This window comes from Streptomyces sp. NPDC050988 (genome assembly GCF_044456225.1).
Taxonomy (GTDB): domain Bacteria; phylum Actinomycetota; class Actinomycetes; order Streptomycetales; family Streptomycetaceae; genus Streptomyces.
This window is the reverse complement of the sequence record NZ_JBITFQ010000011.1, coordinates 114,067-171,298: the sequence shown is the minus strand read 5'-3', so window position 1 is coordinate 171,298 and position 57,232 is coordinate 114,067. Positions and strand designations below refer to the sequence as shown.

The window sequence follows — 57,232 nt, the reverse complement described above, 5'->3', positions numbered from 1 at the left end:
GCCCGCGGGGGGGGGGCCGCCCCCCCCCCCCCCCCGGCCGGCCGCCCGGCCCCCCCCCCCCCCCCCCCCCCCCCCGCGCCGCCCCGCCGCCCCCCCCCCCCCCCCCCCCCCCCGCCCGTGTGTGTCCACGCCCTGTTCGTGAGCCTTATCTCGCTTGGTGCAAATGGCTTCAATAACGGATGAAGTGGACCTTCGTCACGCTGGTGTCGCCCACTTGGCGTGTATGTTCCGGGGCCGAGAGCCATGGAAGGGACCAATCCGGTGAACAAGAAGCTCGCGGCCGCACTGTCCGGCGGTGCGGTACTGGTACTGGCGCTGTCGGGATGCAGCAGTGACGACAGCAGCGACAAGCTGAACTCCTGGGCCAAGCAGGTGTGTGACGCGGTGCAGCCGCAGGCGGTGAAGATCGAGGCCGCCAATACCGCGATCCAGAAGCAGACCTCGGACAACAGCACTCCGGCGGACGTCCAGAAGACCGACTCCAAGGCCTTCCAGGACATGTCCGACGCCTACAAGGCGATCGGTGCCGCTGTGGACAAGGCCGGGGCGCCCGACGTCGACGACGGCGAGAAGAAGCAGAAGGACGCCGTCACGGAGCTCAACACCATCTCCTCCTCGTACGCCGACCTCAAGAAGCAGGTCGACGACCTCGACACGAAGGACCAGGCGAAGTTCGCCGACGGTCTCAAGGGGATCGCCACCCAGCTCGACAAGCTCAGTCAGAGCGGCAACAACGCCCTCAAGAAGCTGGAGGAGGGCGACGTGGGCAAGGCGATGGCCAAGCAGGAGAGCTGCAAGTCCGCCACGGGGTCGCCGTCGGCGAGCAAGGCCTGAGACAGGGCCTGAAAGACGAGGCCTGAGTAACGAGATCTGCTCCAGGGGCAGCGATCGTTCGTCAACCGAAAGAGGGCCCGGTGCGCGCGCGTACCGGGCCCTCGGCATGGGTCCACAGCCGCTTTCCCCAGCCGTCGGCTCCGTCTGTCCACATGGCGCGCGCCACGGCGGCGCGAGCGGACACAATGGAGGCGTGAGTAACAGCAGCCAGGCACCGTTGCCCTCGTCCGACCGCACCGACGTCACCGCACGCCTGCGGGAGGCCCTCCTGGGCGCCTCCTTCAGCGCCGACGGGCTGCTCGACCTGCTCGGCGCCCCCGCGTACGCGGCGCTGGCCCGCAGCGAGACCGTGCCCGCGCTCCGGGCCACCCGGGGCGACTCATCGCTGGAGGCGCTCGTCCGGCTCTTCCTGCTGCAGCAGCCCGTGCCCCGCGCGCGCGTGGCGGACGTCCTGCCGGTGGAGGACTGCCTGGAGAGCGGCTGGCTGACCCGGACCGGTGGCGACGAGGTCGCGGCGACGGTCGATGTACGGCCCTACGGCGGCCCGGGCGGCGAGGACTGGTTCATCGTCTCGGACCTCGGCTGCGCGGTCGGCGGGGCCAGCGGCATCGGCAGCCGTGAGGAAGCGGTCGTACTCGGCGTGGGAGGTGCGTCCACGACGCTCGCGGGCATCACGGTGCGTACACCGGTGGGCTCGGCCCTCGACCTCGGCACCGGTTCCGGGATCCAGGCCCTGCACGCCGCGCAGCACGCCACGCGCGTGACCGCGACCGATCTCAACCCCCGTGCGCTGCACATCACCGCGCTCACGCTCGCCCTGTCCGGTGCCCCGGCGGCGGACCTGCGGGAGGGCTCCCTCTTCGAACCGATCGCGGACGACGAGACGTACGACCTGATCGTCTCCAATCCGCCCTTCGTGATCTCTCCCGGCGCCCGGCTCACCTACCGCGACGGCGGGATGGGCGGGGACGATCTGTGCCGCACGCTCGTTCAGGAGGCGGGCGACCGGCTGAACGACGGGGGGTACGCGCAGTTCCTCGCCAACTGGCAGCACGTGGAGGGCGAGGACTGGCAGGACCGGCTGCGGTCCTGGGTGCCACGCGGCTGTGACGCGTGGATCGTGCAGCGCGAGGTCCAGGACGTCACGCAGTACGCCGAACTGTGGCTTCGGGACGCGGGCGACCACCGCTCCGACCCGGTGGAGTACCAGACGCGGTACGACGCGTGGCTGGACGAGTTCGAGGCGCGGAAGGTGAAGTCCGTCGGCTTCGGCTGGATCAGCCTGCGCAAGTCGGCGGCCGCCCAGCCCTCGGTCGTCGTGGAGGAGTGGCCGCACCCCGTCGAACAGCCGCTCGGCGACACCGTGCGTGCGCACTTCGACCGCGTGGACTATCTGCGGGCGCACGACGACGCGGCCCTGCTCGCCGGGCACTTCAGGCTCGCGGGCGAGATCGTGCAGGAGCAGGTCGGGCTGCCCGGCGCCGAGGACCCCGAGCACGTCGTGCTGCGCCAGCACCGCGGGATGCGGCGGGCCACGAAGGTGGACACGGTCGGGGCGGGCTTCGCGGGCGTCTGCGACGGCACGCTGAGCGCGGGCCGGATCCTGGACGCCATCGCCCAACTGGTCGGAGAGGACCCGGTTCTGCTGCGGGACCGGACCCCGTCCCAGATCCGGCTGCTGGTCGAGCAGGGGTTCATCGAGCCCGCCCGGTGAGTTCTCCAGGGGGTCGACGGGTGAGCATCCCGGTCCGGCTCGCGTACGACGCGGACCCGGCCCGCATGTGGCCACGGGGCGCGCCGGGTTGATGCGCGAGGGCCCCGGACGGGGTTCGGCGTGCTCGACCTCCATCAAGCCTCGGGACACCGGCACGTGAAACCGGCCAACATCCTTCAGACACCGGACGCTTCCGGCGATCCGTACGCGCCCGTGCCGCCCGCCGACCACGGCATCGCCCTGCGGCCCGAGTCCCCCGAGCGCGGCTCGCCGCCGACATCCTCCGCCCGCCCGGCTGCCTCGCCCCCGCCGAGCCGCACACCGGCCCGGCGACAGGCACCGTCACCGACGCCCGGGGCGGTGTGACGGATTCCGCATGAGGGCGCACGGAGCTGTCCGCCCTGCGTTCACCCGGGGTTGGTGTTCCGGCTGCCCGGAGGTGTCAGCGTCCCGGTGCTGGGTACCAGAGGGCGGAGGAGACGAACCATGGAGAGCGGACCGGCGATCTTCACGGGATCGGTGTTCGCCCTGTTCGGAGGCGGTCTCCTGCTGTGGACGGCCGTCCGGCTGCGGCAGCGCGCCCCTGTCGCCCACGGGGTTCATCCCATGGCCTCCGCGGCGGTCGCGGCCTTCGCCGGGACGTCCGCGCTGCTCCTCGCCGTGTGGTGTTTCACTCGCACCTGAGCGTCGCTTCTTCCGGCGACACCCCCGGAGTCCTCTCGGCCGAGCCGGCCGCCCTGGCCGGGAACAATCACCTTCGGTGTCCGGGAATCGACGGCCGTCGGCCGTCGCGGACAAGGCCCGGGGCCCTCCGGAACGCAGGCCTCCAGTAACTGAGAGGTCACCCTCCGGATAGGTCCGAAACGGCAGGTCGGCACTCCGGGCGGCAGGAATGGCGGGAGTCGGGTTACCGTTCGAGTGGCCGTTGCGGGCTTTTCCCGTTTGACACGGGGGCGGGATGTACCGTCACACTCCGCAGCGTCAGCATGACCCGACCCCCGGGTTCAAGGCCTGGGGCGAGACCCCCTGCGTCGACCGGAGAGAAGAGCGAAGTTGTCCCCGACCAGCGAGACCGCACACGGCGGCCGCCGACTCGTCATCGTCGAGTCGCCTGCCAAGGCGAAGACGATCAAGGGCTATCTCGGCCCCGGCTACGTCGTCGAAGCGAGCGTCGGGCACATCCGCGACCTCCCCAACGGCGCCGCGGAGGTGCCCGAGAAGTACACCGGCGAGGTGCGCCGCCTCGGTGTGGACGTCGACAACGACTTCGAGCCGATCTACGTGGTCAACGCCGACAAGCGGGCCCAGGTCAAGAAGCTCAAGGACCTGCTCAAGGACTCCGACGAACTCTTCCTCGCCACCGATGAGGACCGCGAGGGCGAGGCCATCGCCTGGCACCTCCAGGAGGTGCTGAAGCCCAAGGTCCCGGTCAAGCGGATGGTCTTCCACGAGATCACCAAGGCCGCGATCCAGGCCGCCGTCGCCAACCCGCGCGAGCTCAACCAGAAGCTGGTCGACGCCCAGGAGACCCGCCGCATCCTCGACCGCCTCTACGGCTACGAGGTCTCGCCGGTCCTCTGGAAGAAGGTCATGCCCCGTCTGTCGGCGGGCCGTGTCCAGTCCGTCGCGACCCGTCTCGTCGTCGAGCGGGAGCGCGAGCGCATCGCCTTCCGTTCCGCCGAGTACTGGGACCTGACGGGCACCTTCGGCACCGGCCGCGCCGGTGACGCGAGCGACCCGGCCTCCCTGGTCGCCCGTCTGACCACGGTCGACGGCAAGCGCGTCGCCCAGGGCCGCGACTTCGACTCGCTCGGGCAGATCAAGGGCGCGAACACGCTCCACCTCGACGAGGTGGGCGCCCGCGCGCTGGCCGCTGCCCTGGAGAACACGAACTTCTCCGTACGGTCCGTCGAGTCGAAGCCGTACCGACGTTCGCCGTACGCGCCTTTCCGTACGACGACGCTCCAGCAGGAGGCCAGCCGCAAGCTCGGCTTCGGTGCCAAGGCGACGATGCAGGTGGCGCAGAAGCTGTACGAGAACGGCTTCATCACCTACATGCGTACGGACTCCACGACCCTCTCGGACACCGCGATCAGCGCGGCCCGAGCCCAGGTCACGCAGCTCTACGGTGCGAGCTATCTGCCGGACAAGCCGCGTACGTACGCCGGGAAGGTCAAGAACGCGCAGGAGGCGCACGAGGCGATCCGCCCCTCGGGTGATCGTTTCCGCACGCCGGCCGAGACGGGTCTGACCGGTGACCAGTTCAAGCTGTACGAGCTGATCTGGAAGCGGACCGTCGCCTCCCAGATGAAGGACGCGGTCGGAAACTCCGTCACCGTGAAGATCGCGGGCACGGCCTCCGACGGCCGTGACGCCGAGTTCAGCGCGTCCGGCAAGACCATCACCTTCCACGGCTTCCTCAAGGCCTACGTCGAGGGCGCCGACGACCCGAACGCCGAGCTGGACGACCGCGAGCGCCGACTTCCGCAGGTCAACGAGGGCGACCCGCTGTCCGCCGAGGAGATCTCGGTCGACGGCCACGCGACCAAGCCTCCGGCCCGCTACACCGAGGCCAGCCTGGTCAAGGAGCTCGAAGAGCGCGAGATCGGCCGCCCGTCGACGTACGCGTCGATCATCGGCACGATCCTCGACCGCGGCTATGTGTTCAAGAAGGGCACGGCACTCGTGCCGTCCTTCCTGTCCTTCGCCGTGGTCAACCTCCTGGAGAAGCACTTCGGGCGGCTCGTCGACTACGACTTCACCGCCAAGATGGAGGACGACCTCGACCGCATCGCGCGGGGCGAGGCCCAGGCCATTCCGTGGCTCAGGCGCTTCTACTTCGGCGAGGGCGACGCGACCGGCGCCGCGGAGGCGGGCAACGGCGACGGGGACCACCTCGGCGGTCTCAAGGAGCTCGTCACCGACCTCGGTGCCATCGACGCCCGCGAGGTGTCGTCGTTCCGCGTGGACGGCAGCGACATCATGCTGCGCGTCGGCCGCTACGGCCCGTACGTCGAGCGCGGCGAGAAGGACTCCGAGAACCACCAGCGCGCCGACGTGCCCGAGGACCTGGCACCCGACGAGCTGACCATCGAGCTCGCGGAGGAGCTGCTCGCCAAGCCGAGCGGTGACTTCGAGCTGGGCGCCGACCCCCAGTCGGGCCACCAGATCATCGCCAGGGACGGCCGCTACGGCCCGTACGTCACCGAGGTGCTCCCCGAGGGCACCCCGAAGACCGGCAAGAACGCCGTGAAGCCGCGCACGGCCTCGCTGTTCAAGTCGATGTCCCTCGACACGGTGACGCTGGCCGACGCCCTCAAGCTGATGTCCCTGCCGCGCGTAGTCGGCAAGGACGCCGAGGGCGTGGAGATCACCGCACAGAACGGGCGCTACGGGCCGTACCTGAAGAAGGGCACCGACTCGCGCTCCCTCCAGGCCGAGGACCAGCTCTTCACGATCACCCTCGACGAGGCCCTGGCGATCTACGCGCAGCCCAAGCAGCGCGGGCGCGCCGCCGCCAAGCCGCCGCTGAAGGAGCTCGGCGCGGACCCGGTCAGCGGGCAGCCCGTCGTCGTCAAGGACGGCCGCTTCGGTCCGTACGTCACCGATGGCGAGACCAACGCCACCCTGCGGTCCGGCGACAGCGTCGAGGAGATCACTCCGGAGCGCGGCTTCGAACTGCTCGCCGAGAAGCGCGCGAAGGCGCCCGCCAAGAAGACGGCGAAGAAGACGGCCGCCAAGAAGGCACCGGCCAAGAAGGCGCCGGCGAAGAAAACCGCCGCCAAGAAGACCGCGGCCACGAAAACGGCGGCAAAGAAGACCACTGCCAAGAAGACGACCGCAAAGAAGGCGACGGCTTCCCAGGCGACGGCCGAGGACTGAGGCCGCCGAGGACTGAGGCCGCCGGGGACCGAGGCTCTTGGGCCCCGCCTCCGACGGCGGGACCGAGTCCTCCACCTTTGGTTCGTGAAACGAACGCTCCCGCACCACTTGGTGACGGGGGCGTTCGCATGTTCGGGGGCCTATTCGGGGAGTCAGTCCCTCCCGATAGGCTGGCAGGATGACGCGAGCCGAGCAGCCAACGGCCCACAACCCGGCCCCCGACGACGCCCTGGTCGCAGATTCACGGGAGCGCGCCGTCCGGGCGCTGCTGCGTGTGCCGCAACTGAGGCGCCTGTGGAGCGCCCAGCTGGTGGGCGGCGTCGGCGACGCCCTCGCGCTGCTGGTGCTGGTCCTGCTCGCCCTCCAGGCGGCGGTCTCCGACGGCTCCTTCGGAGGCGGCTACCGCGGAGTGGCCCTCGCCGTGTCGGCGGTCTTCGGGGCACGGATTCTCGCCACCCTGCTCTTCGGGGCGGTCCTGCTCGGCCCGCTCACGTCCCTCACCTCCCAGGAGGGGCCGCTCGACCGCCGCTGGACCATGGTCGGCGCGGACGGTGTGCGGGCCGCGTTGCTGATCATCGCCCCCCTGTGGATCGACTGGACGCCGGAGAACGCGCTGGCCGTGCTCCTGGTGACGGCCTTCGTCATAGGGGTCGCCGAGCGCTTCTGGATGGTGTGCCGCGAGAGCGCGGCGCCCGCGCTGCTGCCCGCGCCGCCGCTGGAGGGCGCGACGGTACGCCCGCTGCCGGACCACATGGACGCGCTGCGGCGCCTGTCACTGCGTACGGGATTCGTGGCGGTGCCCCTCGCGGGGGCCACGCTCGTCGCCGCCTCGCTCGTCAACAACCTGCTGGGCGCGGGGCTCGAATGGTTCGCGCAGCACCAGGCCGCGCTCGCCTCGTACGTCTCAGCGGGCCTGTTCGCCGCGTCCCTGTCGGTGCTGACCTTCCTCGAACTGCCCGACGTGCGCACCCCGCGCGCGCGGTCGCCGCTCGAAGGGCTGCGCCGTCCGAAGACGGGCACCGGCATCGACAAGGGCCGCACCGGGGCCATCCCGCTCCTGGTGCTCGCCTGCGCGGCCGTCGCCGGGGCGATCGCGGCGGCCGTCGCCGTCTCCGTGCTGCACGCCAAGGACCTGGGCGGCGGTCCGGTGACGTACGGGCTGCTGGTGCTCGCGCTGACCGGCGGTGTCGTGATCGGCATCCGTACGGCCGCCAAGCTGCTGCCGTCCCTGTCCCGGCGCCGGCTGCTCGCGCTGGCGATCGCCTTCACGGGGATCGCGCTGCTCGCCGCGGGCCTCGTCCCGGACGTCACCACGGTCATCCTGATCGTCGGGCTTGCGGGCATCGGCGCGGGCGTCGCCGCCAACACCGGACACGCCCTGCTCGACCAGGAGGCCGAGGAGTACCGGCGCACGCGTACGACGGAACACCTGCACGCGGTCGTACGGGTCTTCGTCGCCCTGGGAGCGCTGGTGGCCCCTCTGGTGGCCGCAGCCATCGGCCCGCACCGCGTGGAGAACGGCAAGTTCGTGTTCGCGCACGGCGGTGCCGCCTTCACGCTGATGCTGGTCGGCGCGCTGCTGCTGCCGGTCGCCGCGCTGGTGCTGGCCAAGGCCGACGACCGCGCCGGGGTTCCGCTGCGGCACGACCTGCTGGACGCGCTGCGCGGCGGGGACGATCCCGTGCAGGCGGCTGCCGCGAAGGGCTTCTTCATCGCCCTGGAGGGTGGTGACGGGGCCGGGAAGTCGACCCAGGCCGAGGCGCTCGCGGAATGGATCCGCGCCAAGGGGCACGAGGTCGTGGTGACCCGCGAGCCGGGTGCCACGCCCGTCGGGAAGCGGCTGCGGTCGATCCTGCTCGACGTGTCGTCGGCCGGTCTCTCGCACCGCGCGGAGGCGCTGCTGTACGCCGCCGACCGCGCCGAGCACGTCGACACCGTCGTACGGCCCGCCCTGGCGCGGGGCGCGGTGGTCGTCTCCGACCGCTACATCGACTCCTCCGTGGCGTACCAGGGGGCCGGGCGTGACCTGTCCCCGACCGAGATCGCCCGTATCAACCGGTGGGCGACCGACGGGCTGGTGCCCCATCTGACCGTGCTGCTCGACGTGGCTCCGGAGACCGCCCGTGAGCGGTTCACCGAGGCGCCGGACCGGCTGGAGTCGGAGCCCGCCGAGTTCCACGCGCGCGTGCGGTCCGGTTTCCTGACGCTCGCGGCCGCCGATCCGGCGCGCTATCTGGTCGTCGACGCCGGGCAGGAGCCCGAGGCCGTCACGACCGTGATCCGGCACCGGCTGGATGTGGTGCTGCCGCTCTCCGAGGCCGAGATCAAGGCCAAGGAGGAGGCCCGCAAGGCCGCCGAGGAGGAAGCCCGTCGGCGCGCCGAGGAAGAGGCCGCCCGCAAGGCCGAGGAGGAGCGGCTGGAGCGCGAGCGCCAGGAGCAGCTCGCCCGGCTGCGCGCGGAGGAAGAGGAGCGCAAGCAGCGCGAGCTGGAGGAGGCCCAGCGGCGCGAGGCCGAGCGGCAGGCCGAGGAGGCCCGGCAGCGCGCCGAGGCGGCACGCGTGCGTGCCGAGCAGGAACAGGCGCGGCAGCTCGCGGAGGAGCAGGCCCGCGCGGCCGAGGAGGCGCGTCGGCAGAAGCAGGCCGAGGAGGAGGCGCGGCTCCGGGCCGAGGCCGAGGAGCGGCGGCTGGAGAAGCAGCGGAAGGCCGAGGAGGCGTTGCTCCGGGCCGAGCAGGCTCGGCGGGCGGAGGAGGCGCAGAGGGAGGCGGAGAGGGAGGCGGAGGCTTCCAGCGCGGCTGCGGCTGCCGCTGCCGCTGCGGCGGCTTCGAGTGCGGCGGATTCCGGAGCTTCCGGTGGTTCGGGCGCTTCCGGTGCTTCCGGAGGGGCTGGTTCCGGTGGTTCGGCGGGCGGTCGTGACCCCGAGACGGTGCCGACGCCCGTCGTGACACCCACGAACGCGTCCGGCGGACCGGCCGACGAGACGGCCGTGCTTCCTCCGGTGCCGCCTCGCGACGCCGGGCCCGACGACGCCGAGACGACCGTGCTGCCGCAGCCTCCCGCGCCGCAGGGAGCGGCCGACGAGACCGCTGTGCTGCCGCCGGTGCGGCCGGGGTCGGCTGCCGATGAGACTGCCGTGTTGCCCCCGGTGAGGCCGGGTTCGGCTGCTGACGAGACGGCTGTGTTGCCTCCGGTGCGGCCGGATTCCGCCGCAGACGAGACGGCTGTCCTTCCTCCCGTACGGGACGACCGTGGCGGCGGTGAGCAGGGGAGTGGTCCGGCGGACCGGGTGCCCCCGGGGTACTTCCGTGACGAGCGGCCGGGGAGCGAGGGCGGCGACGCCCGCACGCGCGAGCTGCCTCAGGTCGACGAGGACGGCACGCCTCGGCGACGTCCTCGTTCGGACTGGGCGGAGGAGACCCCGCTGGACGACCTCCCGACGCTGGCGGACGAGCTGCTGGGTCCGCGTGACGACGACGAGCCGGACGAGGGGCGGGGCCGGGGGCGCCGGCGGCGCTGACGGGCGGCCCGGGGCCCGAAGCCGGAAGGCCTCGGTGCGTGGCGGTCCTTGGCGGTCTGTGGCCTGCGGCTGCCTGTGGCCGGGGGCGGGCGGCGGCTGTGATGTGTGGCGGCTGTGCGGTGAGTGCCGGCGGCGGGTGCCGGTGGTGGGTGCGTGGGCCGTGTGGACCGCGTTGTCAGTCCCCTCCCGCACAATGGGATGCGCAAGGCACCGGTGCGACGGAAGGGCGGCATCCCATGACCGTGTGGGACGACCTGGTGGGCCAGGAGAAGGTGAGCGTGCAACTCGACGCCGCCGCCCGGGACGCCGACGCCCAGGTCACGGCGGTGGCGGACCACACGCCGGTCGCCGAGGCATCGAAGATGACGCACGCCTGGCTCTTCACGGGGCCGCCGGGTTCGGGCCGTTCCACCGCCGCGCGGGCCTTCGCCGCGGCCCTCCAGTGCGTGAGCCCCGACCGGGCTCTCGGCGGATCCCCCGGCTGCGGGTTCTGCGACGGCTGTCACACGAGCCTGATCGGCACCCACGCCGACGTGCAGATCATCCGCACCGACCTCCTCTCCATCGGCGTGAAGGAGACCCGCGATCTCGTACGCCGGGCACAGATGTCCCCGGCGGGCCGCCGCTGGCAGGTCATCATCGTGGAAGACGCCGACCGCCTCACGGAGGGCGCCGGAAACGTCCTTCTGAAGGCCATCGAGGAGCCCGCCCCCCGCACGGTCTGGCTCCTGTGCGCGCCCTCCATCGAGGACGTGCTGCCCACCATCCGCTCCCGCTGCCGTCACCTCACGCTCCGGACGCCTCCCGTGGACGCGGTCGCCGATGTCCTCGTACGCCGCGACGGCATCGAGCCGGACGTGGCGGCCGCCGTGGCCCGCGCCACCCAGGGCCACATCGGGCGGGCCCGCCGCCTCGCCACGGACGAGCGCGCCCGCGCGCGGCGTGCCGCCGTACTCAAACTGCCCCTTCGTGTCGACGACGTGGGCGCCTGCCTCAAGGCGGCCCAGGAGCTGATCGACGCGGCCTCCGAGGACGCCAAGCAGGTCGCCGAGGAGACCGATGTCAAGGAGACCGAGGACATGAAGGCGGCGCTCGGCGCGTCCCAGGGCGGCCGGATGCCGCGAGGCACCGCGGGCGTGATGAAGGAGCTGGAGGACAAGCAGAAGCGTCGCAAGACGCGTACGCAGCGCGACAGCCTCGACCTGGCCCTGATCGACCTCACGGCCTTCTACCGAGACGTCCTGGCACTCCAGTTCGGCACCAGCCTCGCCCTCGCCAACACGGAGATGCGGGACACCCTGGACCGGCTGGCGCGCGGCTCGTCGCCCGAGACCACCCTGCGCCGGATAGAGGCGATCGCCGCCTGCCGCGAGGCCCTCGACCGGAATGTGGCGCCGCTGCTTGCGGTGGAGGCGATGACGATGGCACTGCGGGCGGGTTGACGCCGCACCGGGACGCACGCTGCCCGTCCCGCCTGTGCTGCCCAGAGTTCGTGAAGCGTGCTGCCCGTCCTGCCCGTCCCGCCCGGAGTTGACGACGTCACTCGTACGAGGTCGGGTTGACAACTCTGGGCGACCGATTCGTCGCGCAGGGTTACGCTCGCTCGATGTACACCAGGCGCCGGCCCAGGTCACCTCGGGCCAACCGATCCCTTCGCGCGTGCGGCACGTTGCTCGCCGTCGCCGGACTGCTCGTCTCGGCCTGCTCCGCGGGGAGTTCGACGAGCTCCACGAGCCGGGCCGGAGCAGAGGCCGCGCTGCGTGCGCTGCCCGAGGCCACTCCGTCGGCGCTGGCCTCGTACTACGGTCAGCGGCCGGCCTGGCGCGCCTGTGGTGTGGCCGGATTCGAGTGCACCACGCTGAAGGCCCCGCTCGACTACGCCGAGCCGGCCAAGGGCGACGTCCGGCTGGCCGTATCCCGCAAGAAGGCCACGGGCCCGGGCAAGCGGCTCGGTTCGCTGCTGGTCAACCCGGGAGGACCGGGCGGTTCGGCGGTCGGTTACCTCGAGGCGTACGCCGGAATCGGCTACCCGGCGAAGGTCCGCGCCCGCTACGACATGGTGGCGATCGACCCGCGAGGCGTCGCCCGCAGCGAGCCCGTCGAATGCCTCACCGGGCGCGAGATGGACGCGTACACGCAGACGGACACGACCCCCGACAACGCACGCGAGACCGGTGAACTGGTCGATGCCTTCAAGGAGTTCGCGGAGGGCTGCGGGCGGCGCGCGGGGAATCTGCTGCGCCATGTGTCCACGGTCGAGGCGGCCCGTGACATGGACCTCGTGCGCGCGGCGCTGGGCGACGAGAAGCTGACGTACGTGGGTGCTTCGTACGGCACGTTCCTCGGGGCGACATACGCGGGCCTGTATCCGGAGCGGGTCGGCCGGCTCGTCCTGGACGGCGCGCTGGACCCGTCGCTGCCCGCGCGAAAGACGAACCAGGACCAGACGGCGGGCTTCGAGACGGCGTTCCAGTCCTTCGCCAAGGACTGCGTGCACGAGTCGGACTGCCCGCTGGGCGGCGCGGGCACGACGACGGAGCAGGTCGGCAAGAACCTGAAGGCCTTCTTCCGGCAACTGGACGGCGCCCCCATCGAGACGGGCGACGCGGACGGCCGCAAACTCGGCGAGGCGCTGGCCACGACGGGGGTCATCGCCGCGATGTACGACGAGGGGTCCTGGCCCCAACTGCGCGACGCCCTCGACATGGCCATGAAGGACAAGGACGGCGCGGGCCTGCTCGCCCTCTCCGACAGCTATTACGAGCGCGACTCCGACGGCAAGTACGAGAACCTGATGTTCGCCAACGCGGCGGTCAACTGTCTGGACCTGCCGGCCGCGTTCTCCTCCCCCGAGGAGGTGAAGGAGGCGCTCCCCTCCTTCGAGCAGGCCTCCCCGGTCTTCGGCGAGAGCCTCGCCTGGGCCTCCCTGAACTGCGCGTACTGGCCTGTGAAGGCGACCGGCGAAGCCCACAGCATCGAGGCGAAGGGCGCCGCCCCCATCGTGGTCGTCGGCACCGTCCGTGACCCCGCGACCCCCTACCGCTGGGCCCAGGCCCTCGCCGCCCAGCTCTCCTCCGGCACCCTCCTCACCTACGACGGCGACGGCCACACGGCCTACGGGCGGGGCAGCGCCTGCATCGACTCCGCGATCAACGAATACCTCCTCGAAGGCACCCCTCCGAAGAACGGAAAGCGCTGCTCAGGGGCGTGATCACGCCGTCCGCCGGGGGTGCTCCCGAGGCCTGTGCGGAGCACCCCCCGAAACTGTGTAGACTTACGCACGTTGCCGATCGCACCATAGTTCTGGCAGCGCGCCGCCTTAGCTCAGATGGCCAGAGCAACGCACTCGTAATGCGTAGGTCTCGGGTTCGAATCCCGAAGGCGGCTCTGTGGAAGCCTCAGGACTCACTCGCCGTGACCTGGGGCTTTTGCTTTTCTTGACCTCCCCCGGTGAGAGTTGAAGCGCCCGGCGAGCCCGCCGACGGCTATGTGAGGCCGAGGTGCGGCCATTTCTGCGGCGGCGCTGCAGAGGTGTGGCCACCAGCGCGAGCCGGGCCGGTCGGGAGCCCACGGCTCGGCGAGCATCCGGGAAGTGTCCAGGCCGCAGACCGTCAGTGGGCCGGGATCGCCACGCGTGGCTGGTCGGGGGCCTTGACGGAGCTGCAGCCGTCCAGCGCGACGGTCCGCCGGCGCCGGTAGCAGACCCCGGGCGTGGCCGGACGGGCCACCGGTCCAGCCATGAGTTTGTCCCGGACCCGGGCATAGCCCAGCGAGGGGAACAGGACCAGAACGAGCAGGAAGTACACCCCGACCCGCGAGGGTAGCCGTCGTAGCCGCTGCTCGACGGCACGGTCCGTACCAGCACGTCATCGACGAGATTAGAAGGTGCATGCTGGGTCAGCTCAGCCAGATGCCCCGGTGCGTAGACGCTTTCGGTGACGGTGACGGCACGGGTGAACACTGCGGTGGCACAGTCCCGTTGTGCTTCCCGGAGCCGCACCACCGCCGGGAAGGTCAAGTGGACAAGCCCAGCCACCGCCCAACTGCGCGGCCTTGGACCTGGGTCAGACTGCTTAGTAGCAGGTCGGGGAAGGTGCTACGGGCGGCTCAGCAGACGGTGGGCCCGTTCGAGGACGGGCCGGTCGACCATGCGTCCGTTCAGTACCGTGACCGACCCGTCGGTCGCGGCCCTGACGATCTCGCGGGCCCGCTCGCGTTCCTCGTCCGACGGCGTGAACACACCGGTCACCGGCGGTACTTGACGAGGATGGACGCACAGTTTGCCGGTGAACCCGAGCGCCGCCGCCCGTTCGGCGTCGGTCACCAGCGCGCGCTCGTCGTGCAGCGCGGTCGTGACCCCGTCGAGCGGAGGGGCCACGCTGGCCGCGGCCGACGCGAGCACCAGATGGGAGCGGGTGTACGCCAGCGCCGTCGGATCGTCCGGGTCGACGCCGAGTTCGGCCGCGAGGTCGACGCTGCCGAAGCCGGCGCGGATCACGCCGGGCGTCGCGCACACGGCGCGGGCGTCCAGCACCCCGGCCGCGGTCTCCAGGAGCGGGACGACGGACGAGCCCGCGGGCAGCCGGGACAGCAGGTCGGTGATCTGGTCCGGCCGTTCGGCTTTCGGCAGCATCACCGTGCGAGGGCGGTCCGAGAGGGCGGCCACGTCCTGTTCGTACCAGGGGGTGGCGGGGCCGTTGATCCGTACGATGCCGGTGCCCCCGTCGGACAGCCAGGCGAGGACGTGCCTGCGGGCCTCGTCCTTGGCGTCGGGGGCCACGGCGTCCTCCAGGTCGAGGACGATGCCGTCGGCGCCCGCGGCAGCGGCTTTGGCGAACCGGTCGGGGCGGTGGCCTGGAACGAACAGCAGGGTTCGTGCGGAGGCGAGTTGCTGCGGATCGGCGGGGCCCTTCACCGGGCGCCCCGCTTGTCCAGCCAGTCGAGGATGACCTGGAGTGTCTCGCGGTTGTTCTTCTCCAGCATCATGCCGTGGCCGTTGCCGTGCACGCCGTGGTCGGCGAGCCGCACCAACTCGGCATCGCAGCCCGCCTGTTCCAGGAAGGCCATCAGGTGCCCGTCGAAGAGGACGAACGGTGACGCCTCGGCGGTGACCACGGCGATCGGCACCCGCGCCAGGTTCGGCAGTCTGCGTGCCGGTTCCGCCTGGAGGGTCATCGGGATGCCGCTGTCCGTGTCCTGGGTGAGCAGGCTCAGTTCGGTGGGGTCGGCCGCGGGAGGGTCGTAGGTCAGCGGGGCGGCCGCCAGGCCCCAGTCCAGGGAGAAGACTCCCGGGCGTACGGCGAACGGGGGGCCGAGGGTCTCGACGGCGACCAGCGCTTTGACGAGTTCGGGCCGGGCGTCGGCGGCGAGGTACCCGGCCGGGCCGCCGGCCGAGTGGCAGACGACGATCGCGGGGCCGATCCGGTCCAACAGCTCGGCCATGCGGGCCTGTTCCAGCGCGTGCATCGCCGCTGTGTCCGCGAGCATCGGCCCGCTGCCCGCCATGGCCTGGCCGACCACCGGGTCGTCGGCCGTGCGGCCGCCGGGCCACTGCGTGTGCCCCTCCGCGAACGCGTCGGGGGCGAAGATCCCCAGGTACGCCTCGGTCGGCATCATCGGCGCCATCGCCCCGAGCACGTCCGGGTGGTGCGGTGACCTGCCGTGTCCGGGGCGGTCCACGACGTAGACGGTGAAGCCCTCCCGCACCAGATGCCTGGCCCATCCGGGGCGGTCGTCCGGAGTGCCCAGGTAGTCCAGGCCCTGGCCGCCGCCCCCGTGCACCAGCACCACCGGATACGGATGGCGTTCCTCGGCGGGCGACTCCCACTCGACGTACATCTGACCGCGCGGCACGGTTCCGCCGCCTCCGGCCGGAGTGCTCTGAGCGGTCGGTTCGGCCCCTATCCAGAAGAACCCTCTGCGCGAGGCGATCGGTTCGCCCACTGCCGATTCACTCACTGCGTTCACCGCCCTATCGTTCGCTGACCGAACATCTCGTAGAGTGAGGTTAGGGGTGCGAAGGGGGCGCGTCAACGAAGTCGGTCTGAAAATGTTCGGTGAGCGCACGAATGTGCGCTACAGTGACATCACTCAGCCGACGTCACGTTGACCGGAAGGCACGAGCCATGACCGATCAGGCCCACCGCAGCGGGCGTTTCTACGAGGACTTCGCGGTCGGCGACGTCTATCGGCACCCGCTGGGGCGCACCGTCAGCGAGGCGGACAACACCTGGTTCACGTTGCTGACGATGAACACGCACCAGGCACACTTCAACGCCCACTACGCCGAGGGCACCCCGTACAAGAAGGTCCTGGTCAACTCGGGTTTCACCATCGCGCTGGTGCTCGGCCAGACCGTCCTCGACATCAGCCAGAACGCGGTCGCCAACCTGGAGATGACCGACGTCAGGCTGCTCCACCCGGTCTTCGTCGGCGACACCCTGTACGCCGAGTCGATCTGCACCGCCGTACGCTCGTCGCGCTCCCGCCCCTCGGTGGGAATCGTCACCACCCACACCCGGGCCCTGAACCAGGACGGCGAGACCTGCCTCTCCTTCACCCGCTCGGTGATGGTCAACCGGCGCGACTCCCCGCACGCAGGCACTCCCTTCCCCGAGGCGAGGGGCGGCCCGCTGACCCTCCCGGAGACGGGTGATATGGGGGAGACGGCATGAGCGGGCCCCTCGCCGGACTGCGGATCCTCGCCGTCGAGCAGTACGGCGCCGGCCCGTTCGGCTCGCTGCACCTGGCCGATCTCGGCGCCGAGGTCATCAAGATCGAGGACCCGTCCGTCGGCGGCGACGTGGGCCGGGGCGTACCGCCCTACGCCCGCGACGCCGACTCGCTCTTCTTCCAGTCCCTCAACCGCAACAAGCGCTCGGTCGCCCTCGACCTGACGAACCCGGCCGGCCGGGAGGTCTTCGAGGAACTCGTCCGCCACAGCGACGCCGTCTTCTCCAACCTGCGCGGCGATGTCCCGGCCAAGATCCGGATCACCTACGACGACCTCAAGCACCTCAACCCGCGCATCGTCTGCTGCTCGCTCAGCGGCTTCGGCATGAACGGCCCGCGCCGCGACCAGCCCGGCTACGACTACGTCCTCCAGGGCCTGGCCGGCTGGATGACGATGACCGGCGACCCCGACGGCCCGCCCACCAAGTCCGGCCTCTCCCTGGTCGACTTCTCCGGCGGAACGGCCGCCGCACTCGCCCTGCTCGCCGGCGTGCACGGGGCCCGCACCACCGGCACCGGCATGGACTGCGACGTCAGCCTCTACGACACGGCGATGTCGATGCTCAACTACCTCGCCGCCTGGCACCTCAACGCCGGGTACGAACCCCGCCGCACGGCGCAGTCGGCGCACCCGAGCCTGGTGCCGTTCCAGAACTTCCGCACCGGCGACGACTGGATCGTCATCGCCTGCCCGAAGGAGAAGTTCTGGGTGCGACTGCTGCGCGTCCTCGGTGAGCCGTCCTGGGGCGGCGATCCCCGGTTCGCGTCGTTCGAGACCCGCCACGAGCACGCGGCCGACCTCGTCCCCCTCATCGAGAAGGAACTCTCCCGGCACGGCACCGACACCTGGGTCCGGCTGCTGGAGGCCGACGGCGTCCCGTGCGCTCGCGTCAACACGGTCGCCGAGGCCTTGGCCGAAGAACACACCCTGGCAAGGGAGTTGATCGTCACCGCCGAACACCCGGAGTGGGGCGAGGTGCGCCAGGTGCTCACCGCCGCACGGGCCGGCACGGCGCGCGCCACCCACACCCGGGCCCCGCGACTGGGCGAGGACACCGACGACGTACTGGCCGAACTGTGCGGCTACGACATGACGAAGCGTCAGGAACTGGGCTCGGCAGGGGCGTTCGGTGCAGCCATCGCCACAGATACGGACGTCGCCGCCCCGGAAACGAAGGAATGAGAACCCCATGGACTTCACGCTCAACGACGAGCAGCGGCAATTCCGCCGCACCGTGCGCGACTTCGTCGACAAGGACATCGTCCCGGTCGCCCGTGAGTGGGAGCAGAGCGGGCGCTACCCGGCGGAGATCGTCGAGACGATGAAGGAGATGGGCCTGTTCGGCCTGCTGATCCCCGAGGAGTACGGCGGACTCGCGGTCGACCTGGTCTCCTTCGCCCTGGTCTTCGAGGAGATAGCCCGTGGCTGGATGGGTGTGGCCGGCATCCTCGGCAGCCACTCCCTCGCCACCTGGATGATCGCCAAGCACGGCACCGAGGACCAACGCGCCCGCTATCTCCCGGAGTTGGCCACCGGTGAGCGCCGTACCGGCATCGCCCTCACCGAGCCGGACGCCGGCAGCGACCTCCAGGGCATCACCACCCGCGCCCGCCTCGACGGCGACCACTACGTCGTCGACGGCACCAAGATGTGGATCACCAACGCCCGTTACGCCGACCCCATGCCGGTCCTGGTCAAGACCGACCCCGCCGCCTCCCCGGCCCACCGGGGCATGAGCATCCTGCTCGTCGACGCGGACACCCCCGGCTACGAGATCACCCGCGACCTGCCCAAGCTCGGCTACAACGGCCCCGAGACCTGCGAGATCGTGCTGACGGGCGTACGGGTGCCGAAGGAGAACCTGCTCGGCGGCGTCGAGGGCCGCGGCCTCCAACAGGCCCTGTCCGCACTGGAGGTGGGCCGCATCAACGTGGCCGCCCGCAGCGTCGGCATCGCCCAGCGCGCCTACGACGAAGCCCTCGACTACTCCCGGCAGCGGCGGGCCTTCGGTCGGCCCATCGCCGACTTCCAGGCGATCCAGCTGAAGATCGCCGACATGGCGACCGGCGTCCAGAGCGCCCGCCTGCTCACCTACTGGGCGGCGAGCCGCAAGGACGAGACGGAACGCGCCGACCTGGAGACCGGCATGGCCAAGCTGCACGCGTCCGAAGTCGCCGTCAGCGCCGCTCAGGAGGCCATGCGCGTGCACGGCGCGTACGGCTACTCCAAGGAGTACGAGGTCGAGCGGCTGTTCCGCGACTCGATGCTGATGAGCATCGGCGAGGGCACCAGCGACATCCTGCGCACGGTGATCGCCAAGAAGCTCGTCGCGGGCGACGGCCGGGTCGGCTGACACCCCGCCCGTCCCGTCCCATCCCCTCCCGGCCCTGATCCCACCACTTGGAAACGAGGTGAGGGCATGTCCACGCGCCCTCAGCAGGAACCCACCCCCCGCCCCCCGGGCCCGCTCAGCGGCCTCCTCGTCGCGGACTTCTCCCGGATCCTCGCCGGCCCCTACGCCACCATGCTGCTCGCCGACCTGGGCGCCGAGGTCATCAAGGTCGAGAGCCCCGGCGGCGACGACACCCGGACCTGGATGCCGCCGGTCCGGGACGGGATCTCGACGTACTACCTCGCTATCAACCGCAACAAGCGCTCCGTGGCACTGGACCTGCGCAAACCCGAGGACCTGGAAGCGGCCCGTGAACTCGCCGCCCGCGCCGACGTGTTGATCGAGAACTTCAAGCCCGGCGGCCTGAAGCGGTTCGGCCTCGACCACGAGACGGTCAGCGTCGGCAACCCCGGTGTCGTCTACGCCTCGATCAGCGGCTTCGGCCCGGGTGCCGGTGCCGCACTCCCTGGCTACGACCTGATGGTGCAGGCGATGTCCGGGCTGATGAGCCTTACCGGGGACTCGGACGGCTCCCCGTATCGCGCGGGCATCTCGGTGTTCGACGTGATGACCGGACTGCACACGACCATCGGCATCCTCGCCGCCCTGCGCCACCGCGAGGCGACCGGACAGGGCCAGCACCTCGAACTCAACCTGCTGTCCTCGGCGTTGTCCGGCCTCGTCAACCACACGGGCGCGTACGCCGCCGCAGGCGTCGTCCCGTTCCGCATGGGCAACGCGCACCCCAGCCTGTTCCCGTACGAGCCACTGCCCACCGCCGACGGCGAGTTGATCGTCATCGCGGGCAACGACGGCCAGTTCCACAAGCTGTGCGAGGTGCTGGGCGTGCCCGAACTCGTCGACGACCCGCGCTTCGCGCACAACCAGGACCGCACCGCGCATCGAGAAGAGCTGCGCCCGCTGCTGGTGGAAAGGCTGGTCAAGCGGACCAAGGACGAGTGGTTCCGCGACCTGACGGCGGCCGGGGTGCCGTCCGCGCCGATCAACACCATCGACGGAGGAGTCGCCTTGGCCGAGGAGTTGGGTCTCGGTCCGCTCGTCGAGGCGGGCGAGGGGGAGTCCGCCGTGCCCGGCATCCGCAACCCCATCACCTTCTCCGCCACCCCGCCGCGCTACGACCTGCCGCCGCCCGCCCTGGACGAGCACGGCGAGGAGATCCGCGCCTGGCTGCGGGCGGAGCGACCGCGCACGTCGACGCCGCACCACACGCGAACGGAGACCGGCCGATGAGCACCCCGGACGGACCACAGCCGATGACCAGCCCGGACGGCAACTACCCCACCTCGCTGGGCACTTCGGACGCCGACACCATCCGGCTGCTCGGCCAGGACCTCACCGAGGACCTCATGGGCGAGGTCGGCTTCGGTGAACTTGCCCTCTGGCTGGTCACGTTGCGCCGCCCCACCCCCTCCGAGGTGCGGGTCTTCGAGGCGGTCCTGGTCGCCCTAGCCGACCACGGCTTCACCCCCACGGCGATCGCCGCCCGCCTGACCTACCTCAGCGCCCCCGAGTCGCTCCAGGGCGCGCTCGCCTCCGGACTACTCGGCGGCGGCTCCCGGTTCCTCGGCGTCACCGAGGACTGCGGCCGGTTCCTGGCCGACACCCTGGCCGAGATCGACGGCCCGTTGCCCGACGACGACGCGGGCTTCGACGCCCTCGCCCTGGACGCCGTAACCCGGGCCCGTGCCGAGCGACGGCTGGTGCCGGGGCTCGGGCACCCGGTACACAAGAAGGGCGACCCGCGCACCCCGGTCCTGCTGCGCATCGCCGAGGAGGAGGGCCTGCGCGGTCCGCACCTGCGGCTGTTCGAGGCCGTCGGCCGTGTCCACCCCCAAGTCCTCGGCCGGACACTCCCGTTGAACGGAGCTGGAGTCTGCGGCGCCGCCCTCGCCGACCTGGGCCTCCCGCCCGACCTGCTGCGCGGCTTCGCCCTGCTCGCCCGCACCGCCGGACTGCTGGGCCACATCGCCGAGGAACGCCGGCAACCCGTCGCCTACGACGTGTACATGGGCGTCGACCGCAACGCGGTGTACGTCACGCCCGACACCTCTGCCTGAAGACCTGAAGACCTGAAGAGAGGAGCCGCCATGGCCACCCTGGCCGCGGTCATCGCCTCCACCCACCACCCCTTCTACTACAAGGCCAGCACCGCCACCGGCGAGGACAGACCGCCGTACGCCGACGCCTGGGTCGCCAAGATCGAGGCGTTCCGCGAGACGCTGACCCGGGCCCGGCCCGATGTCCTCGTCATGGTCGGTTCCGACCACTTCCATCAGCTGTGGCTGGACAACATGCCGCAGTTCCTGGTCGGCAAGGCGCCCTTCTACGACGCCAACTGGTACAACGAGGAACGGGAGTTCGGCCTGCCGCGGATGCTCCTGCGCGGCCAGGAGGACCTCTCCTCGCACATCCTGCGGCACGGCCTCGACGCCGGCTTCGACCTCGCCTTCAGCAACGAGCTGCGGATCGACCACAGCATCACCTGCCCGATCATCACGCTCCGCCCCGAAGCCGATCTCCCGATCGTGCCGATCTACACCAACATCTTCGCCCCGCCCCTCCCCCAACCCTCCCGGTTCGTCCAACTGGGCAAGGCCATCCGGGAGTTGATCGAGTCCTGGCCCAGCCATCTCAGGGTCGCCGTGATCGGCACCGGGCATCTCTCGCTCGAACTCGGCGGACCGCGCCAGTTCGGCCCGCACGGTCCCGACCCCGAGTTCGACCACAAGGCGGTGCGCTGGATCGCCGACGGCGACATCGAGGGCTGCCTGTCGGAGGTGACCCTGGACAGTCTGTGGACGCCGGGCAACGCCACCCACGGGTTCATGGACTTCATGCTGATGATGGGCGTCGCGGGCGAGGGCGTGAAGGCCGACCACGCCGACACGCTCGACCTGTTCCACACCATGGAGGCCTACTTCACCTGGTACCCGAACGGGCTCCCGGCCGACCTGACTTCGGGGGTGCGGGCATGAGCAGGTACCTGCTGAACAAGTTCCTCTACACCGTCGACCGCGACCCCGAACTGGTCGAGCGCTACCGGGAGAAGCCCCAGGAGACGGTGTCCTGGTGGGAGGCCGAGCGCGCCGGCCAGCTGCTGGGCGCGATCCCCGCCGAGGCGACGACCTGGCTGAGGTTCACCGACGAGGAGCGCGAGGCGCTGGCCGCGCACGACTACGTGCGGCTCTTCGCACTCGGCGCGCACCCGTTCCTGACCCTCACCCTCTTCATCGCGATGTTCGAGCGCGACTACGCCGAACCCCTCGCGTTCCAGCGGGAGTACGCGGCCCGACTGGCCCACTTCTCCCTGCCCTACCCCGACATCACGACCTGAGACGAGGCCAGAGTTGAGCACGGAAACCGACACCGAAACCGGCAGCGAGACGGCCACCGGCCCGGAAAGCGGCTACGACACCGACGTCCTCGTCGTCGGCTCGGGACCGGCCGGCGCCTCCGCCGCGCTGTTCCTGGCGACGTACGGCATACGCGTCCGGCTGATCACCAAGTACGGCGCGCCCGCGGACACTCCGCGGGCCCACATCACCAACCAGCGGACCATGGAGGCGCTGCGGGACGTGGGGGTGGAGGAGCGCCTGATGAGCGAGGCCACGCCCTGGGAGCTGATGAGCAACACGACCTTCTGCACCAGCCTGGCCGGGGAGGAGCTGGGCCGGGTCCCGTCCTGGGGCACCGCGCCCGACCGGCACGCCGACTACGTGCTGCAGAGCCCCTGTTCGATGGTCGACGCCCCGCAGACCATCGTGGAGCCGATCCTGGTCCAGGAGGCGCAGAAGCGCGGCGCGAAGATACGGTTCGACAGCGAGTACCTCTCCCATGAGCAGGATGCCGACGGTGTCACCAGCCGGGTGCGGGACCGGCTGTCCGGCCAGGAGTACACCGTCCGCTCGCGCTATCTGATCGGTGCCGACGGTGCCCGCAGCACGGTCGCGGACCACCTGGGCCTGCCCTTCGAGGGCCCGGGCCCGGTCTCGGGAGCCCTCGGCATCATCTTCGAGGCCGACCTGTCGCGCTTCGTCGCGCACCGCCCGTCGGTCCTCTACTGGATGCTCCAGCCGGGCGCGGACAAGCAGGGTGTCGGCCTCGGCGTGCTGCGCATGGTCAAGCCGTGGCACGAATGGATGCTCATGTGGGGCTACGACCCCGCCGTGGGCCCGCCCGAGCTGACCGAGGAGTTCATCCGCGAACTCGCCGTACAGCTCGTGGGATCCGACGACTTCGAGATGAAGGTCAAGTCGTCCTCGCCCTGGACCGTCAACCACCACTTCGCCACGACCATCGCCAAGGGCCGGGTGTTCTGCGCGGGCGACGCGATCCACCGCCACCCGCCGACGAACGGCCTCGGCTCCAACACCTCCGTCCAGGACTCCTACAACCTGTGCTGGAAGCTGGCCCACGTCATACGCGGCACCGCGAACGCGTCCCTGCTCGACAGCTACGACGCCGAACGCGCCCCGATCGCACGGCAGATAGTGGAGCGCGCCAACCAGTCCATCGCCGACACCGGCCGCATCGTTGAGGCGCTGGAGCTGACCGACACCTCCGACGCGTCGGTACTCGACGAGCACCTCACGGCGCGCAAGGAGCCGGGGGAGCGGGGCGAGCGGATCCGGCGGGCGCTGCGCGAGGCCATCGCGTACAAGTCGTTCGAGTTCAACGCGCACGGCGTCGAGCACAACCAGCGCTACGCCTCCGGAGCGGTCGTCCCCGACGGCTCGGGCCCGGAGGAGTTCGCCCGCGACCCGCAGCTGTACGCGCAGCCCACGACCAGGCCGGGCGCCAAGCTGCCGCACACCTGGGTGACGCGGCGGGGACGGAAGGTGTCCACCCTCGACCTGGGCGGGAAGGGCGAGTTCAGCGTCGTCACCGGCATCGGGGGCGAGCCCTGGCTCAAGGCCGCCGCCGCCCTCTCGGCGGACCGCGGACTGACCCTGCGTCCGCTGTCGATCGGTCCCGGTGAGGAGTACGAGGACCCGTACGGCACCTGGTCGGAGCTGGCCGGGATCTCCGACGGCGGGGTCCTGCTGGTCCGCCCGGACCTGTACGTCGCCTACCGGCACACCGCCGCGCCCGCCTCCCCGGAGGAGGCGCACCGGCTGCTGTCCGAGGCGCTGACGGCCGTACTGGGATAGGGAGTTAGGGAGTTGTGATCGCGCGGGGCGCCTCAGGCGAGGGTGCCCCGCGTCTCGCCGTGGGCCAGGGCGGTGGAGACGGCCTCCGCCGTCTTGCGCAGGGGCGGCAGACAGCGCTCGCGCAGGTCGTCGACGGTGGTGCGGGCGGAGTTCGACGACACGCTCAGCGCGGCCGTGGTGCGGCCGGCCCGGCCGGTGACCGGCACCGCGACCGCGACCAGTCCGGTCTCCAACTCCTGGTCGACCAGGGCCCATCCGCGTTCCCGCACTGCCTCCAGTTCCGCGAGGAACTCGTCCGGGTCCACGAGCGTGCCCGGCGTGTGGGCCCGCAGCGGCTCCCCGGCGAGATAGGCGTCGAGTTCCTCGTCGTCGAGGGCGGCGAGCAGGACCCGGCCGGAGGCGGTGGCGTGGGCCGGCAGCCGGGCGCCGATGCCGCCGCCGACGGTCATGACCCGCCGGGTGTGCACCCGCGCCACGTACACGATGTCCGGCAGGTCCAGCGTGACCATCGAGCAGGACTCGTCGATCTCCCGCACCAGGTCGGCCATGAGTTCCCGGGTGATCTCGTCGGTGCCCAGCGAGGCGAAGTAGTTCCAGCCGAGGTTCAGCACCTTCGGCGTCAGGGAGAACGTCCGGCCACTGGCCTTGACGTAGCCCAGTGCCTTGAGGGTCAGCAGGATGCGCCGGGCGCTCGCGCGCGCGATGCCGGTGAGCTGTGCGACCTCGCTCAGGGTCAGGGCGGGGCGCTCGTGGCCGAAGGTCTCCAGCACGGCCATCGCGCGTTCCAGCTGCTCCAGCCGCTCACCCGGTGCGGGTCCGTCGGCAGGGGTCTCCGTGTTCGCCATGGCCGCAGCCTACTGGCTGAAAGGGCCCCCTTCCCGCATTTGTGCGGTCAGCGAACGTTTGGCTATGGACGCGAACGAGGCGGAGTTGTACGCTCAGCGAACATCAGGGCGTTCACTGAACGCTTTGAAGGGTCGCGTGGACGGTGCAAGGACGCGCCGGAGGAAGGGATCACCGATGAAACAGACCGACGTGGTCGTCGTGGGAGCAGGCCCGGTCGGCGTGCTCAACGCCCTGGGCCTGGCCCGGGCGGGCGTCTCGGTGACGCTGCTGGAGAGCGAGCCCGCGATCGTGCAGTCACCCCGGGCCGTGGTCTACCACTGGTCCGTCCTGGAAGGCATCGAACGCCTCGGCATCCTCGACGAGGCCGTCCGGGCCGGATTCACCAAGCAGGACTACACCTACCTGGTCCTCGCCACCGGAGAGCGAATCAGTATGGGGATGGGCGTACTTGAGGGCCGCGTCCGCCACCCCTACAACCTGCACCTGGGACAGCACCGCCTCGCCGAGATCGCGTTGGAACACCTCCGCCGACTCGGCGCCACCGTCAGCTTCGGCACCCGCGTCACCGGACTCGCCCAGGACGACGACGGCGTCACCGTCACCGCCGAAACCCCGGACGGGCCCGCCGAGTTCAGGGCCGGCTGGGTGATCGGAGCGGACGGCGCCCGCAGCGCGGTTCGCGGGCTGCTCGGCCTGGACTTCGAGGGCATGACCTGGCCGGAACGGTTCGTGGCCACCAACATCCGCTACGACTTCGAGGCCCACGGTTACGGCCGCTCCACCCTCCAGATCGACGCGCGCGACGGCGCGATCATCGCCAAGATCGACGAGACCGGCCTGTGGCGGTGCACCTACTGCGAACCCCTGGACCTCCCCGAGGAGGAGGTCCAGGACCGGATGCCGGCCGTCTTCGAGCGTATCCTGCCGGGCGCCGAGGGCTACGAACTCGTCCAGTACTCGCCGTACCGCATGCACCAGCGCGCCGCCACCCGCTTCCGCGCCGGACGCGTCCTGCTCGCCGGGGACGCCGCCCACGCGACCAACCCGGCCGGCGGACTCGGCCTCACCTCCGGCCTGTTCGACACGTTCGTCCTCTACGACGCCCTCGCCGCCGTCGTCCAGGGACGCGCCGAAGACGACGTACTCGACCGCTACGCGGAGGAACGCCGCCGCGTCTTCCTCGACGTCGCCTCACCGGCCGCAGGCGAGAACAAGCGCCTTATCTACCACTCCGAGGACCCGGCCCGCCTGGCACAGGACCTCGACCGGCTGCGCCGCATGGCCAAGGACGAGCAACTCCTGCTGGAGCGCTTCCTGTTCAGCAAGCGGATCGAAACCCCGGCGCTGGTCCGGAGCCAGAAGGACTAAGCGCTCCGCTGGAGACACGGCGATGTGCCGTCGTTCGGCTGCGGCGCCGTCGTGGCTGGTCGCGCCCACGCGGCGGTAGCCGCATATCGATGCGGCCCCGCGCTCCTTAAGGGCACTGCCGAACCGTAGGACTAGAAGGAGACGGACGAATGGACAACAACAAGGTAGTCGTCGTCGGCGCGGGCCCCGTCGGGCTGATCACCGCGCTCGGACTCGCCCGGGCCGGCGTCGAGGTCCTGGTGCTGGAACGGGAGCCCGCCCTGGCGACCTCCCCCCGCGCCATCGTCTACTACGGCGGGGTCCTCGGCGGCCTCGACCGGCTCGGCCTGCTCGACGACGCGCTCAAGGCCGGCGTCAGGACCACCACCGTGCAGTTCCTGGTCCGCCGCACCGGCGAACGCATCGCCTTCGACCACGACGTACTCGAAGGGCACGTGCCGTACCCGTACAACGTCAACCTGGGCCAGGACCGCATGGCGGACATCGCCCTGCGGCACCTGCTCCGGCTGCCCGGCACCGAGGTGCGCTTCGGCACCGCCGTGACCGGCATCGAGCAGGACGCCGACGGCGTCACGGTCACCGCCGAGGCGGACGGCGTCCTTATGCGTCTGCGGGCGGGCTGGGTGGTGGGCGCGGACGGCGCCGGAAGCCGGGTGCGCGAACTGCTCGGGCTGGACTTCGAGGGCACTACCTGGCCCGAGCGGTTCGTCGCCACGAACATCCGCTTCCCCTACGACCAGCACGGCTACGCCGACGCCAACATGGTCTTCGACCCGGAGTACGGCGCCGTCATCGCGAAGATCGACGGCAAGGGTCTGTGGCGCTGCACCTACTCCGAGGACGCCGCCCTGCCCGTAGAGAGCGTGCACGAGCGCATCCCCGCGTATTTCGCCGCCACCCTGCCAGGCGATCAGCGCTACGAACTCGTCCAGTACTCCCCGTACAAGATGCACCAGCGCGCGGCCTCCGCCTTCCGGAGCGGGCGGGTCGTGCTGGCGGGCGACGCGGCCCATGTGACCAACCCGACCGGTGGACTCGGGCTCACCTCCGGCCTGTTCGACTCCTTCGTGCTGTCGGAGGCCCTGGCCGCGGTGGTGCGCGGTGAGAGCGGCGCCGAGGTGCTCGACCGCTACGCCGAGGACCGCCGCCGGGCGTTCCAGGAGTACGCGTCGCCCCTGGCCAGCGCCCTCAAGCAGCTCGTCTTCGGCTGCCGGGACGAGACCATGCTGGAGGGCGCCCTCACCGGACTGCGCCGAGCGGCGGCCGACCCGGAACTCCAGGTCCGCCAGCTGATGGTCAGCCAGCCGCTGGAGACGCCCTCGCTCCTCACCCCGACCGCCTGATCAGCGAGCGGGCCGGGGCACCGGACGCAGGTTGGTGCGGTACGGGGTGTGACCCCACCCCGCCAGGTCCGTGACCAGACCGGCGTAGCAGCCGTGGACGGAGCGGACCTGGCGCGGGTCACGCGGGTTGAAGAAGACGGTCGTGATCTGGTGCGTGCTGCCCGGCCTGAGCACCACCGTGCTCACGGAGTTCCGCTCGTGCCGTGCGCACCGCGAGCGGGCCACCTCGACCGCACGCGCCACAGCGGCACCGGACACGGGACCGACGGGCGTGAAGTCGACGTGGGCGGTGCCCTCGCCGTGTGGCAGCACGGCCGGGTCGATCAGGTCCATGTCGGGAACGGCGCCCCGCAGGCGCTCGTCGTGGCGGGCGGCCTCCGGGACGTCGTCGCCGCGGAAGGTCCGCCTGGCCGGTCGTACGCCCGCGGCTCGTCGCAGGACGTCCACGGCCGTCGCGTACCCGGCGTCCACGGCGCTCGCGCGACCGCACATCCGGAAGCGGGCCACCCAGCCGTCGCCGTCCGGATCCACGCCGCCCACGCCGTTCTCGTCGAAGTCGAAACCACGGGTCATGATCACCGGGCCGTCCAGCGCCCGGTGCAGCCGCGGATCCCGCAGTGCGTCGAGGACCCGGCCGAGCGCCTGCGGGCCGGTGAATCCGGCCCAGCACTCGGTGTAGACCTCGGGGCGGCGCGGCAGCCGCCAGGTGAGGCGGGTGGGGATGCCCCGCGTGCCGTACGCCAGGGCGCCCGGTCCGGTGCGCAGCAGCCTGCCGTCGAGCCCGACCGACTCCGTCCCGCACAGGCCGCGCAGGTGTTCCCGGCCGGGCGAGTATCCGGCCCCGGGCAAGAGGCCGTCGCCGACGACGCCGTCCCAGCCCAGGTCGGGCACCGGGACCCAGAGGCCGTCACCCGCCCGCCCGAGTGCCTCGTACACGTCGGACCAGCGCGCGCCCGGTTCCACCACGGCGCGGCGACGGACCGCGTCGATCTCCAGCACCCGGTTCATCCGCCGCAGGTCGACGGTGACGCGGGGGCGTCGGCGCACGGCCGGGCGGGCGGAGTGGTCCGGCCGCGCGCCGACGGCCCAGGACAGTGCGACGCGGTGTTCGCCCGCGATGCGTACGACGGCCCGGACCTCGTCGGCGTTTCCCGACGCGACGGTGAGGCCCGACGCGGTGAGGACGGTGTCGTCGCCCAGCTCGGAGTGGAGGGCGCTGACCGTCCGGTCGCGCGCACTGGTGTCGGTCCCACGAAGAACAACGCTGTTCATATCGTTTCCCTCACTCTGGCCGACGGCCGGGGAACGGCCGTGTGGCGGGTGAGCCGTACGCTCCGGGCGGCTCCGGCGGCTTCTCCACGTACGGCGCACCGATCGTCGCCCGGCGCGCGGTACGTGCCCAAGCGGGGAAATACGCGTTCCGCTACGTGCTCGGGCACCCGTGGCCAGTGGATTCCCGCAGGTACGGACGGCGGATCATGGCCGTCCCGAGCCTTGTCCAGGGTCCCGGATCGACTTAGGGTCGGCACGTGGGCCGGTTGCGACGTGGCAATGTGCCGTCCGAGCTGACCAGCTTCGTCGGCCGCGGTGCCGAACTCAGACAGGTGAGGCGGTCACTGGAGAGCCATCCCGCCGTGACCCTGACCGGTACCGGAGGCGTCGGCAAGAGCAGGCTCGCGCGGCGGGCCGCCGCCGAGGTGGGACGAGCCTTCCCCGACGGCGTGTGGTTCGTCGAACTCGACGACGTCGCGGACGGCGCGTTGGTGCCCGCCACGGTGCTCGGGGGCCTGGGCCTGCGCGACGACGGAGCGCCCGTCGAGGAGAGACTGGTCGAACACCTCCGCCCCCTCCGTGCGCTGCTCCTGCTCGACGGCTGCGAACGGGTCGCCGAGTCCTGCGCGGCCCTGGTGAGCCGCCTGCTGGCCGAGGCACCGGGCGTGCGTGTCCTCAGCACCAGCAGACGACCGTTGCGCATCACCGGCGAGGCCGTCCTGCCCGTCCGGCCCCTGCCGGTGCCCGATCTCGACGCCGACGACCTCCGGCCGGCGGCACTGGCACGCTGCGACGCGGTCGCGCTGTTCGCCGACCGGGCCGCGGCGATCCGCCCCGATTTCGCGCTGACGGAGGCCAACGCCGAGTGGGTGGCGCGGATCTGCCACCGGCTGGAGGGCCTGCCGATGGCCATCGAGTTCGCGGCCGACCGCCTGGACACCCTGTCCGAGGAGCAGCTCGCCGAACGGCTGGACGACGCGGAACGGCTGCTGGTCACCGGCAAGCGCGGCGCCCCCGAACGCCAGCGGACGCTGTACGCCCTGGTCGCCTCCAGCCACTCCCTCTGCTCTCCCGAGGAGCAGGCACTGTGGGCCCGGCTCGCGGTGTTCACCGGCCGCTTCGAACTCGGCGCCGTCGAGCAGGTCTGCGCCGGCGGACCCGTCGCCGAGGACTCGGTGTTCGACCTGGTCGCCGGGCTCGTCGACAAGTCGGTGCTCACCCGGGACGAGCACCCGGGAGGCACCTGGTACCGCCTGCCCCGCCTGCTGCGCGACCACGCCCGCGGCCACCTCGTACAGCCCGAGGAGTGGCTCCGGCTCGGCGAGCGGCACGCGGAGTGGTGCCTCCGGCTCGCCGAGGACGCCACGCCGGGACTGCTCACGCCCAGGACGGACAGCTGGGCGGCCAGGATCCGGGGCAACCACGCCAACATCCAGAGCGCGCTCGCCTTCTGCCTGACCGACGGACGCGACCCGAGCCGGGCCCTCCGGCTGGCCTCGTCGCTCTGGTACTACTGGCTCATCACCGGCCATGTCGGGGAGGGCCGTGCCTGGCTGGAGCGCGGGCTCGGGGCGAGTTCGGAGCCCTCGCCCGAGCGGGCGCGGGCACTGGCCGTGGCGGCCGACCTGGCGATCAACGACCGCGACGGTGCGGCGGCGACGTCGCTGGAAGCTCAACTCGTCGCCGAGCAACGGCAGGAGCAGCCCGCTCTCGCGGGCCATCTGGACTTCGCCGGCGGTGTGTTCGCCACCCAGCGCGGTGATCTCGTCGGCGCGCGGGCGCTGTTCGAGAAGGCGCTGGAGGAGTTCCGTGCCTCGGGCGACCTGATGGGTACGTCGAAGACCCTGTGGCACCTGGCCCTGGCCTGCATCTGGAGCGGAGACACGGCCCAAGGGCTGTGCTACACCGACGAGTTCACCCGGACGTTCGGCGGGCAGGGCGACAACTGGGGTACCTCGGCGGTCCACTGGGCCCTGGCCCACGCCCGCCTCCACGACCGGGACGCGGCGGGCGCACTCGCCGCGTTCACCGCCGGCACGGCCCTGGCACGGCGCCTGGAGGACCACTTCGGGATGACCTGGTGGCTCCAGGTCGGGGCGCCGATCCTGGCCCTGAACGGCCGCGACGCCGACGCGGCCCTCATGCTCGGCGCGGCCCGGTCCCACCGCGTCTTCGCGCTTCCTGCCCTCGACCTGTTGCGGACCCGGTGCTCGGAGGACGTACGGGGGGTCCTGGGCGACCGTCACTTCGACGAACTGGTCGCCCGCGGAGCCCGGTTGCCCCTGGAAGAGGCGATCGGCATCGCCCTGGAGGGACGCCCGACGGACGGCGACCGCCCGGCCGACGGCGACGAGGCGGCCACCGCGCTGTCGAGGCGCGAATGGGAGGTGGCCGAGCTCGTCGCCCGGGGCAACACCAACAAGGAGATCGCCGCGACTCTCGTCATCTCGACCCGGACCGCCGAGGGACACGTACGGCGCATTCTCGACAAACTCGGCCTGGCGTCGCGGGCGCAGATCGCCGCCTGGATGACGGGCAGACGCGCCGGGCCCGCGGGCGGCCCGCTCACGTGAGCCGGATCGGGTCCGGTCCGTCGACGTGCGCTTCACGACGTCCGGCGTGACCTCGGCCGTCTCTCGACGTGGACGCCACGTTCTGATGGAGGCCAGAGAGGTCAGGTCCTTCGGGCCGCTGATCCGACGCGCAGATCGGCTCGTCGGCGTTTCCGTGGCTCGAACCGGCCCGTCACCCACTGATCGCTGCTGTTCCGGCACGTCGGCAATTCGCTTGCATCGGCGCGAGCGAGGGCGCCGCGTCCGCCTCCGCCTCGGTCACGGCAGCCCTCACCCGCGACCAGGCCTTCGTCGACGCATCAGTCGTCATGCCTCGCAACTGCCGCATAACAATCATGAGTTCGGGCTTCTGCCTGCGAACGGCGGGTCAGTTTGCCTATGGTGCGCGGAGCCCCTTCGCCGATGTGTTCGCAAAGGATGCCGCCATGCCCGACTCTGTACGACACGAGGACGTCCTGGCGCAGGTTCGTTCGTGACGTCCGGTACGGCAGCGCTTCAGGAACGCCGGTACCGGATCCTGGTCACCGGCTACGCGATCTCCTCGTACGGCACCTTCCTCAACGTCGTGGCGCTCAGCCTGTACGTCTACGCGGTCACGGACCGGGCGCTGGCCGTCGGTGTGTTCATGGCCGTGCGACTCGCCGCGGGGTTCGTCGCGGGGCTCGCAGCGGCCGCGGTCCTGGCCCGCTGGTCCGCGAAGGGCGTCATGTTCTGGGCCAACGTGGCCCAGGCGGCGGCGCTGCTCCTGCTGGTGCTGGCCCCCGACGGATTCCGTACGGGCACGCTGTTCGCCGTCTCCGCGGTGGTCGGGGCCTCGGGCACCCTGTTCATGGTCACCCTGCGCAGCTCCATCCCGGACATGGTCGGCGAGGGGCGCCACACCTGGGCGAACTCGCTGATGGTCAGCGGGCGTTCGATGGCGATGGTGGCCGGGTTCGCGTCGTCGGGCGTGGTGGTGTCGCTGCTCGGCTACACCGCGGCCTTCCTCGTGGACATGGCCACCTTCCTCGTCTGTGCCCTGACCGTCCTGCTCCTCCCGATGCCCATGGGCCCGGCGCGCGGCAATGAGGAGAAGGACAGCCGGGGCAAGGACGTAGAGGACAGCCAGGGCAGTCGAGAATCAGCGGGCGTCGACGGGCCGGGGCGCCGGGACGGTCGGCGGCGGGTGCCCGCCGCGCTCGTGGCGCTCGGTGCGGTTCCTGTGCTCGGGCTGATGGTGGCGCTGCGCGGTATCGACGCGCTCGGCTCCTCCTCGCACAACGCGGCGCTGCCCGTGTACTCCACCGAACTCGACGCCGACAACCCGGCCGTGTTCGTCAGCGTCTTCTGGTGCGTCTGGGCGCTCGGCAACGTCCTCGTCCAGCAGGTACTGCAGAGATACACCAAACGGACGGGCCACTCGGTCGGTGCCCTGGGCTTCGGGCTCGGCACCATCGCCATGTCGGGGACCTTCATCCTGGCCTTCGCCGGGCTCCCCTGGGCCGCGACGGTGCTGGTCGCGCTGCTGGCGGGCGCGGCCGACGGTCTGACCGAAGTGTCGTACACCTCGCATCTGCAGACCCTGCCGAGCCCCCTGCGCACCCACGCCTTCGGGCTCTCCGCCACGGTGGAGAACCTCGGGTTCGGCGTCGGCATGATCGTGGTCGCCGCGGCCCTCGACGTCTTCACGCCGCTGTCGGTCGTCGGTGTCGCGCACGGTGCCGCCATCGTCCTCGCCCTGGTGTACGTGGCCCGGGTGCTGCGGGGGCGCGGAGCGGCGCAGGCGCAGGAAGCGCCGGAACCGGAGCATGCGCAGGAAGCGCAGGAAGCCGTGCCGGGGAGCGGGGAACGGGAGGGGAAGAACGGGAAGGGGGAGAGCGGTGAAGGACCCGCGCGTGGCGGTCATCGGGATGGCGCTGAGGTTTCCGGGGGCTGACACCCCCGAGGAGTACTGGCACGACATCCGGTCCGGCGTGTCCCACGTACGGCCCTTCACGGACGCCGAGTTCGCCGCCGCGGGCCTGCCCGAGGAGCTCTACCGGGACCCGGACTTCACCGGAGCGAGCGCCCTGCTGCACGGCGTCGACGGCTTCGACGCCGGGTTCTTCGGGATGAGCGGCCGGGAGGCCACCCTGACCGATCCCCAGCAGCGGTTGTTCCTGGAGTGCGCTCACCATGTACTGGAGGACGGTGGCTACGGCGGCGGGGGTGGAAGCGGCCGGTCCGGGGGCGAGCGGATCGGGGTCTACGCCAGCGTCGGCTATCGGCTCTACTCGCTGCACAGCTATCTGGCCTCCAACATCGGCGAGTCGAGCCGCGCCGACGACTGGACCACGGTCAAGCAGATCCAGGTCGGCAACTACCCGGACTTCACCGCCAACCGGGCCGCGTTCCGGCTCGGCCTCGACGGACCGGCGGTGAACGTCGCGACTGCCTGTTCCAGCGGACTCGTCTCGGTCCACCTGGCCTGTCAGGCGCTGCTCGCGGGTGACGCGGACCTCATCGTGGTGGGATCGGCAGCCCTGCATCTGCCGCAGATCACCGGGCACCGCCATGTGAAGGGCTCGACGATCTCCAGGTCCGGTGCGGTACGGGCCTTCGACGCCGCTGCGGACGGCACGGTCGGCGGCAACGGCGTGGCCGCCGTACTCCTCAAGCCCCTCGCGAACGCGCTCGCCGACGGTGACACCGTGCACGCCGTCATCCTGGGCTCCGCGGTCACCAACGACGGTGCGGACAAGGCCGGTTTCGCCGCTCCGGGGGTCGCGGGCCAGCGCGACGCCGTGCTCGGCGCGTTGGACCGCGCGGGTGTCGGGGCCGAGACGATCGGCTATCTGGAGGCGCACGGCACCGGTACGTACAAGGGTGATCCGATCGAATTCGCCGCGCTCAGCGAGGCGTTCCGGCGGCACACGGACCGCAGGGGCTTCTGCGCGCTCGGGTCCACCAAGCCCGCCATCGGGCACCTGGACAGCGCGGCCGGTCTCGCGGGGCTGGTCAAGGCGGTCCTGGTGCTGCGGCACGGTGTCGTCCCGCCGCTGGTGAACCTGACCCGGCCCAACCCTCAACTCGGGGTCGAAGAAAGCCCGTTCACGCTGCCGAGGCGTGCCATGCCGTGGCCGTTGGCGGGCGGCGGGCCCCGGCGGGCGGGCGTGCACTCCATCGGGATGGGCGGCACCAATGCCCATGTGATCCTGGAAGAGGCCCCGGTTGTCCCGGCCACCCCGGGGCGGACGGTGGACACCCCCGTGCCCGCACTCCTGCCGCTCTCAGCGCACAGCCCCAAGGCGCTGGAGGAGTACGCCCGTTCCTTCCGTGACGCCCTCGTGCGGCGCCCGGACATGGCACCGGCCGACCTCCTCACGACGGCCGCGCTCGGGCGCCGCCACCTGCGCCACCGGCTGGTTGTAACCGCACCCGCCGTCACCCCGGCTGCCGTCTCCACGCCCCTCGATGACCCGGCTGACAACCTTGTCGACAACCTTGTCGGAGGACTCGTCCGTGGCCTCGACGCCTTCCTGGCGGACGCGGGTGGCTCCGCGCCTCCCACCGCCGCGTACCACACCGGAACCGTGGACACCCCGGCCCCGGCCCCGACCCCGACCACGACCACGATTCCGATTCCGACTCCGACTCCGACTCCCGTCACGCTCGCCTACGTATTCAGCGGACAGGGTGGTGGCCGGCCCGGAATGGCCGCGGTGCTCGCCGCCCGCTTCCCCGTGGTGGCCGACGTCCTGGAGCGGTGCGCCCGCGTCCATCAGGAGGAGACCGGGGAGCCGGACTTCCTCGACCGGATCGTCGGCGGCGAGGGTCCGGAGCGGTGGGACACCGACTTCGCCCAGCCGGCGCTGTTCGCCCTGCAAGTGGCGCAGGCACGGCTCTGGCAGGGGTTCGGTGTGCGCCCGTCGGCCGTCGCCGGGCACAGCGTCGGGGAGTACGCGGCTCTGTGCGTCGCCGGAGCACTGTCGCCGGAGGACGGCATGCGGCTCGTCTGCCGCAGGGGCCGGCTCATGCAGGACACCGAACCCGGCGCGATGCTGGCCGTGTTCGCCCCGCCGGACCAGGTACGGCAGTTGCTCGGGGACATCGACGAGACGCGGTACGGGTGTCTCGAACTGGCGGTGTCCAACGGCCCCGCGCATCACGTCGTCGCCGGTCCGCCGGCCGCGGTCCAGGCCGCCCGGGCCTGGCTGGCCGAGCGCGACGTGGCGGGCGAGCCGCTCCCCGTCGACCGTGCCTTCCACACCGCGCTGCTCGACCCGATGCTCGACGAACTGCGCGCCGCCGCGGGCAAGGCCGAACTCCGGCCCGTACAGGTGGAGTTCGTGAGCGGGCTGGACGGTACGGCGTATCCCGTGGGCTGGCTGCCCGACGCCGATTACCTCGTACGGCAGGCGCGGCGCACCGCGGACTTCCATGCCGTGCTGCGCACGCTCGCGCCCATGGCTGCCCTGGTCGAACTGGGGCCGGGTGCACCGCTGACCGGCATGGCCCGTCGTGCCGTGCCGGAGACCCTCTGCGTGCCGACGCAGGGCCGTGGCGCGGACATCGACGGCCTGTGGACGGCGGCGGCCCGTCTGCACTGTGCCGGGGTGGACCTCGACTGGGCGGCGCTCCTGGACGGCTGCGGGGGACGCCGGATCCAGCTGCCCGTTTACCCGTTCCAGCACCGGTCGTACTGGACCGGCCCGCCACCGCATCCCGGTCCGGCAGTGGACCGATTACCTGCAAGGGAAGGTTCAGTGGAGGACGGCATGACCGAACAGGCAGTACTCGAACGCGTACGGGAGCTCACGGCCCGGCATCTCGGCTACCGCGCCGACGAACTCGGCGCCGGGCAGACGTTCGTCGGCCTCGGCGCGGACTCGCTGCAACTCATCGGGTTGCTGCGGCAGTTGGAGAACGAGTTCGGCGTGCGGACGTCCGTCCGGGAGATTCTTGAGGAGGCGGGCACTCCGGAACTCACGGCCCGTCTGATCGCCGCGCGTGGGGGGCGGACGGGGCGAGCGGGGCGGGCGGGGCGGGCGGCTTCGCGGCCGGAGGCTGGGCCGGTCGACGCCGGCACGGGGCCCGCGGCTGCGCCTGCCGCCGCCGCTGCCTCAGCTACCGCTCCTGCCGCCGCCCCTGCCTCAGCCCCCGCACCTGCACCTGCCCCGGCGCCTGCACCTGCCCCGGCGCCTGCACCTGCACCTGCCCCGGCGCCTGCCCCGGCCCCGGCCCCGGCGCCTGCCCCGGCCCCGGCGCCTGCGCCTGCGCCTGCGCCGGCTCCTGCTCCTGGGCTTGCCTCAGCGTCTGCCCTTGCCGCAGGGCCAGCGCTCCCGCCTGCGGCCGTGCCTGCCCCAGCGGTCGTGCCTGCCCCAGCGGCCGTGCCTGCCGCAGGGCCGGCCGCAGCGCCCCCGGCGGCGACCGCCTCGGCATCCGCAGGCCCGGCGCCCGCAGGCCCGGCGACCGCCCCGGTGCCCGCAGTCCCAGCGCCCGCAGCCCCGGCGCCCCCAGCCCCAGCGCCCGCAGCCCCGGAGTACGTACTCCGCTCCGAGGTCGCCGAGCTGCGCCGGCAGATCGATCTGCTCGCCGAGACGCAGGCGGCCATGCTGACCCAGCTCTCCGAGGCGATAGCCCTGCTCAGTGCCGAGCGTGCCCGATGAGCGCGACGGCGGCCGACCGGGCGGCGGAACTCTCCCGGAAGCTCACGGCGCAACTCGCGGCGGCCAAGCGGCACTTGGCGGAAGAGCCCCTGCCCGGACCGGCCTCGCCGCCCCCTCGGGCCCCGGCCCCGACGGAGACCGCACCTCCCGCCGTCTCCGCACCTCCCGCCGTCCCCGTAGCACCCCCCACCCTCCACGGCCCCCGCGTAACCCTCCCCGAAGGCTCGGGCATGGTCGGCGACCGTGTCGACGCCGACGCCGGTCAGCGGGCGCACGCCGTCGAGTTGGGGCGCAGGCTGGCCGAACAGACGCGTACGTCCAAGGAGTTGGCCCAGCGGCAGCGTGCCGTGCTCGCCGACAGCCGGGCTGTCGTCGGGTTCCGCCGTTCGACGAAGGAGACGCTGTACCCCCTCGCGGCCCGCTCGGCCCGGGGCGCGCGCCTGACCGACGTGGACGGGAACGAGTACACCGACATCACCATGGGCTTCGGCGCCCTGCTGCTCGGCCATGAGCCGGAGGTGGTCACCGAGGCCGTACGGGAGCATCTCGCCCAGGGCCTGCGCTTCGGCCCCCGGCCGGTCGAGGCCGGTGAAGTCGCCCAGCTGCTGGCGGACTTGACGGGCATGGAGCGGGTGGCGTTCGCCGGCTCCGGTACCGAGGCCAACTCCGCCGCCATCCGGCTCGCCCGCGCCGCCACCGGACGCGACCGCATCGTCATGTTCCGCGGCTCGTACCACGGCCACATCGACTCCGTGCTCGGCCGCCCGGGGCCGGACGGCGTCCGCGCCGTACCCGTCTCGCACGGCATCCCGCTCAGCGCCGTCTCCGAGGTGATCGTCCTCGAATACGGCAGCCAGGAAGCCCTCGACACCGTCGACGCGCTCGGCGACACCATCGCGGCGGTCCTCGTCGAGCCGGTCCAGTGCCGCAACCCCGCCCTGCGCCCCGTCACGTTCCTGCGGGAACTGCGCGACCTCACGCGGCGCCGCGGCATCGTGCTCCTCTTCGACGAGATGCTCACCGGCCTGCGCCCCCATCCGCGCGGCGCCCAGCACCACTTCGGCGTCGTCCCGGACCTCGCCACCTACGGTAAGGCGCTCGGCAGCGGCTTCCCGATCGGCGCGATCGCGGGCCGCGCCGACATCCTGGACGGGGTCGACGGCGGCTTCTGGCGGTACGGCGACGACAGCCGCCCGGAGACCGAGACCACCTTCTTCGGCGGTACGTACATGCAGCACCCGCTGTCCATGGCGGCGGCCAAGGCGGTCCTCACCCATCTCGCCGCCGAGGGTCCCGCCCTCCAGGAACGGCTCAACGCCCGCACCGACATGCTGGCCGAAGGCCTGAACGAGTTCTTCAGGGACGAGGAATTCCCTCTGGAACTGCGCCACTTCGGGTCCATGTTCCGGTTCAGGCACCGCGCCGACATGGAACTCCTCTACCAGCACCTGCTGTTGCGGGGCATCCACGTGTGGGAGTGGCGCAGCTTCTATCTGTCCACGGCCCACACCGACGCGGACGTCGAGCGGGTCTCGGACGCCGTGCGGGACTCCCTGCGTGCCCTGCGCGAGGGCGGCTTCTTCCCCACGACCCGCCCGAATCCCGGCCCGAGCTCCAGCCTGCGTCAGCATTCGCAGCCACGGCCGAAGGCGACGCGCCCCCGTCCGGCCGCCGACTTCGGTCTGTACTTCTTCGGCGACTACCCGGATTCGGACACGGACGGCGCCGCGGACGGCCGACCGAGCGCGCCTCGCCCCTCCGACGCCTACGACCGCATCATCGAGACGGCCCGCTTCGCCGACGAGCGCGGATTCAGTTCCCTCTGGGTGCCGGAGCGGCACTTCCACTCCTTCGGCGGCCTCTTCCCCAACCCGTCCGTGCTCGCCGCCGCGCTGGCCCGGGAGACCAGCCGGATCCGGCTGAACGCGGGTTCCGTCGTACTGCCGCTGCACGACCCCGTCCGGATCGCCGAGGAGTGGTCGGTCGTCGACAACCTCTCCGGCGGCCGGGTCGGCATCGGCTGCGCGACCGGCTGGCACGCGCAGGACTTCGCCCTCCACCCGGACCGCTTCGCCCGCCGCAAGGAGATCGGCTTCGCCCACCTCGACGACGTACGGACGTTGTGGAGCGGCGGCACGCTGCCCCGCCGTACGGGCGACGGCGGGGAGACCGCCGTACGTATCCACCCGCGCCCGGTGCAGGACATGCCGCCCATGTTCCTCGCGACCTCGGGACGGCGTGAGTCGTACGAGGAGGCGGCTCGGCGCGGTCTGGGCATCGTCACCAACCTGATGAACCAGACGGTCGCCGAACTCGCCGAGAACATAGGCCACTACCGCAAGGCCCGTGAGCAGCACGGTCTCGACCCCGACACCGGCCGGGTGACCGTGCTCCTGCACACCTACCTCGGCGACGACCACGCGACGGCGCGTGCCCAGGCTCTGGAGCCGATGACCCGCTATCTGCGCTCCTCGCTCCAGATGCGTTCCGCGGCGAGCACGCTGGGCACCCCGGGCACGCCGGGCGGCGATCCGCGGGACGTGGCCACGGCGAGCGAGGAGGACCTGGAGTACCTCTTCCGCCGGGCGTACGACGGGTACTGCGACGAGCGGGCCCTGATCGGTACGCCGGAGACCTGCGCGCCCGTGGTGGACGCGCTGTACGAGGCGGGCGTCGACGAGATCGCCGCGCTCGTCGACTTCGGCATGCCCGCCGACCTGATGCGTACCGGGCTCGAACACCTCGACGCGCTGCGCGGGCGCCACCAGGACGCGGGCCCCGTGGCGGCCCGCGCGGATGTGGAGCCCGGCGCCGACGTCTCCGCGCCCGCCACCGACGCCCAGCGCCGGATCTGGCTCGCCTCCCAGCTGATCGGCGACCCGGCCGCGTACAACGAGATCCAGGCGGTACGGCTGCGCGGACCGCTGGACGAGGAGGCGCTGGCCGCCGCGGTCGACGGGCTGGTCGAGCGGCACGCGGGCCTGCGGACCGTGTTCCGCCCGGGCGGTGGCGACGAGACCGTACTGCAGGTCGTACGGCACGGACTGCGCGTGCCGCTCCAAGTCGCCGATGCCCGAGGCCGGTTGACCGATTCCCGGGCACCGGAGGCCGACGCGGCCGTCGCGGCCGTCGCGGCGGTGTTGCGGGAGGAGAGCACGCGGCCGTACGACCTTGCCGAGGGGCCGCTGTTCACCCCACGGCTCCTGACGCTCGCAGACGACGACCACGTGCTCGTACTCGGGCTGCACCACATCATCACGGACGCCCACTCGGCCGGCATCCTCGCGGCCGATCTGGAGGAGCTCTACAAGGCCGCGGTCGAGGGCCGCCCCGCGCGGTTCGCGGCGCCCGCGGGCAGCACGGTCGGCGCCGCCGAACCCGACCGGGGCCCGGCCGACCTGGAGTGGTGGCGCCGGTACCTCGACCCGCTGCCGCCGGTGCCCGCGCTGCCCACCCGGCGCCCGCGCGGCCGTCGGGTGGCGGGCAGCGGGGCCGCCGCCGAGATCCGCCTCGACGGTGTCCGTACGGCGGACGTGCAGGAGTGGAGCGGCCGACAGGGCGTCACGCTCTTCGCCACGCTCCTCACCGCCTGGCAGCTGGTGCTGCGCGAGCGCTCGGGCCAGGACGAGTTCGTCGTGGGCTCGACCTTCGGGCGGCGCACTCCGGAGACCGTCGGCACGGTGGGATTCCACGTTGCGCTCCTTCCGCTGCGGGCCGCGCTGACGGAGTCGACACCGCTGACCGACGCTGTACGGGCCACCCGGGACGCGCTGTTCGCGGCGGACACCCATCAACACGTCGACCAGGACGCGCTCCTCGCCGCCGTCAACCCCGACCCCGGCAACCCGCGCCCGCTGATCACCGTCTCGGCGGACCTGGACACCGCTCCGCTCTCCGGGATCCGGCTGCCGGGGCTGTACGCCGAAGCGGTCGACGGCGGCTCCGAATCGGCGCCGCTGGAGATGGGGCTGATGGCCGTCCGCACGGGTTCGGGGCTGCGGCTGCGCATCCGCTACGACGCCGATCTCTTCGACGCGGCGACGGTACGGGACTGTCTGGGCGACCTCGACCGGATCCTGGGCGCCATGGTGTCGGGCGGTGCGGTACTGGTACGGGACACCGCCGTGCGGCCGCCGGAGCCTGTGGACGTGGCGCGGCCGGCCTTGCACGCCCACGCCCCCGCCCCGGTCCCGTCGGCGCCCTCCGTCCTGGAGACGCTCCGTACCGTCTGGAAGTCGGTCCTCGACGTCGACGACGTGGCCGACGACTCCAACTTCTTCGATCTCAGCGGCAATTCGATCGCGGCGATCAGGCTCGTCAACCGCGTACGCGATGCCCTGCACGTGGACATCGGCCTCGCGGACTTCTTCGCGGACGCGACCCTGGGCGCGATGGCACGTCAACTTGACGGCGGACCACAGGAGTCCGCAGCCCCTTCCGTTGGCGCCGAGGTCGTGGACCGCGCCCCCGCGAGCGACCAGCAGAACCGGATGATCGCAGGCCATTACGTCGTTCCCCAGGCGCAGGTCTGGAATGTGCCGACCAGGATCCGCTTCCGGGGCGCCCTTGACCCGGACGCGCTGCGCTCGGCCCTCGCCGAACTGATCGAGCGCCACCACTCGTTGCGTACCCGCTTCGTGTGGGAGGCAGCAGACGGGGCCGGGGCAGGGGCTGGGGCAGGGGCCGGGGACGGCGAAGGAGTCTGGTGGCAGGAGGTGGTCGCCGCCCCGCCGCTGCGGTTGCGGATCGACGACCTCACGCGGCTCGAACCCGGGAAACGTGCCGCCCGCGTCGACAAGGTGTGCCGGGCGATGGCCGCGTCGCCCGTCGACCTCACCGTTCCGACGCTGCCCCGGCTGAGGCTGCTGCGGGTCGAGCGCGACGAGTGGGTGCTGATGTTCGTCATGCACCACATCTGCGCCGACGGCTGGGCCCACTCCGTGCTCCTGGCGGAGCTGGCCGAGCTGTACACGGCCGCGGCGGCCGGTACCGCGCACGCACTCGACGCGCCGCCCGTCCAAGTCACGCACTACGCCCGCCGTCAGCTGGAGTCGAAGGACCCGGCGGCCGAGGACCGGCGGGCCGCACACTGCGCCGCCTATCTGGAGGGGGTGCCGTGCCGGCTCGACACCCCGACCGACCGCCCCAGGCCCGAGCGGCTGAGCGGCGACGGCGGCACGGCACGCGGTACCGCCTCCGGTGAACTCCGCGCGGCCATGGAGAAGTTGGCGGCCGACCGGCACGTGACGCCGTTCGCGGTGGCGGCCGCCGCACTCGGCATCCACCTCGCCCGGCTCTCCGGGGAGCGGGACGTCCTGCTCAGCGTCCCGTACGCCAACCGCGAGGACCTGGACTGCGAGTCGCTCGTGTCGGTGGTCTCCACGGCCGTCCTGGTCCGGGTGCGGATCGACCCGGCCGAGACCGTCGCCGAGCTGGTCACCCGTACCGGCGCGGGCGCCCTCGGCATCATGGCGAACGTGCTGCCCACCGCCCGCATCCTCCAGGCGATGCGCGACGCGGGGGCGACCGAGGTCCCTGACCGGGTGCCGAACGGCCTCGCCTTCCAGAACTACGCCGACTCCGACATCGAGATCCCCGGGCTCGACGTCGAAGTGGAGGACGTGGCCCCGCCGGTCGCCCGGGCCGAACTCGTCTTCGGTCTCGCGCCGCGTCGTGATCCGGGCCTCGGCTACCGGACCTTCCTCGAGTATTCGGCCGATCTCTGGGATCGGGAATCGGCCGAAGACCTGCTCGCCGAGTACGTCTCGGTGATCGGAGACTTGTGCGCGCGGCCCGACCGCCCGGTCGCCGCACTGCTCGACCCGCACACAACGCCCCGGAAGGCGGACGCCGAATGACCCTGGCCACCGACCCCAGCCACACCGAGGACCTGCTCGCCTTCCTCCAGGGCAGCTCCTCGCCCTACCACGCCGTGTCCCAGGCCGCGCGGCGCCTGGAGAAGGCGGGCTTCACGGAGTTGAGCGAGACCGAGGAGTGGACGGGGCGCGGCGGCGGCTGCTTCGTCGCCCGCGGCGGTGCGCTCATCGCCTGGTACGTCCCCGAGGGTGCGCCCGCCCACACCCCCTTCCGGATCGTCGGCGCGCACACCGACTCGCCCAACCTGCGCGTCAAGCCGAGGCCCGACACGGGTTCCGCGGGGTGGCGTCAGGTCGCCGTGGAGATCTACGGAGGCGTCCCGCTCAACACCTGGCTCGACCGCGACCTGGGCATCTCGGGGCGTCTCACGCTGCGCGACGGCACCTCCACCCTCGTCAAGGTCGACGAACCGCTGTTCCGCGTACCGCAGTTGGCCATCCATCTCGACCGCTCGGTCAACGAGTCCATGGCCCTGGACCGGCAGCGCCAGACCCAGCCGATCTGGTCCCTCGGCAGACCGGAACAGGGCGCGCTGCTGCGCCGGATCGCGTACGAGGCCGATCTGGAACCCACGGAGATCCTCGGCTGGGACCTGATGCTGCACGACATCCAGGCACCCGGACACCTGGGCGCGGACCGCGAGTTCCTGGTGTCGTCGCGCCTGGACAACCTGGTGTCCGTGCACGCGGGGGTCACCGCGCTGACGGCGGCGACCGAGGCCTGGTCGAAGGACGCCCGCGCCGGGTCGTTCAGGGTTCCGGTGCTCGCCGCCTTCGACCACGAAGAGGTCGGCAGCGGCTCCGAGACCGGCGCTCAGAGCCCGCTCCTGGAACGCGTCCTGAACCGCTCGGTGGCCGCCCGCGGCGGCAGCGGCGAGGACTGGTCGCGGGCCCTCGCGGGCGCGCTCTGCGTCTCGGCCGACATGTCCCACGCGGTCCACCCCAACTACAGCGAGCGGCACGACCCGGACAACCACCCGCTGCCCAACGGCGGACCCGTGGTGAAGGTCAACGTCAACCAGCGGTACGCCACCGACGGCACCGGCCTCGCCGCGTTCGCCGCCGCGTGCGAGCGGGCCGGGGTGCCCTTGCAGCGGTTCGTGTCCAACAACGCCATGCCCTGCGGTACTTCGATCGGGCCGATCACCGCGGCCCGCCTGGGCGTGACGACGGTCGATGTGGGCGTGCCCGGCCTGTCCATGCACTCCGCACGGGAACTCGTCGGGGCCAGGGACCCCGGCTACCTGGCGCAGGCGCTCGCCGAGTTCGTCACGACGAGCTGACACCAGACACCAAGCACTACACACCAGGCACCAGGCACCAACCCATGGAGAGTGACAGAACGTTGTCGGCAAAGACCTTCGCGCTCAAGGGCGCCGACCCGCAGGACGCCTCGATACGCGTGCTGATCGTCCCGCACGCCGGCGCCGGGGCGGCGAGCGGCCAGGGCTTCGCGGAGCACGCCCCGGCCGACTGGCTGGTGGCCACGGCCCGGCTGCCGGGCAGGGAGACGCGTATCCGGGAGAGCGTTCCCGACCTGCCCGGTCTGGTCGACGACGTCGTGGCCACGGCTCGCGCGCTGCCCGGCACCGCCCCCCTGGTCGTCGTCGGGGTGTGCTTCGGCGCGATCGTCGGCCTGGAAGCCGTACGCGCACTGCAGCGGGACGACAGTGTCCGTGTCGCCGGCATGGTGGCCGTCTCGCAGTGGGCGGTGACCGAGAAGCCCGACCCCGAGCGCCGGTTGCTGCGCGACACGGACGACACCGAGGACGTACTGGCGATCCTCGACGGGTTCGGCGGAGTCCCGGAGAGACTCGCGGCCAACGAGCAGATGCTGGAGCTGGTGCTGCCGACGATCGTGGCGGACATCCGTGCCGTCGAGGACTACTCGTCGGGCCCCGACCCCCTCCTGCGGTGTCCGCTCCTCACGGTCTTCGGGGACGAGGACCCGCTGTGCCCCGAGGAACGGACCGCCGACTGGGCCCTGTTCAGCGAGAACACCCGCGGTGTCTGGCTGCCGGGCGGACACATGCTGCTGACGGAGAGCCCCGCCCTGGTGGTGGACGCCGTCGTCGGCAATCTCGACCAGTTCGCGACAGAACAGTCCTAGAAGGCTGATGAAGATGTTGGGTTCTGGTCCTGCTGCGTGAGCGGCAGGACCAGACTCGTTGTGTGGCGATGGGTGAGTGGGTCGGCGAGATGGTCGGGCCGGACGTGTGGGAGACATGCCGGGATCTGATCCCGGCCGGGAGCGTGTTCGCGTTTCTGGCCGAGCACCGCGGCGAGCTGTTCCCGGCCGAGATGTTCACGGACATGTACCCGTCGGCTAACGGACGGCCGAGCATGCCGCCGCAGATCCTGGCTGCCGCGATCACGCTGCAGGCCCTGCACGGGCTGTCGGACTTCGAGACGGTCCAGGAACTGCGGTGCGACCTGCGGTGGAAGGCCGCATGTGGGCTCGGCCTCAACGACGTGGCCTTCGACCCGTCGCTGCTGGCCTACTTCCGCCGCCGACTGGCCCGTTCCGCCCGCCCGAACCGCATCTTCGACGCCGTGCGCGAGGTCGTGAAGGCCACCGGCGTACTCAAGGGCAAACACCGCCGGGCGCTGGACTCCACCGTGCTGGACGACGCGGTCGCCACCCAGGACACCGTCACCCAGATCATCGCCGCCGTCCGCGCGGTGATCCGCGAAGTCCCCGCAGCAGCCGAGGTGGCAGCGGTGCAGTGCACCGCCCACGACTACACCGACCCGGGCAAACCGAAGATCGCCTGGAACGACGAGCAGGCCCGCGCCGTGCTGGTCGACGCGCTGGTCACAGATGCGCTGCGGCTGCTGGGGCATCTGCCCGAACAGCAACTGGCGGAGAAAGCCGCGAACGCGGTGGGCATCCTGGCCTTGGTCGCCGGACAGGACGTCGAGCCCGCCGAGGACTCCGACGGCCGCGACGGACGCTGGCGCATCACCCAAGGCACCGCCCCGAACCGGATGGTCTCCACCGTCGATCCGGAAGCCCGCCACGTCCACAAGACCCGCAGCCACCAGCAGGACGGCTTCAAGGCCCACCTCGCGGTGGAGCCCGAAACCGGCTTATACACCGCCGCCGCTCTGCGGCCCGGCGCCGGAGCCGAGCACCACGAGGCCGCTGTGGGACTTGAGCTGCTTGCCGACGAGGATGAGCCGCTGGATGCCTTCGGCGACACCGCCTACTCCACCAGCGACGCCCGCCAGGCACTCCACGAGGCAGGACATCGTCTGTTCCTCAAGCCCGCCCCGCTGCGGCCGGCCGTCCCCGGCGGCTTCACCCTGGACGACTTCACCATCCTCACCACCGCAGCCATCGTGACCTGCCCGGCCGGACACACTGTGGCCCTGTCCGACCCCGGCGGACAGCACCACCAACGCAAAGCCTCCTTCGGCAACTTGTGCGCCGGATGCCACCTGCGCGAGCGGTGCACCAGAGCCAAGGCCGGACGCATCCTGACCATCCGCCCGCACCACGACCTCCAAGCGGCCGCCCGCCACCAGGCCGCCACCGATCCCAAGTGGCAGGCCGACTACCGCCGCTGGCGACCTCCGGTCGAACGCGCCGTCGCCTGGATCGTCCACCACGGCAACCGGCGCCTGCGCTACCGCGGCACCCTCAAGAACGACACCTGGCTCCACACCCGCGCCGCCGCCCTCAACCTCCGCCGACTGATCAACCTCGGGCTCACCCGCATCGACGGCGCCTGGCACCTCGCCCCAGCCACCACATAACAAAGAAGGACCATCCGGCCTCCGGCCGGACAGCCCCTCAACAAGATCTTCATCGGCCTTCTAGGGGGTGTTTCCCCTAACTCCCGCACCCGGACCGACCGAGGTTGACCTCCATGACGACCGTCCAGGCCTCCGCCGACCGCCCGTCGACCGATGCGGACCACCGGCTCGACGTACTCCTGCTCGAACGCTGGGAGCGCGATCCCGGACTCCCCGCGATCGTCTCCGGCGACACCGTCCTCACCGTGGGCGAGTTGAGGGAACGGGTCCTGCGGACCGCCGCGGCCCTTCGCGCGCACGGCGTACGGGCCGGTGACCGCGTCGTGATCCACCACGAGCGCTCCGTCGAGTTCGTGGTGGCCGTGCTGGGCGCCATGTTCGCGGGCGCCGCCCACGCGGCACTCGGCGTGGACGACCCGCCGCAGCGGATCCTGCGGTCCGTCCGGGACTGCGCGCCCCGGGCCGTGCTCACCAACTCGGAGCTGCGCGACCGCTTTTCGGAGGCGCCGGGCCTGTCGGACCTGGTCGTCCTGACGGACGAGGAGTGCGCCACCTACCCGCCGACGCCCGAACCGGTACGGGACGCCCCGGGCACGTCGGCGGACGACCCCGTCGCCGTCATCCACACCTCGGGATCCACCGGCCGTCCCAAGGCCTCGCTGCTCAGCCACCGTGCCCTCGTCTCACGGATCACGGCCCTGCAGACCACGCACCGCATGGACGAGCGCGACCGGATGATCCACCACACGGTGTGCACGTTCGACATGTATCTCGGCGAGCTGTACTGGCCGTTGCTCGCCGGCGCCACCATCGTCGTCGCGGCCCCGGGCCGCCATCGCGACGCGGACCATCTCGCGGAGCTGATCCGCGACCAGGGGATCACGACGGTCTACTTCGGCGTGTCCCAGCTCGAACTTTTCCTGCTGACCCGCGATCCCGCCGAGCGGTACGACGGGCTGCGGCAGGTACTCACCGGCGGCGAACCGCTCGGTCCCGACCTGGTCAGGCGCTTCCACTCGCGCTCCACCGCGTCCCTCACCAATATCTACGGGCCCAGTGAGTGCACGATCTACTGCACGGCCTGGGTGCTGCCGCGCGATCCCGACCTGGACACCGTGCTCATCGGTCCCGCCATCCAGGACACCGAACTGTGGATCCTCGACGAGAACGGAGTCCCGGTCGCCGAAGGGGAACCCGGCGAACTCCACATCGGCGGCGCCGGCGTCGCCCTCGGCTATCTGAACCGGCCCGAACTCACCGCCGAGCGCTTTCTCGACGCCGAGCGTCTTCCCCATGTCCCCGCGGTGAGCCCGGGCGGCCGCCTCTACCGTTCCGGCGACCTCGTCAGGGCGCGGCCCGACGGTGCGCTGGAGTTCCTGGGCCGGGCCGACCGGCAGGTGAAGATCCGGGGCATCCGCATCGAGCCCGGCGAGATCGAGGAGACCGCCAAGCGCTGTACGGGGGTCGGACAGGCGGCGGTCGTCGCACACGGCTCGGGCCCGGAGAAGCGGCTCGCCGCGTTCGTGGTGCCCGAGAAGGGCACGGAACCGGGCAGCCTGCCGTCCTCCGTGCGCGAGGCCCTGCGGACCTGGCTCCCGCCGTACATGGTGCCGTCGGCCGTCGAGGTGGTGGACGAACTGCCGCTGACACCGAACGGCAAGCTGGACCGGCGTCTCCTGGAGACCCGGGCGGCGAAGCGGTCGGCCGAATCCGCGCCCGCGCGGCCCGTACGACATGTCTCCGTCAGCGCGGATCCGGACGTGGAGAGCATCGTGTCCGAGGTGTGGTGCGAGGTCCTCCAGGTCTCCGAGGTCGGCCGGGACGACGACTTCTTCGACCTGGGCGGCGATTCCTTCAAGGTGCTGCGCGTCGTCGAGACCCTCCGGGAACGGCTGCGGGCGGACATCCCCCTGGCGGCGCTGCTGCTGGAGCCGACGGTGGGCGACTTCAGCGAGGAACTGCGCCGCATCATGGCGCACGGGCCCACGGACTGACCCCGGGAGCTTCAAGGAATCAGGAGCGCGAAACGGGGGCCCGGAACTCCCGGGCCCCCGCGTCCAGTTCCGTAATGCCCTACTACGGCGCGTCCGTCACCGTCCCGTCGAGCACCGGCCCCTCCACCTGTTCGCCCTCCGCCGTCAGGAGGAACAGCTGGATCCGCAGTGACTCCTCCGGCTCGCTCACCCCGTCCGCGACGACGGGTACGGTCACGTCGGTACTCAGCTCCCCCTGAGGGATGGCGAGGGGCAGATAGAGCCCTTCCAGCCGGGACAGCGGCCGGGCGGGACCGGGTGATTCACCGGTGAACTCCTCCAGCCAGGCCGGGTCGACGTCGGTGGTGGACAGTTCGACGCCGCCGACCGGAGCGAACGCGGAGTCGATCCAGATCTCCGTGTCGGCGACCGCGGACTGGGTGATCCGCCAGGTCAGGCTCTGGCCCTCGGTGACCCGGCTCGGGACCGGCGTCACGCTGAACGTGGGCATCGGGTCGTCGTCGTTCACGGTCACACCGCCGAGGTGGTTGCCGACCACCGTGTCGTGGACGGCCTTCGCGAACACGTTGTACGCCGAGCCGTAGCTGTAGCGGGTGTTGCCGGGCACGTCGACCGGCACGTCGACGCTCTCGGTGCCGGGGCGCACGGTCACCACCCGGGACGTGGTCTCACGGGTCTCGGGGTCCGCGACGAAGAGCCGGATCCGTCCACTGCCCTGCCCGGAGAGCCGTACCGGCACCTGGTAGGTCCGGACTCCGGAGTCGCCCTCGTCGACGGTCAGCCGGCCGATGTCGACGCGGGGCGGCGAGACCGGCCGCACGTCGGCCATGCCGGGGCGCCAGCCCCAGGCGTCGATCAGCCACGCCTTTCCCGATCCGCTGCGCGGGGTCAGTTCCAGGGACTCCACCCGCTTGAGGTCCAGCCCGGCCGCGGTCGCGGCGGTCAGCGGTACGCGGACCTCCTGGCCCCAGTACGAGGTCGTCCGCTCGGTGCCCGGCAGCCCGTCGAGGCGGATGCCGCCGAGCTTCGCCCGTCGGCCCGCGGTGTCCGTGAGGGACACGTCCATGCGGGTGCCGGTGGTGTTCGGGGGCACGACGACCCGCAGGGCCAGCGACTTGGCTCCGGTCACCGAGACCGGTCGCTCGGGCTGTACCCGTACCGGCGAACCCGGTGTCGACCAGCCGAGCGCCACGGCGTTGCGGCCCGGCTCCCGGTCCGTCTCCCAGCCGGCGAAGTGCGGTGACGCGCCGGGCTCGTCGGGGTTCAGGCAGGCCGTGGCCGGGTCGGGGTCGACCTGCTCGCACAGCCGGCCGCCGTCCACCTTCACCGAGGGGTCCGGCACGAACGCGCCGCCACGACGGGCGCCGACGGCGTGGGTGAGGACGCGCGCGGAACCCGCGGACTTCGCCCGTACGCCGGAGCCGTCCAGCAGGGGCCGGACCCGGTCGTCGCCCGCGACGAACACCCGGGCCGCGGCGGCTATGTAGGTGGAGCCGGCGGCCTGCTGCTTCTTGGCGGTCAGGCGTGTCGCGGTGCCCGGCGTGCACACCGCGTCCGGCGACTCCCCGTCGTTCCAGAAGTCGTCGTTGGCGGGCGCCTGGGCCTGGCCCGGCGTCCACTCGGTGTTGAAGAAGTTGTGGTTGGCGCCGACCATGTAGACCGCGCTGTGCAGGGCGGCACCACGGCTGACACCGCGGGTCCCGTCCACATAGATCTCACCCTGCAGATCGGACACATCGCCGTCGCAGCCGGGCAGGATCGTCATCGACGGCACCTCGGGAGCGGGGTTCTGCCCGAAGATCGTGGGGCCGATGAGGACGGTCCCCCGGATCTTCCAGCGCACCGGACCCCGGTAGCCGTCCCGGTCGGTGGGAGGCTTGGAGAGGCTGTCCATCGCGGCCCGGTTCACGCCCTCGCCGCCCCGCGAGTGACCGACCAGGAGTACGCGCGACAGGTCGGCCCGCGCGGCCTTCCGTACGACCTCCGGTGCCGAAGTCCGTCCGGCGCCCGACCAGTTGGCCCAGCGGGCGAGGTGCTGCCGTACGAGGGACGAGCGGGCCTGCGCGCCGCCGTCCTCCGCCGCGAAGTCCTGGCCGTTGACGCCGTTGGCCGATATGGACACCGTCACATAGCCCTGGGACGCCAGCAGCTTCTGGTCGTGCAGATAGCCGCGGTGGCTCGGTACCGGCTTCGAACCGGTGGGGCAGGGCCAGTCGCCGACGAACTCGCCGTCCGGGCCCCCGGTGTAGCAGGTGGGGTGCCGGCCGTGCAGGAAGAGGGCCAGCGGGCGCTTGCCCTGGGCCCCGGCCGGTGCGACCACGGCCGCACGCATCTCCACCGGTTCGGGGAAGTCGGGCAGCTTCACGGACTTCAGCTCGTACTCGCCGCTGACCGTGCGGTACGGGCCGGGGACGCCCGGGTCCACGGGGTTGGCCGGCGGCAGGGCCGACGGCTTCACCGGCGCCTTGGAGGCACGTCGCCGCGAGTCCGCCTCGATGCCGGCCTCGTCGAGGCGGCGGCCGGCCGCCCGGACCTGTAGGTCCTTCGCCGGTCCCAGCTCCACGCCCTGGAGGGCGAGCCTGAACGTGTGTCCGTCCTTGGCGGCGAGCGGCCGGCCCAGGAGCCGGTCGCCGGAGTAGAACTCGACGGCGGCGTCCCCCATGGGCACGGGTGTGGCCGAGCGCCAGGTCAACTGCTGACCGGATCTCGCTGTCGTGATCTGCCAGCCCGCCGGCAGTCTGCCGTCGGGGTCGGCCGAGGCCGCGGGCGGTGCGGGTTCGGCGGACGGGCGGGCCTGCGCGACTCCTTGCGACCCCACCACCACCGCCAACAACGCCGCAGCGGCGACCAATGTGCGCCGGGCATGGCTCAACGTCCTTCTCCTCCTGTTGGCTCCTGCGCCCGGGCACCTCGGTTGCCCCAGATGCCCCGGGCATCTCTCTCGTCCCTCTCGTCCCTGAGAAGAAGATGAGAACCGGGGCCACGGGGTTGCTCGGAGTCGACGTCCGGCCGAGGCAGGCGGGTGCCTCAAGTGGAGCCTGGAGAAGCGGAGTTGGTCCGGCGTGCCGGTGCGCCGGTGCGCCGGTGCGCCGGGTGCGGGACCGTCGGCTGGCCAGGGGGGCCGGAGGAAGGCCGGAGGAGGGAAGTGCCGGGCCAGGCCCTAGGAGCCGAGCGTCGCCAGGGCCGGGCCGAAGGCGATGAGCAGCGGGATCAGCGGGGCCAGGGCGGCGGCCGTCGTCGTACCGCGGCGGTGGGTCCGGGGCAGGCGGGGCGGCGGGTCCAGGAGGCGCTCCACCCGCTGGTGGAGCAGGGGGCGGGGAGTGGCGCAGGACAGGACGCCCCGGTGCTGGTTCAGCTCGATCAGCGCGAGGGCGGTGGTGAGGTGGCCGCAGCGGCGGGAGGCCGTGTCGTCGGCGGAGAGCTCGACCAGGCGGTGGGTCTGGTCGCGGAAGTGGGTGAAGAGCGGGATGCCCGGGAAACCGGAGGCCAGGGCCTGGGAGAGATGCAGGAGCCAGTCGTGGCGGGCCCGGGCGTGACCCAGCTCATGGGCCTGGATGGCGTCCAGCTGGTGGTCGGTGAGGCGCTGCAGCGCGCCCGTGGTGACGACGAGCTGGGGCGGGCTGCCCGGCATCCACCAGGCGTCCGGGTACTCGTCCTCCAGCACGAGGAGCGGGCCGCGCGAGTCGCTGAGCCCGCCCGGCAGCTCGGGGGCGCGTTCGCGCAGGTGCTCGCGCCGCAGCCGACCGCGCCTGCGGGCCTCCGCCACCTCCCGCGCCAGCATGGCCGTGGTCCAGGCGGCACCACCGGCCAGCAGCAGCGTGAGCGCGGTGGTCCAGGGCGGGGCGGCGGCCAGGTCGTACGCCGCGGTGACCCTGGGCGGCGCGGGCGCGAAGACATGGACACGGACGGTGTGGAAGACCGCCGATGCGCTCAGCACGAGCGACGTCAGGCAGCAGAGCAGCACGGTCGCGACCAGGCACTGCCACACCCACAGCGCGAGCACGGGCTCCCGGTCGGGCCAGACCGCGCGGGTCAGGACACGGGGCGCCGCGACCGCCGCCGCCAGTGCGACGACCGCCATCAGGAGGAGGGAGATCGATACGGTCATGTCGCGTGCTCCTTCGGGAAGCGGCCGTGGACACGCTACCTGCCACCGGGGCCATGACGGCAATGAGCGGCACGACGCCGAACCGCGAGTAACCATGGACGCAGGAGCGCAGGAGCGCAGGAGCGCGCAGGAGCGCATGGACGGTGGTGGCGCGGTGAGCGGGGCGAGTGCTGGGCGCGGGGCGGGCGGCGGGTACTCCGGTACGCCGCTGGCCAGGAAGATCGGGATCAAGGCCGGGCAGCGGGTGCGGTTGCTGTACGCGCCGGGGGAGGGGTGGACGATCCCCGGGCTGCCCGAGGGCTGCGAGGTCGCCGAAGGAGGGCCGAAGGGGGCGGACGTCACCGTGGCCTTCTACCGGGAGGCGGCCGTTCTGGCCGCCGAGGGACCCGGGCTCGTCGAGGCGCTCGCCGACTCCGCGATGCTCTGGATCGCCTGGCCGAGGAAGGCCGCCGGCCACGTCAGCGACATTACCGAGAACGCGCTGCGGGAGCTGTTCCTGCCGCTGGGCGTCGTCGATGTGAAGGTCGCCGCGCTCGGGGACGACTGGTCGGGGCTGAAGTTCGTACGCCGCAAGGAGAATCGGCGTATTTGAAGAGTCCTTACCGTGAACGGCTAGCATCGCCCCTTGTTGCCGAACGAGGTCGAGTGATGGGGGTGGGCGCCGTGCCGATGGAGCCGCGGATCGCGGTGGCCGTGGTGACGATGGGCACCCGGCCCCAGGAGGTCGACGCGCTGCTCGCGTCGGTGGCCAAGCAGGACGTCGCACCCACGCGGATCGTGATCGTCGGGAACGGCTGTCCGCTCCCCGAGTTCGCCGACCGGCTGGGGCTGCCCGGCGAGGTCACCGCCATCGAGGTCGACGAGAACCTCGGCTGCCCGGGCGGCCGGAACGTCGCGCTGAGCCGACTGCGGGAGTTCGGGGACGTGGACGTCGTCGTCGACCTGGACGACGACGGGCTCCTCGTCGACCCGGACGTCCTGCGGCGCGTACGGGACCTGTACGCCGCCGATCCGCGCCTCGGCATCGTCGGATTCCGTATCGCCGACGAGCACGGCGAGACCCAGCGGCGGCACGTGCCCCGGCTCGGTGCCAAGGATCCGATGCGGGGCGGGGAGGTCACCGGCTTCCTCGGCGGCGGACACGCCCTCTCGATGGAGATGCTCGCGCAGACCGGGGACTGGCCGGCCGAGTTCTTCTTCGCGCACGAGGAGACCGACCTGGCGTGGCGGGCCGCCGACGCCGGGTGGACCATCCGGTACGAGCCCGAGCTGCTGCTCCAGCACCCCAAGACCTCGCCGGCACGGCACGCCATCTACTACCGCGTCACCGCCCGCAACCGCGTCTGGCTCGTCCGACGCCGGCTGCCGCTTCCGCTCATCCCCGTCCACCTGGCGGTCTGGATCGCGCTGACTCTCCTGCGGACACGCTCTGTCGGCGGGCTTCGGGCATGGTTCGGCGGCTTCGTGGAGGGGATCCGGGTCTCGGCGGGGGAACGGCGGCCGATGCGCTGGGGGACTGTCTGGCGCCTCACGCGCTTGGGACGGCCACCGGTCGTCTGACTCGGCCCACACCCACGGGTTTTCGGACCCGGCCGCTACGGCGACACTCCCCCGAGCCGCGGCGACCTACGACGCCAACCGCGTACCGGAACGACCGGGTCCGAACGGTGATCAAATCAGGCCACGCCAACCGATCGCTAACATGGGGCGAACGGTGTGGCGAGGCACAGAGTTTCGCCTGGGAGGTGGCGGGAGCGGCGGATTCAGGCCGTTGACGGCCGCCGATGGGAAGAGGCGGACAGGTGGGCGGCGGACAGCGGTCGGAGCGGGGCGCCGGGCTGCGCCGCGGTCGATCGTCCGGCCGCCCGGACGGGCCGTCACCTGGGGCGATACCCGCGTCCTCGCCCGAACCGGGTTCGGGAGTGCGGTCCGTGTTGCGATCCGGGCTGCGTTTCGGGCTTCTCGGGCCGACCGTCGTGTACGACGCCGACGGTGTGCCACGGCCGGTCAGCAGCGCGAAGGGGCGGGTACTGCTCACCGCTTTGCTGCTGGAACCGGGCCGGGTCGTCTCCGTCGACGTGCTCAAGGACGCGCTGTGGGGCGGGACGCCGCCCGCCTCCGCGCAGGCGTCGCTGCAGAACCACGTGACCCGTCTGCGACGCCTCCTGGACGACCCGGACCGGCTGCGGTCGGTACCGCCCGGCTACCAACTGCGCGTCTCCGAGGGTGAGTTGGACGTACGCCTCTTCGAGACCCGGATCGGTGCCGCCCGGGCGGCACACGCGCGGCGGAACTGGGAACGGGCCGTGACCGAGGCCGTTGCGGCACTCGGGCTCTGGCGCGGCACCCCGCTGACAGGCATGCCTCCCGGGCTCGGCGGACTCTCCCTCGTCCAACGGCTGGAGGAGGCACGGCTGTTCGCCCTGGAGTGCCGGTACGACGCGGAACTGGAGCTGGGCCGCGGGGTGTCCGACGGGGACGTACGGCTCTCCGGTCTCGCACCCGAACTGGCCGCGCTGGTCGCGGAGTTCCCTTTCCGCGAGGCCTTCCACCGCCAGCTGATGATGGTCCTCCACCGGACGGGCCGCCGCGCCGAGGCCCTCGCCGTCCACCGCGACCTGCGCCGCACCCTCGTCCGCGAACTCGGCGTGGAACCGGGCCTCGCGGTCCGGGAGACCCACCTGGAGATCCTGCGGGACGAGGATTCGGGGACGGGGACGGGGACGGGGACGGGGACGAGGGCGGAGGCGGGGGCGGGGGCAGGGACCGGGGCTGGAGCTGGAGCTGGAGCTGGAGCAGGGGGACGGGCAGGTGCGGGGTCGGGGCCGGGCTCGCGATCTAGGCCGGGTCCGGGATCTGGATCTGGATCTGGACCTGGATCGGGCTTGGGCTTGGGCTTGGGGCCGGCGTCAGCGGCGGGGGTGGGGGCGGGGCCGGGCCAGGGATTCGGATCTGGACCTGGATCTGGACCTGGATCTGGACCTGGATCTGGACCTGGATCTGGACCTGGATCTGGACCTGGGCCTGGGCCTGGATCTGGATCGGGCCCGGATGCGTCCGCCAGTGATGAGATCGGTGCCGCTGAGACAGCGGCTTCCGCCAATGCGGCCGCTCCTGGTGTGGCGGCGGCTTCCGCCGAAGCGGCGGCTCCTGGTGAGGCGGCGGCTCCCGCCAGAGCGGCGGCTCCCGGTGAGGCAGCGGCTTCCGCTGGGCGGCAGTCCACCGGAGGTGACGGCGTCTCCGCCCCGATGCCCGCCGAGTCGGCGTCCACACGTACTGATCCTGGCCCGCGCGCAGCCGACCACCCGCCCTCTGCGGAAGCCGCTCCGGCCGCCCCCGCGGCCCTGGTCGCCCCGGCCACCACGTCCGCCCCGGCGACTCCAGCCATTCCCGGTACCCCCGGTACCCCCGGTACCCCCGGTACCCCCGGTACCCCCGGTACCCCCGGTACCCCCGGTACCCCCGGTACCCCCGGTACCCCCGGCACTTCCGCCGCCCCTGGCACCCCCGCCTCTCCGAAGGCCCCCGCCCCCGCCCCCGTCCCCGTCCCCCGCCCCGCCCAACTCCCTCCCGCTCCCCTCTGTTTCACAGGTCGAGCCGAGACCGTCGGCAGCCTGCGCGCCACACTCGTGTCGACCGGGGCCAGGGCCGGGCACCCCCGCGTGGCCGTGGTCAGTGGCATGGCGGGCGTCGGGAAGAGCGCGCTGGGCGTGCAGGTGGCGCACGGGCTGCGGACCGAGTTCCCGGACGGCCAGCTGTACGTACGGCTGCACGGGGCCACGCCCGGCGTGCCGCCGCTCACCGTCGGGCAGGCCCTCGCCGCGCTGCTCCGCGACCTGGGCGTGGAACCGCGGGGCGTCCCCGAACACCCGGACGCGGCAAGCGCGTTGCTCCGCTCACTCCTGGCGCCCACCCGCACCCTGCTCGTACTCGACGACGCCGTGAACGCCGCCCAGGTCCGCCCCCTGCTGCCGGCCGGCCCCGGCTGCGCGGTGATCGTCACCAGCCGCTCGCCCCTCACCGCGCTGGACGGCGTGGCCCGTTTCCCGCTCGCTCCCCTCTCCGACGAGGAGAGTGCCGAACTGCTGCGGGCCGTCTCCGGACGGGACGGCCTCGACGGTACGCACCCTCTCGTCGGCCTCACCGGACGGCTGCCGCTCGCACTGCGCATCGTCGCGGCCCGGCTCGCCGCCCGCCAGGTCCTCACGCCGGACGCGCTGGCCGGT

The 57,232-nt window shown here is 72.0% G+C and carries 34 protein-coding genes, 1 tRNA gene and 3 pseudogenes (1 of these 38 cut by a window edge); 31 read left to right on the top strand and 7 right to left on the bottom strand.

Going from position 1 to position 57,232, the window contains the following annotated elements; translation table 11 throughout:
* The first annotated feature begins 243 nt into the window (after positions 1 to 243).
* The 9 genes from ACIBEI_RS24430 (at position 244) to ACIBEI_RS24390 (ending at position 13,331) form a co-directional block, all read left to right on the top strand.
* The gene (locus ACIBEI_RS24430) at positions 244 to 834 is read left to right on the top strand and encodes a small secreted protein (RefSeq protein ID WP_398892178.1); all 591 of its coding nucleotides are present in this window, start codon (positions 244 to 246) and stop codon (positions 832 to 834) included.
* A 193-nt stretch (positions 835 to 1,027) separates the two neighbouring features.
* On the top strand, positions 1,028 to 2,548 hold the full coding sequence (locus ACIBEI_RS24425) for a methyltransferase (RefSeq protein ID WP_398892176.1): 1,521 nt from the start codon (positions 1,028 to 1,030) through the stop codon (positions 2,546 to 2,548).
* Positions 2,549 to 2,704: 156 nt separating this feature from the next.
* A complete protein-coding gene (locus ACIBEI_RS24420; protein ID WP_398892174.1) occupies positions 2,705 to 2,914 on the top strand; it encodes a hypothetical protein in 210 nt (69 codons plus the stop codon).
* Positions 2,915 to 3,034: 120 nt separating this feature from the next.
* Positions 3,035 to 3,232: a hypothetical protein gene (locus ACIBEI_RS24415; protein WP_200397419.1), complete on the top strand. Its 198-nt coding sequence runs from the start codon at positions 3,035 to 3,037 to the stop codon at positions 3,230 to 3,232.
* A 369-nt stretch (positions 3,233 to 3,601) separates the two neighbouring features.
* Positions 3,602 to 6,430 (top strand): type I DNA topoisomerase, encoded by a 2,829-nt coding sequence (topA, locus tag ACIBEI_RS24410; protein ID WP_398892172.1) that lies wholly within the window; start codon positions 3,602 to 3,604, stop codon positions 6,428 to 6,430.
* A gap of 178 nt (positions 6,431 to 6,608) precedes the next feature.
* Positions 6,609 to 9,944, top strand: coding sequence for a dTMP kinase (gene tmk / locus ACIBEI_RS24405; protein WP_398892170.1), 3,336 nt, complete (start codon positions 6,609 to 6,611; stop codon positions 9,942 to 9,944).
* 236 nt (positions 9,945 to 10,180) lie between these two features.
* Complete coding sequence (locus tag ACIBEI_RS24400; RefSeq protein ID WP_190230608.1) at positions 10,181 to 11,386, top strand: DNA polymerase III subunit delta'; 1,206 nt, start codon at positions 10,181 to 10,183, stop codon at positions 11,384 to 11,386.
* Positions 11,387 to 11,550: 164 nt separating this feature from the next.
* On the top strand, positions 11,551 to 13,155 hold the full coding sequence (locus ACIBEI_RS24395) for an alpha/beta hydrolase (protein WP_398892167.1): 1,605 nt from the start codon (positions 11,551 to 11,553) through the stop codon (positions 13,153 to 13,155).
* Positions 13,156 to 13,257: 102 nt separating this feature from the next.
* A tRNA-Thr gene (locus ACIBEI_RS24390) sits at positions 13,258 to 13,331 on the top strand.
* 242 nt (positions 13,332 to 13,573) lie between these two features.
* Here ACIBEI_RS24390 and ACIBEI_RS24385 read toward each other — a convergent pair.
* The 3 genes and pseudogenes from ACIBEI_RS24385 to ACIBEI_RS24375 form a co-directional block, all read right to left on the bottom strand.
* Positions 13,574 to 13,944: pseudogene (locus ACIBEI_RS24385) on the bottom strand (transposase domain-containing protein); the annotation flags it as partial.
* Between the two features lie 96 nt (positions 13,945 to 14,040).
* Positions 14,041 to 14,859 (bottom strand): HpcH/HpaI aldolase/citrate lyase family protein, encoded by an 819-nt coding sequence (locus ACIBEI_RS24380; protein WP_398892165.1) that lies wholly within the window; start codon positions 14,857 to 14,859, stop codon positions 14,041 to 14,043.
* Complete coding sequence (locus ACIBEI_RS24375; RefSeq protein ID WP_398892163.1) at positions 14,856 to 15,911, bottom strand: alpha/beta hydrolase; 1,056 nt, start codon at positions 15,909 to 15,911, stop codon at positions 14,856 to 14,858. The genes ACIBEI_RS24380 and ACIBEI_RS24375 overlap by 4 nt, the downstream gene beginning before the upstream one ends.
* A 158-nt stretch (positions 15,912 to 16,069) precedes the next feature.
* Between ACIBEI_RS24375 and ACIBEI_RS24370 the strand changes: the two genes are divergently transcribed.
* From ACIBEI_RS24370 to ACIBEI_RS24335, 8 genes are all read left to right on the top strand, one after another.
* The gene (locus tag ACIBEI_RS24370) at positions 16,070 to 16,618 is read left to right on the top strand and encodes a MaoC family dehydratase (RefSeq protein ID WP_398892161.1); all 549 of its coding nucleotides are present in this window, start codon (positions 16,070 to 16,072) and stop codon (positions 16,616 to 16,618) included.
* Entirely contained in the window at positions 16,615 to 17,859 is a 1,245-nt protein-coding gene (locus tag ACIBEI_RS24365; RefSeq protein ID WP_398892159.1) for a CaiB/BaiF CoA transferase family protein, read from the top strand. The genes ACIBEI_RS24370 and ACIBEI_RS24365 overlap by 4 nt, the downstream gene beginning before the upstream one ends.
* 7 nt (positions 17,860 to 17,866) lie before the next feature.
* Positions 17,867 to 19,030 (top strand): acyl-CoA dehydrogenase family protein, encoded by a 1,164-nt coding sequence (locus ACIBEI_RS24360; RefSeq protein ID WP_398892157.1) that lies wholly within the window; start codon positions 17,867 to 17,869, stop codon positions 19,028 to 19,030.
* Positions 19,031 to 19,096: 66 nt separating this feature from the next.
* Entirely contained in the window at positions 19,097 to 20,320 is a 1,224-nt protein-coding gene (locus ACIBEI_RS24355; protein WP_398892155.1) for a CaiB/BaiF CoA transferase family protein, read from the top strand.
* 23 nt (positions 20,321 to 20,343) lie between these two features.
* Positions 20,344 to 21,147, top strand: a complete 804-nt coding sequence (locus tag ACIBEI_RS24350) for a citryl-CoA lyase (protein WP_398892420.1) — start codon at positions 20,344 to 20,346, stop codon at positions 21,145 to 21,147.
* A gap of 30 nt (positions 21,148 to 21,177) precedes the next feature.
* A complete protein-coding gene (locus ACIBEI_RS24345; RefSeq protein ID WP_398892153.1) occupies positions 21,178 to 22,065 on the top strand; it encodes an extradiol ring-cleavage dioxygenase in 888 nt (295 codons plus the stop codon).
* A complete protein-coding gene (locus ACIBEI_RS24340; protein WP_398892151.1) occupies positions 22,062 to 22,424 on the top strand; it encodes a hypothetical protein in 363 nt (120 codons plus the stop codon). Before ACIBEI_RS24345 ends, ACIBEI_RS24340 begins: the two co-directional genes overlap by 4 nt.
* Before the next feature lie 13 nt (positions 22,425 to 22,437).
* Entirely contained in the window at positions 22,438 to 24,240 is a 1,803-nt protein-coding gene (locus ACIBEI_RS24335) for an FAD-dependent oxidoreductase (RefSeq protein ID WP_398892149.1), read from the top strand.
* Between the two features lie 32 nt (positions 24,241 to 24,272).
* On the opposite strand, the gene ACIBEI_RS24330 is transcribed toward ACIBEI_RS24335, so the two are convergent.
* The gene (locus tag ACIBEI_RS24330) at positions 24,273 to 25,085 is read right to left on the bottom strand and encodes an IclR family transcriptional regulator C-terminal domain-containing protein (RefSeq protein WP_398892147.1); all 813 of its coding nucleotides are present in this window, start codon (positions 25,083 to 25,085) and stop codon (positions 24,273 to 24,275) included.
* Positions 25,086 to 25,260: 175 nt separating this feature from the next.
* On the opposite strand from ACIBEI_RS24330, the gene ACIBEI_RS24325 reads away from it, so the two are divergent.
* Positions 25,261 to 26,454, top strand: a complete 1,194-nt coding sequence (locus tag ACIBEI_RS24325; protein WP_398892145.1) for an FAD-dependent oxidoreductase — start codon at positions 25,261 to 25,263, stop codon at positions 26,452 to 26,454.
* Positions 26,455 to 26,603: 149 nt separating this feature from the next.
* Positions 26,604 to 27,797 (top strand): FAD-dependent oxidoreductase, encoded by a 1,194-nt coding sequence (locus tag ACIBEI_RS24320; protein ID WP_398892143.1) that lies wholly within the window; start codon positions 26,604 to 26,606, stop codon positions 27,795 to 27,797.
* On the opposite strand, the gene ACIBEI_RS24315 is transcribed toward ACIBEI_RS24320, so the two are convergent.
* On the bottom strand, positions 27,798 to 29,069 hold the full coding sequence (locus ACIBEI_RS24315; RefSeq protein ID WP_398892141.1) for an FAD-binding oxidoreductase: 1,272 nt from the start codon (positions 29,067 to 29,069) through the stop codon (positions 27,798 to 27,800).
* Between the two features lie 257 nt (positions 29,070 to 29,326).
* On the opposite strand from ACIBEI_RS24315, the gene ACIBEI_RS24310 reads away from it, so the two are divergent.
* The 8 genes from ACIBEI_RS24310 (at position 29,327) to ACIBEI_RS24275 (ending at position 48,898) form a co-directional block, all read left to right on the top strand.
* Positions 29,327 to 31,642: an ATP-binding protein gene (locus ACIBEI_RS24310; protein WP_398892139.1), complete on the top strand. Its 2,316-nt coding sequence runs from the start codon at positions 29,327 to 29,329 to the stop codon at positions 31,640 to 31,642.
* Positions 31,643 to 32,114: 472 nt separating this feature from the next.
* On the top strand, positions 32,115 to 33,557 hold the full coding sequence (locus ACIBEI_RS24305; RefSeq protein WP_398892137.1) for an MFS transporter: 1,443 nt from the start codon (positions 32,115 to 32,117) through the stop codon (positions 33,555 to 33,557).
* The gene (locus ACIBEI_RS24300) at positions 33,502 to 37,269 is read left to right on the top strand and encodes a type I polyketide synthase (protein ID WP_398892135.1); all 3,768 of its coding nucleotides are present in this window, start codon (positions 33,502 to 33,504) and stop codon (positions 37,267 to 37,269) included. Before ACIBEI_RS24305 ends, ACIBEI_RS24300 begins: the two co-directional genes overlap by 56 nt.
* Complete coding sequence (locus tag ACIBEI_RS24295) at positions 37,266 to 43,127, top strand: MupA/Atu3671 family FMN-dependent luciferase-like monooxygenase (protein ID WP_398892133.1); 5,862 nt, start codon at positions 37,266 to 37,268, stop codon at positions 43,125 to 43,127. The genes ACIBEI_RS24300 and ACIBEI_RS24295 overlap by 4 nt, the downstream gene beginning before the upstream one ends.
* On the top strand, positions 43,124 to 44,428 hold the full coding sequence (locus ACIBEI_RS24290; protein ID WP_398892131.1) for a M18 family aminopeptidase: 1,305 nt from the start codon (positions 43,124 to 43,126) through the stop codon (positions 44,426 to 44,428). Before ACIBEI_RS24295 ends, ACIBEI_RS24290 begins: the two co-directional genes overlap by 4 nt.
* A gap of 44 nt (positions 44,429 to 44,472) precedes the next feature.
* Positions 44,473 to 45,255 carry a thioesterase II family protein gene (locus ACIBEI_RS24285; RefSeq protein WP_398892129.1) on the top strand — a complete coding sequence of 261 codons (783 nt, stop codon included), beginning with the start codon at positions 44,473 to 44,475 and terminating at the stop codon, positions 45,253 to 45,255.
* 68 nt (positions 45,256 to 45,323) lie between these two features.
* The gene (locus ACIBEI_RS24280) at positions 45,324 to 46,904 is read left to right on the top strand and encodes an IS1182 family transposase (protein ID WP_398892418.1); all 1,581 of its coding nucleotides are present in this window, start codon (positions 45,324 to 45,326) and stop codon (positions 46,902 to 46,904) included.
* A 113-nt stretch (positions 46,905 to 47,017) separates the two neighbouring features.
* Complete coding sequence (locus ACIBEI_RS24275; protein WP_398892127.1) at positions 47,018 to 48,898, top strand: amino acid adenylation domain-containing protein; 1,881 nt, start codon at positions 47,018 to 47,020, stop codon at positions 48,896 to 48,898.
* A gap of 82 nt (positions 48,899 to 48,980) precedes the next feature.
* Here the strand turns inward: ACIBEI_RS24275 and ACIBEI_RS24270 are convergent, their stop codons facing one another.
* Together ACIBEI_RS24270 and ACIBEI_RS24265 are read right to left on the bottom strand one after the other, a co-directional pair.
* Positions 48,981 to 51,770 (bottom strand): hypothetical protein, encoded by a 2,790-nt coding sequence (locus tag ACIBEI_RS24270; RefSeq protein ID WP_398892125.1) that lies wholly within the window; start codon positions 51,768 to 51,770, stop codon positions 48,981 to 48,983.
* A 288-nt stretch (positions 51,771 to 52,058) separates the two neighbouring features.
* Complete coding sequence (locus ACIBEI_RS24265; protein WP_269652545.1) at positions 52,059 to 53,006, bottom strand: M56 family metallopeptidase; 948 nt, start codon at positions 53,004 to 53,006, stop codon at positions 52,059 to 52,061.
* A gap of 94 nt (positions 53,007 to 53,100) precedes the next feature.
* On the opposite strand from ACIBEI_RS24265, the gene ACIBEI_RS24260 reads away from it, so the two are divergent.
* The 4 genes and pseudogenes from ACIBEI_RS24260 to ACIBEI_RS24245 all read left to right on the top strand — a co-directional run.
* On the top strand, positions 53,101 to 53,598 hold the full coding sequence (locus ACIBEI_RS24260) for a DUF3052 domain-containing protein (RefSeq protein ID WP_398892122.1): 498 nt from the start codon (positions 53,101 to 53,103) through the stop codon (positions 53,596 to 53,598).
* 77 nt (positions 53,599 to 53,675) lie between these two features.
* Positions 53,676 to 54,566: a glycosyltransferase family 2 protein gene (locus tag ACIBEI_RS24255; RefSeq protein ID WP_398892416.1), complete on the top strand. Its 891-nt coding sequence runs from the start codon at positions 53,676 to 53,678 to the stop codon at positions 54,564 to 54,566.
* A 224-nt stretch (positions 54,567 to 54,790) separates the two neighbouring features.
* A pseudogene (locus ACIBEI_RS24250) lies at positions 54,791 to 55,639 on the top strand (BTAD domain-containing putative transcriptional regulator); the annotation flags it as partial.
* A gap of 762 nt (positions 55,640 to 56,401) precedes the next feature.
* Positions 56,402 to 57,232 (top strand): annotated as a pseudogene (locus tag ACIBEI_RS24245) (tetratricopeptide repeat protein); its annotated part runs 1,515 nt beyond the window's last position; the annotation flags it as partial.

Bases quoted from the DNA above. Each gene is read 5' to 3' on its own strand.
- ACIBEI_RS24430 (WP_398892178.1), top strand. From the start codon at position 244: ATGGAAGGGACCAATCCGGTGAACAAGAAGCTCGCGGCCGCACTGTCC.
- ACIBEI_RS24415 (WP_200397419.1), top strand. From the start codon at position 3,035: ATGGAGAGCGGACCGGCGATCTTCACGGGATCGGTGTTCGCCCTGTTC.
- tmk (WP_398892170.1), top strand. From the start codon at position 6,609: ATGACGCGAGCCGAGCAGCCAACGGCCCACAACCCGGCCCCCGACGAC.
- ACIBEI_RS24400 (WP_190230608.1), top strand. From the start codon at position 10,181: ATGACCGTGTGGGACGACCTGGTGGGCCAGGAGAAGGTGAGCGTGCAA.
- ACIBEI_RS24395 (WP_398892167.1), top strand. From the start codon at position 11,551: ATGTACACCAGGCGCCGGCCCAGGTCACCTCGGGCCAACCGATCCCTT.
- ACIBEI_RS24370 (WP_398892161.1), top strand. From the start codon at position 16,070: ATGACCGATCAGGCCCACCGCAGCGGGCGTTTCTACGAGGACTTCGCG.
- ACIBEI_RS24365 (WP_398892159.1), top strand. From the start codon at position 16,615: ATGAGCGGGCCCCTCGCCGGACTGCGGATCCTCGCCGTCGAGCAGTAC.
- ACIBEI_RS24360 (WP_398892157.1), top strand. From the start codon at position 17,867: ATGGACTTCACGCTCAACGACGAGCAGCGGCAATTCCGCCGCACCGTG.
- ACIBEI_RS24355 (WP_398892155.1), top strand. From the start codon at position 19,097: ATGTCCACGCGCCCTCAGCAGGAACCCACCCCCCGCCCCCCGGGCCCG.
- ACIBEI_RS24350 (WP_398892420.1), top strand. From the start codon at position 20,344: ATGACCAGCCCGGACGGCAACTACCCCACCTCGCTGGGCACTTCGGAC.
- ACIBEI_RS24345 (WP_398892153.1), top strand. From the start codon at position 21,178: ATGGCCACCCTGGCCGCGGTCATCGCCTCCACCCACCACCCCTTCTAC.
- ACIBEI_RS24340 (WP_398892151.1), top strand. From the start codon at position 22,062: ATGAGCAGGTACCTGCTGAACAAGTTCCTCTACACCGTCGACCGCGAC.
- ACIBEI_RS24330 (WP_398892147.1), bottom strand. From the start codon at position 25,085: ATGGCGAACACGGAGACCCCTGCCGACGGACCCGCACCGGGTGAGCGG.
- ACIBEI_RS24325 (WP_398892145.1), top strand. From the start codon at position 25,261: ATGAAACAGACCGACGTGGTCGTCGTGGGAGCAGGCCCGGTCGGCGTG.
- ACIBEI_RS24320 (WP_398892143.1), top strand. From the start codon at position 26,604: ATGGACAACAACAAGGTAGTCGTCGTCGGCGCGGGCCCCGTCGGGCTG.
- ACIBEI_RS24315 (WP_398892141.1), bottom strand. From the start codon at position 29,069: ATGAACAGCGTTGTTCTTCGTGGGACCGACACCAGTGCGCGCGACCGG.
- ACIBEI_RS24295 (WP_398892133.1), top strand. From the start codon at position 37,266: ATGAGCGCGACGGCGGCCGACCGGGCGGCGGAACTCTCCCGGAAGCTC.
- ACIBEI_RS24290 (WP_398892131.1), top strand. From the start codon at position 43,124: ATGACCCTGGCCACCGACCCCAGCCACACCGAGGACCTGCTCGCCTTC.
- ACIBEI_RS24285 (WP_398892129.1), top strand. From the start codon at position 44,473: ATGGAGAGTGACAGAACGTTGTCGGCAAAGACCTTCGCGCTCAAGGGC.
- ACIBEI_RS24280 (WP_398892418.1), top strand. From the start codon at position 45,324: ATGGGTGAGTGGGTCGGCGAGATGGTCGGGCCGGACGTGTGGGAGACA.
- ACIBEI_RS24275 (WP_398892127.1), top strand. From the start codon at position 47,018: ATGACGACCGTCCAGGCCTCCGCCGACCGCCCGTCGACCGATGCGGAC.
- ACIBEI_RS24265 (WP_269652545.1), bottom strand. From the start codon at position 53,006: ATGACCGTATCGATCTCCCTCCTCCTGATGGCGGTCGTCGCACTGGCG.
- ACIBEI_RS24260 (WP_398892122.1), top strand. From the start codon at position 53,101: ATGGACGCAGGAGCGCAGGAGCGCAGGAGCGCGCAGGAGCGCATGGAC.
- ACIBEI_RS24255 (WP_398892416.1), top strand. From the start codon at position 53,676: ATGGAGCCGCGGATCGCGGTGGCCGTGGTGACGATGGGCACCCGGCCC.